Annotated in this window: 39 protein-coding genes (1 of these 39 only partly in view); 34 read left to right on the top strand and 5 right to left on the bottom strand. The window is 60.7% G+C overall.

Translation table 11 applies throughout. The features are described 5' to 3' along the window. The 7 genes from nrdE to HMPREF2630_RS08795 form a co-directional block, all read left to right on the top strand. Window positions 1-373: the 3' end of a class 1b ribonucleoside-diphosphate reductase subunit alpha gene (gene nrdE / locus HMPREF2630_RS08825; RefSeq protein ID WP_070484584.1), read on the top strand. 1808 nt of this gene lie to the left of the window's left edge; only the last 373 of its 2181 coding nucleotides appear in the window; its start codon lies off the left edge, out of view; its stop codon occupies window positions 371-373. A gap of 158 nt (window positions 374-531) precedes the next feature. Continuing rightward, complete coding sequence (nrdF, locus tag HMPREF2630_RS08820) at window positions 532-1509, top strand: class 1b ribonucleoside-diphosphate reductase subunit beta (protein ID WP_049343010.1); 978 nt, start codon at window positions 532-534, stop codon at window positions 1507-1509. Window positions 1510-1783: 274 nt separating this feature from the next. After that, window positions 1784-2827, top strand: a complete 1044-nt coding sequence (locus HMPREF2630_RS08815) for a zinc-binding dehydrogenase (protein WP_070484580.1) — start codon at window positions 1784-1786, stop codon at window positions 2825-2827. Window positions 2828-3051: 224 nt separating this feature from the next. Beyond that, window positions 3052-4764: a formate--tetrahydrofolate ligase gene (locus tag HMPREF2630_RS08810; protein ID WP_049343008.1), complete on the top strand. Its 1713-nt coding sequence runs from the start codon at window positions 3052-3054 to the stop codon at window positions 4762-4764. Window positions 4765-6008: 1244 nt separating this feature from the next. Continuing rightward, window positions 6009-6782, top strand: coding sequence for an MBL fold metallo-hydrolase (locus HMPREF2630_RS08805; protein ID WP_070484577.1), 774 nt, complete (start codon window positions 6009-6011; stop codon window positions 6780-6782). A 141-nt stretch (window positions 6783-6923) separates the two neighbouring features. Next, a complete protein-coding gene (uvrA, locus tag HMPREF2630_RS08800; RefSeq protein WP_070484574.1) occupies window positions 6924-9812 on the top strand; it encodes an excinuclease ABC subunit UvrA in 2889 nt (962 codons plus the stop codon). Between the two features lie 121 nt (window positions 9813-9933). Beyond that, window positions 9934-10998, top strand: a complete 1065-nt coding sequence (locus tag HMPREF2630_RS08795) for a GNAT family N-acetyltransferase (RefSeq protein ID WP_246822779.1) — start codon at window positions 9934-9936, stop codon at window positions 10996-10998. Window positions 10999-11190: 192 nt separating this feature from the next. Here HMPREF2630_RS08795 and HMPREF2630_RS08790 read toward each other — a convergent pair whose 3' ends face one another. Both HMPREF2630_RS08790 and HMPREF2630_RS08785 read right to left on the bottom strand, forming a co-directional pair. Then, complete coding sequence (locus HMPREF2630_RS08790; RefSeq protein WP_070484650.1) at window positions 11191-12672, bottom strand: glycoside hydrolase family 1 protein; 1482 nt, start codon at window positions 12670-12672, stop codon at window positions 11191-11193. 225 nt (window positions 12673-12897) lie between these two features. Continuing rightward, window positions 12898-14388 carry an anion permease gene (locus HMPREF2630_RS08785; RefSeq protein ID WP_070484571.1) on the bottom strand — a complete coding sequence of 497 codons (1491 nt, stop codon included), beginning with the start codon at window positions 14386-14388 and terminating at the stop codon, window positions 12898-12900. 250 nt (window positions 14389-14638) lie between these two features. On the opposite strand from HMPREF2630_RS08785, the gene HMPREF2630_RS08780 reads away from it, so the two are divergent. The 7 genes from HMPREF2630_RS08780 to HMPREF2630_RS08755 all read left to right on the top strand — a co-directional run bounded on the left by HMPREF2630_RS08780 (window position 14639) and on the right by HMPREF2630_RS08755 (window position 24603). Further along, the gene (locus tag HMPREF2630_RS08780; protein ID WP_070484568.1) at window positions 14639-15337 is read left to right on the top strand and encodes a lipoate--protein ligase family protein; all 699 of its coding nucleotides are present in this window, start codon (window positions 14639-14641) and stop codon (window positions 15335-15337) included. 69 nt (window positions 15338-15406) lie between these two features. Next, the gene (locus HMPREF2630_RS08775) at window positions 15407-16297 is read left to right on the top strand and encodes a fumarylacetoacetate hydrolase family protein (RefSeq protein WP_070484565.1); all 891 of its coding nucleotides are present in this window, start codon (window positions 15407-15409) and stop codon (window positions 16295-16297) included. Window positions 16298-17115: 818 nt separating this feature from the next. Further along, window positions 17116-20007 carry a Rib/alpha-like domain-containing protein gene (locus HMPREF2630_RS08770; RefSeq protein ID WP_246822778.1) on the top strand — a complete coding sequence of 964 codons (2892 nt, stop codon included), beginning with the start codon at window positions 17116-17118 and terminating at the stop codon, window positions 20005-20007. Window positions 20008-20122: 115 nt separating this feature from the next. After that, window positions 20123-20536 (top strand): ArsR/SmtB family transcription factor, encoded by a 414-nt coding sequence (locus HMPREF2630_RS09365; protein ID WP_083298925.1) that lies wholly within the window; start codon window positions 20123-20125, stop codon window positions 20534-20536. Between the two features lie 131 nt (window positions 20537-20667). Further along, window positions 20668-22701 (top strand): threonine--tRNA ligase, encoded by a 2034-nt coding sequence (gene thrS / locus HMPREF2630_RS08760; protein ID WP_070484562.1) that lies wholly within the window; start codon window positions 20668-20670, stop codon window positions 22699-22701. A gap of 219 nt (window positions 22702-22920) precedes the next feature. Beyond that, window positions 22921-23430, top strand: coding sequence for an HXXEE domain-containing protein (locus HMPREF2630_RS09010; RefSeq protein WP_080975566.1), 510 nt, complete (start codon window positions 22921-22923; stop codon window positions 23428-23430). 903 nt (window positions 23431-24333) lie between these two features. Then, window positions 24334-24603: an aminotransferase gene (locus HMPREF2630_RS08755; protein WP_070484559.1), complete on the top strand. Its 270-nt coding sequence runs from the start codon at window positions 24334-24336 to the stop codon at window positions 24601-24603. A gap of 88 nt (window positions 24604-24691) precedes the next feature. Here the strand turns inward: HMPREF2630_RS08755 and HMPREF2630_RS08750 are convergent, their stop codons facing one another. The 3 genes from HMPREF2630_RS08750 to HMPREF2630_RS08740 all read right to left on the bottom strand — a co-directional run bounded on the left by HMPREF2630_RS08750 (window position 24692) and on the right by HMPREF2630_RS08740 (window position 30234). Beyond that, window positions 24692-25699, bottom strand: a complete 1008-nt coding sequence (locus tag HMPREF2630_RS08750; RefSeq protein WP_070484556.1) for a GIY-YIG nuclease family protein — start codon at window positions 25697-25699, stop codon at window positions 24692-24694. 185 nt (window positions 25700-25884) lie between these two features. After that, window positions 25885-28791 (bottom strand): FAD-binding and (Fe-S)-binding domain-containing protein, encoded by a 2907-nt coding sequence (locus tag HMPREF2630_RS08745; RefSeq protein ID WP_070484552.1) that lies wholly within the window; start codon window positions 28789-28791, stop codon window positions 25885-25887. A gap of 531 nt (window positions 28792-29322) precedes the next feature. Beyond that, a complete protein-coding gene (locus tag HMPREF2630_RS08740) occupies window positions 29323-30234 on the bottom strand; it encodes a hypothetical protein (RefSeq protein ID WP_070484550.1) in 912 nt (303 codons plus the stop codon). A gap of 231 nt (window positions 30235-30465) precedes the next feature. Here HMPREF2630_RS08740 and HMPREF2630_RS08735 point away from each other — a divergent pair, with 231 nt between their 5' ends. From HMPREF2630_RS08735 to HMPREF2630_RS08640, 20 genes are all read left to right on the top strand, one after another. Continuing rightward, window positions 30466-31878, top strand: a complete 1413-nt coding sequence (locus HMPREF2630_RS08735; protein WP_246822777.1) for a potassium channel family protein — start codon at window positions 30466-30468, stop codon at window positions 31876-31878. Between the two features lie 380 nt (window positions 31879-32258). Then, entirely contained in the window at window positions 32259-32828 is a 570-nt protein-coding gene (locus HMPREF2630_RS08730; protein ID WP_070484547.1) for a hypothetical protein, read from the top strand. Window positions 32829-32974: 146 nt separating this feature from the next. Further along, window positions 32975-33547 (top strand): HIT family protein, encoded by a 573-nt coding sequence (locus HMPREF2630_RS08725; protein WP_049332458.1) that lies wholly within the window; start codon window positions 32975-32977, stop codon window positions 33545-33547. 162 nt (window positions 33548-33709) lie between these two features. After that, on the top strand, window positions 33710-34843 hold the full coding sequence (locus HMPREF2630_RS08720) for a hypothetical protein (protein WP_070484544.1): 1134 nt from the start codon (window positions 33710-33712) through the stop codon (window positions 34841-34843). A gap of 99 nt (window positions 34844-34942) precedes the next feature. Continuing rightward, window positions 34943-36226, top strand: coding sequence for a Mur ligase family protein (locus HMPREF2630_RS08715; protein ID WP_070484543.1), 1284 nt, complete (start codon window positions 34943-34945; stop codon window positions 36224-36226). Continuing rightward, window positions 36226-36993, top strand: a complete 768-nt coding sequence (locus HMPREF2630_RS08710; protein ID WP_049332453.1) for a type 1 glutamine amidotransferase — start codon at window positions 36226-36228, stop codon at window positions 36991-36993. The genes HMPREF2630_RS08715 and HMPREF2630_RS08710 overlap by 1 nt, the downstream gene beginning before the upstream one ends. A gap of 147 nt (window positions 36994-37140) precedes the next feature. Beyond that, entirely contained in the window at window positions 37141-37899 is a 759-nt protein-coding gene (locus HMPREF2630_RS08705; protein ID WP_012903452.1) for a YebC/PmpR family DNA-binding transcriptional regulator, read from the top strand. A gap of 279 nt (window positions 37900-38178) precedes the next feature. Next, on the top strand, window positions 38179-38835 hold the full coding sequence (gene ruvC / locus HMPREF2630_RS08700; protein WP_049343020.1) for a crossover junction endodeoxyribonuclease RuvC: 657 nt from the start codon (window positions 38179-38181) through the stop codon (window positions 38833-38835). A gap of 223 nt (window positions 38836-39058) precedes the next feature. After that, window positions 39059-39679, top strand: a complete 621-nt coding sequence (gene ruvA, locus HMPREF2630_RS08695; protein WP_044150401.1) for a Holliday junction branch migration protein RuvA — start codon at window positions 39059-39061, stop codon at window positions 39677-39679. 199 nt (window positions 39680-39878) lie between these two features. After that, entirely contained in the window at window positions 39879-40865 is a 987-nt protein-coding gene (gene ruvB / locus HMPREF2630_RS08690; RefSeq protein ID WP_192830500.1) for a Holliday junction branch migration DNA helicase RuvB, read from the top strand. A gap of 304 nt (window positions 40866-41169) precedes the next feature. Then, window positions 41170-41544: a preprotein translocase subunit YajC gene (yajC, locus tag HMPREF2630_RS08685; RefSeq protein ID WP_049346390.1), complete on the top strand. Its 375-nt coding sequence runs from the start codon at window positions 41170-41172 to the stop codon at window positions 41542-41544. A 110-nt stretch (window positions 41545-41654) separates the two neighbouring features. Beyond that, a complete protein-coding gene (gene secD / locus HMPREF2630_RS08680) occupies window positions 41655-43358 on the top strand; it encodes a protein translocase subunit SecD (protein ID WP_049332445.1) in 1704 nt (567 codons plus the stop codon). A 2-nt stretch (window positions 43359-43360) separates the two neighbouring features. Further along, window positions 43361-44509 (top strand): protein translocase subunit SecF, encoded by a 1149-nt coding sequence (gene secF, locus HMPREF2630_RS08675; protein ID WP_070484540.1) that lies wholly within the window; start codon window positions 43361-43363, stop codon window positions 44507-44509. Between the two features lie 263 nt (window positions 44510-44772). Further along, window positions 44773-47349, top strand: coding sequence for a RelA/SpoT family protein (locus tag HMPREF2630_RS08670; RefSeq protein WP_246822776.1), 2577 nt, complete (start codon window positions 44773-44775; stop codon window positions 47347-47349). A 518-nt stretch (window positions 47350-47867) separates the two neighbouring features. Then, window positions 47868-49493 carry a type I restriction-modification system subunit M gene (locus HMPREF2630_RS08665; protein WP_070484537.1) on the top strand — a complete coding sequence of 542 codons (1626 nt, stop codon included), beginning with the start codon at window positions 47868-47870 and terminating at the stop codon, window positions 49491-49493. 11 nt (window positions 49494-49504) lie between these two features. Then, the gene (locus tag HMPREF2630_RS08660) at window positions 49505-50707 is read left to right on the top strand and encodes a restriction endonuclease subunit S (RefSeq protein WP_143131617.1); all 1203 of its coding nucleotides are present in this window, start codon (window positions 49505-49507) and stop codon (window positions 50705-50707) included. 205 nt (window positions 50708-50912) lie between these two features. Then, a complete protein-coding gene (locus HMPREF2630_RS08655) occupies window positions 50913-54308 on the top strand; it encodes a type I restriction endonuclease subunit R, EcoR124 family (protein ID WP_070484532.1) in 3396 nt (1131 codons plus the stop codon). A 542-nt stretch (window positions 54309-54850) separates the two neighbouring features. Continuing rightward, complete coding sequence (locus tag HMPREF2630_RS08650; protein ID WP_049360752.1) at window positions 54851-55099, top strand: hypothetical protein; 249 nt, start codon at window positions 54851-54853, stop codon at window positions 55097-55099. A gap of 345 nt (window positions 55100-55444) precedes the next feature. After that, window positions 55445-56158 (top strand): DUF6318 family protein, encoded by a 714-nt coding sequence (locus HMPREF2630_RS08645; RefSeq protein ID WP_070484529.1) that lies wholly within the window; start codon window positions 55445-55447, stop codon window positions 56156-56158. A gap of 346 nt (window positions 56159-56504) precedes the next feature. Next, window positions 56505-57308 carry a hypothetical protein gene (locus HMPREF2630_RS08640; RefSeq protein ID WP_246822775.1) on the top strand — a complete coding sequence of 268 codons (804 nt, stop codon included), beginning with the start codon at window positions 56505-56507 and terminating at the stop codon, window positions 57306-57308. The last annotated feature ends 363 nt before the right edge of the window (window positions 57309-57671 follow it).

The raw sequence follows: 57671 nt of genomic DNA, 5'->3' as shown, positions 1-57671 counted from the left end.
GATTTCCTACATCAACGGTTCGACCTCTTCGATTCACCCGATTGCTTCGAAGATTGAGATCCGCAAGGAAGGCAAGCTCGGCCGCGTCTACTACCCGGCACCGTACATGACCAACGACAACCTGGAGTACTACCAGGACTCGTACGAAATTGGTTACGAGAAGATCATCGACACCTACGCCGTGGCAACCCAGCACGTGGACCAGGGCCTGTCGCTGACCCTCTTCTTCCGCGATACCGCCACCACCCGCGATATCAACCGCGCCCAGATTTACGCATGGCGTAAGGGCATCAAGACCATCTACTACATCCGTCTGCGTCAGATGGCTCTTGAGGGTACCGAGGTTGAAGGCTGCGTATCCTGCATGCTCTAGGCCCGAACGTCGGAGACATTCAGCCTGAGCTGACACACCATAACTACTAAAGGGGGCGGGGCGGCCGGCCCGCGGCTCCGCGCGATTCAGGGTGACTCGCGCGGAGCCTGACGCGGCCCAGATGAGTCGTCACCGCCCCCAAGAATCGGAGAATTATCATGAGCGAAAAGGTGAAGCTCGTCGACCACGTCGTTGAGGCCATCAACTGGAACCGCATCGAGGATGAGAAGGACCTCGAGGTTTGGGACCGCCTGACCGGTAACTTCTGGCTGCCGGAGAAGGTGCCGCTGAGCAACGACGTGCCCTCCTGGAAGACCCTGACCGACGAAGAGAAGCAGCTGACCATGCGCGTCTTCACCGGTCTGACCCTGCTGGACACCATCCAGGGCACCGTCGGTGCTGTGTCCCTGCTGCCGGACGCCGTGACCGCACACGAGGAGGCCGTGTACACCAACATCGCGTTCATGGAGTCCGTGCACGCGAAGTCGTACTCCTCGATCTTCTCGACCCTCGCCTCCACCAAGGAAATTGACGAGGCATTCCGCTGGGCTTCTGAGAACGAGCACCTGCAGAAGAAGGCCAAGATCATCCTGGCCTACTACACCGGTGATGACCCGCTGAAGAAGAAGGTTGCCTCGACCCTGCTCGAGTCCTTCCTGTTCTACTCGGGCTTCTACCTGCCCATGTACTGGTCCTCGCACGCGAAGCTGACCAACACCGCCGACCTGATTCGTCTGATTATTCGTGACGAGGCTGTGCACGGCTACTACATCGGCTACAAGTTCCAGCGTGGCCTGGCCAAGGAGACCCCGGAGCGTCAGGCAGAGCTGAAGGAGTACACCTTCAACCTGCTGTACGAACTGTACGAGAACGAAATCGCTTACACCCACTCCCTGTACGACGGCGTGGGTTGGAGCGAGGACGTGAAGAAGTTCCTGCACTACAACGCCAACAAGGCCCTGATGAACCTGGGCTACGAGGCAATGTTCCCGGCTACCGTGACCAACGTTTCGCCGGCCATCCTCTCGGCGCTGTCCCCGAATGCTGACGAGAACCACGACTTCTTCTCCGGTTCCGGCTCCTCCTACGTGATTGGTAAGGCTGTGAACACCGAGGACGAGGACTGGGACTTCTAAGCACCCTTTCTTGCCTTGAGATATAAGGCTTGACAAACCGAGCGGAACCCCCGCGTGTCCACTGTGGATGCGCGGGGGTTCCGCCGTTTAACCAGGCCATTTAACCTGCCAGGATGCAGTGGGCAAGCGCTAGGGAAGCGGGGGAGCGGCACCCTGGTTCCAGCTGTGGGCACCTCGCTACAAACTCTTCACCCCGTAGCATAAAAGACTGTTGATATATCGGGGTGCGGGGCGTACTGTGGAACCACTATCCCCAAATCCTGGAAGGAACATCATGCGTTCAGTCGTCATGGAAGCCCCCGGTAAGGTCGTCGTCAACGAGGTCGACAAGCCGACCCTGCTCGAACCCACCGACGCCATCATCAAGCTCGCGGCTTCCTGCATCTGCGGCTCCGACCTGTGGTCTTACCGCGGCGCACAGCCTGTCGACCACCGGGCAATGGGCCACGAATACATCGGCGAGGTCGTCGAAGTAGGCTCCGAGGTCACCACCGTAGCCCCCGGCGACTTCGTCGTAGGCTCCTTCTGCATCTCCTGCGGCGAATGCGAAACCTGCACCGCGGGCTACCCCTCCCGCTGCCTGAAGGCAATCGCAGCAGGCGACGCCTTCATCGGTGCACGCTCCAACGGCACCCAGGCAGAGTACGCCCGCGTGCCCTTCGCGGACGGCACCCTCGTCAAGACCCCCGCCGCACCCACCGCGGAGCAGATTCCGCACCTGATGGCTGCCTCCGACGTGCTCGGCACCGGCTGGTACGCGGCAGACGCCGCCGGCGCAGCCCCCGGCAAGACCATTGTCGTCGTCGGCGACGGCGCGGTTGGTCTGAGCGCAGTCATCGGCGCTAAGCAGCTCGGCGCGGAGAAGATCATCATCATGTCCCGTAACCCCGAGCGTCAGGCGCTCGCCAAGGAATTCGGCGCAACCCACATCGTGGAGGAGCGCGGTGAGGAGGGCATCGCCAAGGTCATGGAGCTCACCGACGGCGTGGGCGCGCACGGCGTGGCGGAGGCTGTCGGCACCCAGCAGTCCTTCGACCAGGCTCTTGGATGCGTGCGCCACGGCGGCTACATCGGCTTCGTGGGCGTGCCGCACGACAGCTCCATCGGTACCGATGCTCTCTTCGGCAAGCAGGTGCACCTGGAGGGTGGCCCCGCCCCCGTGCGCAAGTACCTGCCGACCCTCATCGACCTGATTTACAAGGGCGAAATTGAGCCCGGTAAGGTCTTCGACCTGGTCCTGCCCATCGACGAGGCCCCCAAGGGCTACGAGGCAATGGACCAGCGCACCGCCACCAAGGTGCTGCTGACCATGCCGTAATAGCTGGTCGTAGAGCCGGTTCCTGTACCGGCAATCCGGCATGTACGCGTTACTCATCCCCGCATCCGACCCTGCCCACTCCATGTGAGCGTAGGGTACCGGAGGCGGGGATGACTTTGGTTAAAAACCACTTTCTTGATGCGCGGGACGGCGAGGTGAGGGACAAATGCGTGAGCTAACACATAGAATGAAAGAGCATGATTCGTACAACTCGAAGGATGACAATGACGAAGAAGCCTTTCCCCTCCGACCTCGAAATCGCGCTTGCTGCCGATCTGTGGCCGATTAGCAAGATCGCAGCAGAGAGCGGCATCAGCGAAGATCGCCTCGAGCCCTACGGCAAGTACGTCGCCAAGGTTCTGCTCGACGAAAGCACCAACGCAGAGACCGCCCGCAAGCGCGGCTCCAAGTACATTGTGGTGACTGCGGTGACCCCGACCCCGCTTGGCGAAGGCAAGACCGCGACCTCCGTCTCCCTCGCACAGGGCTTCGCACAGACCGGCCGCAAGGCTGCGCTGGCTCTGCGTCAGCCCGCAATGGGCCCGACCTTCGGCATCAAGGGCGGTGCCGCAGGTGGTGGCTACTCTCAGATTGTCCCCATGGAGAAGCTGAACCTGCACCTGACCGGCGACTTCCACGCCGTGACCGCGGCCCACAACCTGCTGGCCGCAATGATTGACAACCACCTGCACCACGGCAACGAGCTGCGCATCGACCCGCGCGCAATCGAGTGGCGCCGCGTTATCGACATGAACGACCGCTCCCTGCGCAACATCGTCGTGGGCCTGGGCGAGCGCATGGACGGCGTGGTCCGCGAGACCGGTTTCGACATCACCAGCGCCTCCGAAATCATGGTGATTCTCTCGCTGGCCACCTCCTTCAAGGACCTGCGCGAGCGCCTGGCCAAGATCGTGATTGGCCTGAACTACGACGGCGAGCCCGTCACCGCGGCCGACCTGAAGGCTGACGGCGCAATGTCCGTGATTCTGGCCGACGCCATCAACCCGAACCTGCTGCAGACCCTGGAGCACACCCCGGCCCTGATTCACGCCGGCCCCTTCGGCAACATCGCAACCGGTAACTCCTCCGTGGTTGCCGACTACGTGGGCCTGGAGTACTCCGACTACGTGATTACCGAGGCTGGCTTCGGTGCCGACATGGGTGCCGAGCGTTTCTTCAACGTCAAGTGCCGCGTCTCCGGTCTGAAGCCGGACGCCGCAGTGCTGGTCGTGACCGTGCGCTCCCTGAAGTCCCACTCCGGCCTGTACAAGATTGTTCCGGGCAAGCCCCTGCCCGAGGGCATGCTGCAGGAAAGCCCCTCCGATGTGGAGAAGGGCGCGGAGAACCTGAAGAAGCACATCGAGATTGTGCGCGACTTCGGTGTTCAGCCGGTCGTGGCCATTAACGCCTTCCCGACCGACTTCGATTCCGAGCACGAGACGATTCGCCGTATCGCCGAGGAGGCCGGCGCTCGTGTGGCCATCCACCACGGTGTGGCCGAGGGCGGTAAGGGCACCATCGACCTGGCGAACGTTGTGGCCGAGGCCTGCGACGACGTTTCGGACCTGAAGTACACCTATGATCTTGAGGACTCCATCGAGACCAAGATTGAGAAGGTCGCGACCAAGGTCTACGGCGCGGACGGCATTTCGATTGCTCCGGCTGCCGCTAAGCAGCTCAAGCGCTTTGCGGAGCTGGGCTACTCGCACCTGCCCGTGGTCATTGCGAAGACCCACCTGTCCATCTCTTCGGATGCATCGCTGAAGGGTGCACCGACCGGTTGGACCCTGCCCGTGCGCGAGGTTCGCCTGGCTGCCGGTGCCGGCTACGTCTACGCAATCTGCGGCACCATGCGCACCATGCCGGGCCTGAGCAAGAGCCCCGCGGCTGAGCGCATCGGCTTCGACGAGAACGGCGTGATGGTCGGCCTGTCCTAAGACGGCTGTTTCAGCTAATCTGTAGCTGGTAAGAGGCGGCGTTCCTTCCCTAGAGCGGGGGAGGGGCGCCGCCTTTCTGCGCGCCGTGTGCCGATATGGGGTCTGCCGGGTGGTGATCTAGCCCCGTAGGTGATGCTGATTCGTCGGTTGTTTTCGCCGCTCGTCGTCTGTGGAGAGCTCCGCTAGGTGGCTTGAAGACCATCCTCACAATGAGCTGGAGGGTTTATTTACGGGGTGATATACGGACTGTAAGGGGTTGCCATGAGGGGCCCTTTCGGGGTCTGTAAATCTTAAATTGGTCTGTATGTGTTATTTTTCCTCCTCGATATTTGCTTGAGCCTTATCTTTCGTTAAACACCCTCTGGAGGTTGATTTTTAAGCGAGTCATGCACCTGCATTTTGTGAAAATATGGCTTTGACTAGTATTTTTTCTTTTTCGTGAAAATTTTCGAGGTTGCACTTTTGGGTCCATGGAAGGGTGGATGACGAAGCCTTTGTTTATAAAAGCGTTGGCCAACTGGGGGTTTTTAGGGGTGGAGCAGACCAATAAGATTTCCCATTGGAGGCTTTTGTGGGCTGTTTTGTGGCGGGCAATGCGAAGGGATGTGATCAAAACGAGGTGAAAAGTAGTTGCTTCAACTAGAAAGTTTCTTTAGGTTTAGGTTGATATTCCGCGGAATATCAAGGGAAAACGGGGTATTCAACCCTCGTAAAAGTCTCAGTGGGACCCCCTGAGAAAGATGCACCTGAGTGTCAAATTGAGGGAAAGCTAAAAATTTTTTTCAGTGATATGGCTCACTTATTGGAGCTGAAAAATAAAATTGGTACGTATGGATATCCTAAAAAACGGGTGGAATTATTACAGAACGGTTACAGTGAGGCTCCGGTCACTTAAATTGGCACTCCGTACCAAAATGACTCGCCGGACAGGGTGAAAAAACTCCGCTATGATGGATGCATCAAGTAATCGTGAGATTTCCAAAGTCCTCGGGTTGCTTGTGTTTGAGTGAGTGATAGATACCCCTGGGTGTCATGAGAAGCGACTGTGTATCGATGCACGGTCGCTTCTCTGTTTAACTTTTAAAATTCAAGCGGTGCCTCGACCGGAACCTCATCCGAGCTGCACCCGTCCCGGGCAAAGGCTGTGCGTTCAAAGTCGAGCGCACCCAAGAAACCGCCGAGGCGCATCCCGCAGGGGAGTACCCCGGCACCTCCTCAACCGGAACACCCCCTACACTGGAAGTATGACTACATACCCCGAATCCACACTCATCTTCGAGAACCCCGAACTGACCGTGCGCGCGCTCAGTGTTTCCGAGATGGACAATAGCGTCTACCTCATCACCATGCGCGCCACGGGCGAACAGGTACTCATCGACCCGGCCGCAGAAGCCGAGGAGCTCTACGCCTTCACCCTCGATGCACTACTTCAGGACTGCCCGCAGCTGGAACTCACCGATGCCGAGGACCGCCGCGTGCGCGTCATGGAGAAGGAAGAAGACTTTGATGCCCTCAAACCCCGCGCAATCGGCCTGACCGGCATCCTGGTTACCCACGGCCACTGGGACCACATTCGCGCCATTGCCGAGCTCGAGAAGCTCACTGGCGCAATCACCTCCGCCGGGGATGCCGATGCCGACGCCATTAAGGAGCAGGAGAACTTCGAAGTGGAGGAGCCCCTGCACGGTGGTGAGGTCTTCGACTTCTACCTCTCCGACACCGTGGTGCGCGCCCTGCATGTGCCCGGTCACACCCCTGGATCCATCGTCTACACCCTCGAAACCGCCTGGGAAGACGGCACTCCCGCAACCCTGCTGTTCACCGGCGACTCGCTCTTCCCCGGTGGCGTGGGCAAGACTGACTCCCCGCAGCAGTTCGGTGAGCTCTTCTCTAACGTGCTCGAAAAGCTCTTCGGCGGCTTCGAAGACGATGCAATCGTGCTGCCCGGCCACGGTCGCTCCACCACCCTCGGCGACGAGCGCCCCCACCTGGAAGACTGGGGCACCCGCGGCTGGTAAACCGCGCCTGGCGAATTGCGCCTCCTAGTCCGCCTCATATAAGTACTGCACCCTCATGCCTTCACCGGTCGCATAATCCCGCCGGTGAAAGTCGTGAGGGTGTAGAATTTAAGTTCGAAGATTAAGACGAAAGGATTTTCGATGACACCCCGCCCGGCACACGGAAGCACCGCGCTCAAACCCAATGACCTGACCAGTATTCGTGTGCAGGGTGCCCGAGAAAACAACCTTAAGAACGTAGACCTGACCATCCCGCGTGACGCGATGGTCGTCTTCACGGGCCTCTCCGGCTCCGGCAAGTCCTCCCTCGCCTTCGACACCATCTTCGCCGAGGGCCAGCGCCGCTACGTCGAGTCGCTCTCCTCCTACGCCCGCATGTTCCTGGGCCAGGTTGACAAGCCCGATGTCGACTTCATCGAGGGTCTCTCCCCGGCGGTGTCCATCGACCAGAAGTCCACCTCCAAGAACCCCCGCTCGACCGTCGGCACCATCACCGAAATCTACGACTACATGCGTCTGCTCTGGGCGCGCATCGGCCACCCGCACTGCCCGGTCTGCGGCGAGGAAATCACCCAGCAGACCCCGCAACAGATCGTAGACATCCTGCAGGAGTACCCCGAACGCACCCGCCTGCAGATTCTCGCGCCCGTCGTCAGCGCACGCAAGGGCGAGTTCGTAGACCTCTTCAAGGACCTGCTCACCCAGGGCTACTCGCGCGCCCGCGTGGACGGCGAAACCGTACAGCTCTCCGACCCGCCCAAGCTCGCCAAGCAGTACAAGCACACCATCGAGGTGGTCGTCGACCGCATCGTCATTAAGGACGGTATTCACCAGCGCCTGACTGACTCCATCGAAACCGCGCTCAAGCTCGCCGACGGCCGCGTGCTCATCGACTTCGTGGACCGCGAGCAGGACGACCCCGAACGCACCCGCTCCTTCAGCGAAAACCTCGCCTGCCCCAATAACCACCCGCTGCAGATCGACACCATCGAGCCGCGCGCCTTCTCCTTCAACTCGCCGTTCGGCGCGTGTAGCGCCTGCGACGGCATCGGCTCGCGCCTGGAAGTCGACACCGAACTGCTCGTACCCAACCCCGACCTGACCCTCGGCGAGGGCGCCATCGCCCCCTGGTCGCAGGGCAAGGCCACCACCGAATACTGGCTACGCCTGCTCGCAGGCCTGGGGGAGGAGCTCGGCTTCGACCTGAACACCCCCTTCAAGGACCTGCCCGCCAAGACCCGCGCCGCCATCCTGGACGGCAAGGACTACAAGGTTGAGGTGTCTTACCGCAACCGCTTCGGCCGCGAACGCCGCTACACCTCCGGATTCGAAGGCGTGAAGGCGTACATCAAACGCAAGCACGAAGAAACCGAATCGGACTTCGCCCGCGACCGCTACGAACAGTACATGCGCCAGGTCGCCTGCCCCTCCTGCGGTGGCGCGCGCCTGAACCCGACCATCCTCGGCGTGAAGGTCGGCGGCCAGTCCATCGCAGACATTACCGACCTGTCCCTTGCTGACGCGCTCGCCTTCGTGCGCGGCCTGCAGCTCAGCGCCCGCGAAGCCAAGATCGGCGAGCAGGTCCTCAAGGAAATTGACGCGCGCCTGCAGTTCCTGCTGGACGTGGGCCTGGACTACCTGACCCTCTCACGCTCCGCCGGTACGCTCTCCGGCGGTGAGGCGCAGCGCATCCGCCTCGCCACCCAGATTGGTTCGGGCCTGGTCGGTGTGCTCTACGTGCTCGACGAGCCCTCCATCGGTCTGCACCAGCGCGACAACCGCCGACTCATCGAGACCCTGACCAAGCTGCGCGATATGGGCAACACCCTCATCGTGGTCGAGCACGACGAAGACACCATGCGCGAGGCCGACTGGATCGTGGACGTCGGGCCCGGCGCGGGCGAGCACGGCGGCGAAATCGTGCACTCCGGCAGCTTCGAGGACCTGCTGAAGAACACCCGATCCATTACCGGCGACTACATGGCTGGCCGCCGCCGCATCGAGGTGCCCGCCTCCCGCCGACCCGTGGACAAGAAACGCCAGCTGACCGTGCGCGGTGCCCGCGAAAACAACCTCAAGAACGTGACCGTGTCCTTCCCGCTGGGCGTGTTTACCGCGGTGACCGGCGTGTCCGGCTCGGGCAAATCCACCCTGGTCAACGACATTCTGTACACCTCCCTGGCGAACAAGCTCAACGGCGCCAAGCAGGTGCCCGGCCGCCACAAGAGCATCGACGGCCTGGAGCACCTGGACAAGGTCATTCACGTGGACCAGTCGCCCATCGGTCGTACCCCGCGCTCGAACCCCGCCACCTACACCGGCGTGTTCGACCACATCCGCAAGCTGTTCGCAGAGACCAGCGAAGCGAAAATGCGAGGCTACACCCCCGGCCGATTCTCCTTCAACGTCAAGGGTGGCCGCTGCGAGGACTGCTCCGGCGACGGCACCCTGAAGATTGAAATGAACTTCCTGCCGGACGTGTACGTGCCCTGCGAAACCTGCCACGGCAAGCGCTACAACCGCGAAACCCTCGAGGTTCACTACAAGGGCAAGACCATTGCCGACGTGCTCGAAATGCCCGTGGAAGAAGCCGCAGAGTTCTTCGCCGCGTTCACCCCGATTGCGCGCCACCTGAACACCCTCGTGGATGTGGGCCTGGGCTACATTCGCCTGGGTCAGCCCGCAACCACCCTCTCCGGCGGTGAGGCGCAGCGCGTGAAGCTCGCCACCGAGCTGCAGAAGCGCTCCAACGGCCGCTCCATCTACGTGCTGGACGAGCCGACCACCGGCCTGCACTTTGAGGACATCCGCAAGCTGCTCGCCGTGCTGCAATCGCTGGTGGACAAGGGTAATAGCGTCATCACCATCGAGCACAACCTGGACGTCATCAAGTGCGCTGACTGGATTATCGACATGGGTCCCGAAGGCGGTAGCGGCGGCGGCACCGTCATCGCCGAGGGCACCCCGGAGCACGTGGCGACCGTCAAAGGCTCGCACACCGGCGCCTTCCTGGCAGAGATTCTGAACTAGTCGAGAACTTGAACTAAAGGAAAGTTACGTGACCGACACTCAAGGAAACACACCTGCTCAAGGAGTTGCCCGAGGCGCTACGAGCTTTGGCGCGCGTCGTGGCGTCGTGAACCGTGGTGCCGTGACCACTCTGGACCGGGCGCGGCACATCCTGCACACCCAGCTTGAGGCGGACTTCTGCCAGGCGCCCGGCTCGATTAGTCGCGCCCTTCAAGAGCTACGCGACTACCCGGAAGCCGAGAGCCTGCCGCTACTCGCCACCGTGCAGCCGCCCTCCGAGAAGATGGGCGCCGCACGCCGCCGCAACGACGACATCTGGGAGTTGCGCGTCGCCAACTACGCGAGCGTAGGCATTCTCTGCGCCAAGCACCCGCGCGTACTCGAAAAGGCCATCGACTACATGCTCGGCGACCAGTCGAACTGGCTCGGCGATTACGCGCAGCTGCGCCAGCTCAACGAACTGCTCACCCCCTACACCCAGCAGGTTAGCGGCACGAGCATCTACTATACGCCCGGCCGCGCCCTGCTGAACTCGGTCGTACCCGAGGGCGTGAAGGCGCAGGAGGTCAAGTGCGCCGTGCCCGGTGTGGGCATGATGCGCCGCGTCGACCCCGCCGAGCTGAAGGCGGCACTGCTTGCCGAAATTACCGGCGAGCGCACTATTCGCAGGGAGGCGAACGCCTCCGCGGGGGCGCTTGAGGTTGCCCCGGAGGATACGGAAGCGCGCGTAACCCGCCTGCGCGTGGACCTGCTGAGCGAAGAGCAGATTGAGTCGTTCCGCGGGGATAAGCGTTACTCAAACGCCCTGGGCTTTAGCGTGACCCGCCCGGATGTGCTGGTGCTCGCCGCATACCCGGTGGATGAGAACGCATCTAAGGCACCTGATGCACCCGCGGCGGGGGAGAGCCCCGCAAATGCCGACCCGGTAGCCATGGTTGGCCTGAGCGACGATTCGCCGATTATGCGCCAGATTGGCATTGACGTGCTGCCCGCCTTCCGCGGCGCGGGTATTGCGAGCGCCCTGGTGCGAGATGCCGCACGCCTGACCCTGGCGGAGGGTTACCTGCCGTTCTACGGTACGAGCCCGTCGCACATGCTGTCGCAGCGGGTTGCGATGAACGCGGGGCTGGTGCCGACCTGGTGGGAGTACGTGTCCACCAGCCTGAACGACCTGCCCCTGGACTAGAATTGCCCGCGCTGGGTATAACGGACAATAGGTACGCAGCATATGCGCGAAAGCCCCCGAGATCAGAGTCTCGGGGGCTTTTTGCTGCTGAGTTTCGCGTGTTAGCCGCGCGGGGTTCAGCGTGCCGGGATTTTCGCGGAGTTCAGCGTCTAGAGTCGCCGCATAAGGAACAACGTCTAGAACCTTGACCGGTTACAGCTCCGCGCCGTTGCTGGCAATCACCTCGCGGTACCAGTGAAAGGACTTCTTACGGTAGCGCGCCAGGGTGCCGGTGCCGTCGTCGTTGCGGTCCACGTAGATGAACCCGTAGCGCTTGGACATCTGCGCTGTCGAGGCGCTAATCATGTCGATGCAACCCCAGGTGGTGTAGCCGAGCACGTTCACGCCGTCCTCAATCGCCTCGCGTACCGCGTGCAGGTGCTGGCGCAGGTAGTCGATGCGGTAGTCGTCCTCCACGGTGAGCTCGCCGTTCACCTCGACCAGTTCGTCGCGGGCACCCAGGCCGTTCTCCACGATGAACAGCGGCTTCTGCCAACGGTCCCAATACTGGTTGAGGACCACGCGCAGGCCGGTCGGGTCGATCTGCCAACCCCATTCGCTCGCGGGCAGGGTCGGATTTGTTACGCCGCCGATGATATTGCCTTCGCCGCGCTCGCCGCGTGCCGGGTCGCCGGACGCGCAGGTGGACATGTAGTAGCTGAACGACACAAAATCCACGGTGTTCTTCAGGTCCTCGCGGTCCTGCTCGGTGATGTTCAGCTCCACGCCCTTCTCACGCAGGGCACGCAGGAAGTAGCCGGGGTAGGCGCCGCGCACGTGCACGTCACCGAACGCGAAGTTCGCCTGCTCCGCCTGCATGGCGGCGAGCACGTCCGCGGGGTCGGGGGTGAGCGGGTAGGTGGGCATGGCAAGAATCATGCAACCGACCTGGGCGCCCGGTGCCAGTTCGCGTGCCGCAGCGGTGGCGCGTGCGGAGGCGACCAGCTCATGGTGCATCGCCTGGTAGAGGTCGGCGTCGCTGAGCTGCTCCGCCGGGGTGTTGATGCCGCCGGACATGAACGGCAGGTGCAGCATCGAGTTGATTTCGTTGAAGGTCAGCCAGTACCTCACGCGCTTGCCGTAGCGGGCGAACACGGTGCGGGCGTAGCGTTCGTAGAAGCCGATGAGCTCGCGGCTGGTCCAGCCGTTGTACTGCTCGACCAGGTGCAGCGGGGTTTCGTAGTGGCTGAGGGTGATGAGCGGCTCCATGCCGTGCTTTTCGAGCTCGTCGAGCACGCGGTCGTAGAAGGCGAGGCCCGCCTCGTTGGGGGTTTCTTCGTCGCCGCGGGGGAAGATACGCGACCAGGCGATGGAGAAGCGGAAGACCTTAAAACCCATCTCCGCGAGCAGGGCGATGTCTTCACGGTAGCGGTGGTAGAAGTCGATGCCCTCCAGCTTGAGGTTGTCCTCGGTGGGTTCCGCGGTGCGCGGGTACAGGCCGCCGGCGGGCAACACATCCTGCAGGCTGGGGCCCTTGCCGTCTTCGTTCCAGGCGCCCTCGAACTGGTTGGCGGCGGTGGCGCCTCCGAAGAGGAAGCCGGCGGGGAACGCGCCGAGCGGCTGCGGCTCGGTCAGCGTCGGGTTGGAGTTGGGCAGAGCGGTGGTTTGGGCGGTGATGTGCTGGTCCTGATGCACGGCGTCCTCCAAGGTGTTTTGGGGTTTTCTTCTACCCTAGCGGAGGGGGTGGGGGATTGCTAGGTTCTGTGCTGTTTTCGGGCATTATGCGGGTATGCGAAAGCCCGGTGTTCTCACACGAAAATTCACGTGAGAACACCGGGCTTTTACGCGGTGCTCCTATACAGCGCTTTTACGCTGAGCTAGGCTTTTACGCTGAGCTAAGCCGCCGCTGGGCCTGCGCTACTAGTTGGCGAAGCCGAGCGCGAACAGCCACGCGGTACCGACCGCACCCCAGACGACGAGGTTCACGATAGCCGCCATGAAGCCGATCTTGAACCATTCGCCCACGCTGAAGTAGCCGGAACCGTAGTACACGCCCGCCGGGCCGGAGGCGTAGTGGGTGATGCCGCCAATCAGGTTGCCCATGAAGCCGAGGAACAGAGCCGCAAACATCGGCGGAACACCCGCCGCGACGGCCGCGCCGAGGAACACAGCGTACAGGGCCACGATCTGGGCGGTGTTCGAGGCGAACATGTAGTGAATGAAGAAGTAGGCCAGAACCAGCACGGTGAAGGCCAGGGGCCAGGCCATGCCGCTGACGCTGTGGGCGGCCTGCTGGCCAATCCAGTCCACGACCTTGAGCTTCTTGAGGTGGTCGGCCATGCCGACGAGCACGGCGAAGAAGATGAGGGTGGACCAGGCGCTGGAGTTCTTCGCCATGTCCTTCCAGGTCAGAACCTTGGTCACCAGCAGAATACCGATGCCGAAGAAAGCGGCGCTGGTGGCGTCAATACCCAGAGCGGTACCGGTCACCCACAGGATTAGCAGCAGCACGAAGGTGCCGAGCATAATCCATTCCTTGGAGCTCATGGGGCCCATTTCGTGCAGTTCCTGGCGGGCGTGCTCGGGTGCGTCCGGGGTCTTCTTGATGGTCGGCGGGTAAATCTTCGACATGATCCACGGCATGACAATCAACGCGGCAAGACCGGGAACGATTGCTGCGAGCGCCCAGGTACCCCAGTCGAGGTTGATGTTGTGGTCGTGCGCGAACTTCTGCGCCAGCGGGTTACCCGCCATCGCGGTCAGGAACATGGCGGAGGTGATGGTGTTGACCTGCGCCTCGGTCATGAGCAGGTAGGAGCCGAGCTTACGGCGCGATTCGGGGGTCTCGTTGGTGGAGCCGTTGACCTCGGAGAGGGAACGGATAATCGGGTAAATCACGCCACCGGCACGCGCGGTGTTGGAGGGGGTGGCGGGGGCGAGGACCAGGTCGGTGATGGCCATGCCGTAGGACAGGCCGAGGGAGGACTTGCCGAGCGCACGCACGAACAGCAGTGCGATGCGCTTGCCCAGACCCGTAATGAGGAAGCCGTCGGCGATGAAGAAGGCGGCCACGATAATCCAGATGGAGGAGTTGCCGAAGCCGGTCAGCGCCTCATTCTTGGCGGCCATCGTGCCGGTAATCATGGCGACGGCCAGGCCCACGAGAGCCACGGACGGGGTGGGCAGCGGCTGGAAAATCAGGCCGAGAATGGTGCCGACGAAGATGGCGAGCATGTGCATGCCGCGTGGGTCGACGCCTTCGGGGGCGGGAACGAACCAGAGGGCGAGGGTGACGGCTACGATGATGGCAACCTGCACGATAAGTTTCGTGCGCTTGGACTTCGCCGCCTTCACCTCCTCGGCGGATGCGGCGGTGGGCGCCGCTGCGTTGGCGGGGGTGGACTGTGTCATGGTCCGATCTCCTTTGCGAAACGTACAGGTTGGCGCGCTCGGGGAGGGGTTCTCACCGGGCGCGGAGTGCGTTTCTTCTGCGTTGTCATGCTGTGTCTATGTGCTCGGTGCGGCTGTGTGGGGTATCGCACCCTAGCACCTTTAATCTTAGCGTTTGGGGGTGCCATGCTGAAGGGGTAAGCCGGCGCATTTGAACAGGTGAGCATTTTTCTGCGCGGGCGTTTTTGCCGCCGCCGGTAAGATAGAAAACGTGCAGATTATTCGAGAAACCACGCCCGAGTCGGGTGATATCCTCATTCACCACGAGCAGACGGTGCAGATGCTCCGCGAGGTCGCAAGCGGCCAGCGCGAAGCGACCCTACGCATGTACCAACCGAACCCCACGGTGGCGTTCGGCCGCCGTGACGAGCTGAACCCCGGATTCGCCGATGCCGTGGCCGCGTGCGAGGAGCACGGCTTTAGAACCCTGGTGCGTAAGGTGGGCGGCCACGCCGCCGCGTACCACCGCGGATGCCTGGTAGTGGACCACTTCCAGCCGGCCACCGACGCCCGCAGCGGCAACACGGTGCGCTATCGGCTCTTCGGTTCCATGTTCGCTCAGGCCCTGCGCGAGGTCGGCGTGGACGCACGCGTGGGCGAGATCCCGGGGGAGTACTGCCCCGGCGAGTACTCGGTGCACGCGCAGCTTCCCGCCTCCGCAGGTGGTGGCCGCATTAAACTGGTCGGCACGGCCCAGCGCGTGGTGAGCGGCGGCTGGTGGTTCAGCACGGGCATCGTGGTTTCCGATTCGGCTTCGCTGCGGGCGGTCACCGCGGACGTGTACCGCGCCCTCGGCATGGAGCTCAACCCGGCAACGGTGGGCGCGGCGCAGGATGCGAACCCGAGCCTGCTCATGGAGGACCTTGAGGACGCCATCGTGGAGGCCTACGCGAGCCACGGCTTCAAGTAGGCGGCCCGAGCGGGAACGCCGGAACATCCGTACACAGTAAACGCACTAGAGTAAAGCAAAGGAGCGCATATGCGTTGGGCACAGATTAAAGACGAGAAGGGCAGCCGCGCCGTCTGTTTCTTTGAGGAAACGGTCTACGAGCTGCCGGCCAAGTTGAGCCCTCTGCTCAATTTCTACAGCCGGTTCCGCTTGAACTTTGGCGACCCGAAGAACGCGCTGTCGATTCTGAAGGAGAACGGTGCGACGGTCATGGGCCACGGCGAGCAGCTCTGGGAATCCCTGCCCTTCGTGCGCCCGCTGGATAAGCCCGGCAAGGTCGTGTGCGCGGGCCTGAACTACCGCGACCACGCCGAAGAGATGAACCTGCCGGTGCCCGAGTACCCGGCGCTCTTTGCGAAGTTCTCGAACGCGCTCATCGGCCCGAATGATCAGATTCGCATGCCCGCCGACGACGGCACGGGTAGCACGAAGGTCGACTGGGAGGTTGAGCTGGGCCTGGTGGTTGGGGTGCGCCTGCGCAACGCCACCGAGGAGCAGGCGCTTGAGGGTCTGATGGGTTACACGGTCATCAACGATGTGTCGGTGCGTGACTGGCAGGGGCGTTCTTCGGAGTGGTTCCAGGGTAAGAACTGGGATGCGATGACTCCGTTCGGCCCGGTCATCGTGAGCGCCGACGAGGTGGATCCGCTTGCCGGCCTGGAGCTGACCTGCGCGGTGGACGGTGAGGTTCGTCAGCGCGGCTCGACCGCGGACATGCTGTTCAGCCCCGCGTACCTGCTGTCGTATATTTCGCGGTTCATGACCCTTGAGCCCGGCGATATCGTGGCCACGGGTACGCCCGCCGGCGTGGGGCTTTCGTTGCATCCGCGCCGGTGGCTGAAGCCGGGGCAGGAGGTGCGCACCCGCATCGAGGGCATCGGCGAGCTGGTGAATGTCTGCTCGGAGGCGGGCGCGCTGTAGGGGAGTGCCTGCAGGATAGGGACGATGCGGGATCGGTTCGGCCGATACGGTTTCGTGCCGGTTCCTGTTGAAAAGGCCCGGATTGCGGCCCTTCGCACGGGTCCTCAGAAGGCCTTCAGAACCGAATACTTATGCATCCCATCCGTGTCGGCAAGGCGCGGGTGGGATGTCTTTTTATGCCTTATCTGCCTAGTGGAAACCGCGCAATGGGGATTACATTCTAGGGTAAGAAAAATTGCAGGGATGAATGATTAATCTGTGCGTAAGAGCGGGATTAGGGTGTAAAAACCTTCACCCTTTACCCCGATTTCACCCTCGTGCGAGTGGGTTCGAGGTGTTTGTGGCGGGGTGGCTGCGGGGGTGCAATGGGGCAGGAGTCCCAGGATGTGGCCAGGTGTGAGAAATTCAACATTTGTCATGTCGGGGGTCACGGTGGGCTTGTTTGGTGCACCATTTCGGGGAAGGGTGCGGATTTTTTGTTTTTCGTCGGGAGTTTCCTCTGACTAGGAGGAAGGCTTAGGCACTCCGGTGCAAATTCTTTTGAATCGAACACCGGTAAATACATTACAGTGCAGTGATAATTCACCCTGAACCTAAACCTTTAGCGACTATACGAGTGGTTGTTATCACATTCTCGTTTTGCGCTTACCCCTCGGGAATCGGTAGGGTATGGGGATTGTCTGAGAGTTTCCTGGGAATTCCTGCCAGTTTCTCGGGGGCATCGCAACGCACTCGCAGACGAATATTTCACTCACGTCCGTGTTTGTTCATACAAACGCACTCACTCAAACAAGCCGACACGAACGGAAGAAAAACGCATGACCATTACTGCACCCAAAAACCAGGTACAGAACCCCGCGGTAGCCACTGCTGAGGCCGCCGCGCAGAACTTTACGCAGGCCCTCGCGCTAACCTCCGCGACGGGTCTGGCCGCCGGCTCGGCGCAGAACGCGAACCCGCGCTTTGCCGGCCGCCGCCGTGCATCCCTCGCCGTTACCGCGGCACTGGCCACCGCCATCACCGGCGCCAACCTGCCGGCGACCTTCGCGGCTCCCGCCGCTTCGACCACCGAGTACGGCGCCTCCGATGGAACCACCTGCGTTGAGGCTGGCCAGAAGAACGTGCCGACCCTCGTAACCCTCACCTCCGTGGCACCCGGCCCCACCTGCTACTGGAACGACGACCCGGCCGCCCAGACCATCAACACCCTGGCACCGGTGAACTCGTCCCTGACTCGGGAAAACCTGATTACCACCGAGAACACCTCGCCCCTGAGTGGCAAGCTCGCCAGCGACTCCTTCGCCGCGCAGAAGCTCACCGGCACCGAAGCCGTTGCCCCCAACAGCAGCGAGATCAGCCGCACCTTCCTCGAGTACAGCGCAGACGCCGGCAACCACCCCGTCACCACCGCCATTAACGCGGGTACCGTCCGTAAGGACCGCTCCCAGACCGTTGGCGCCCACGAGAACATCCCGACCCTCGCGGTGAACTCCGCCAACCCGCACCAGGAGTACGTCGAGGTCGTCTCCCGCGATCAGCGCGTTAACGCCAAGGCCGAGAACAAGCGCATCCTGACCGGCGGCGTGCCGATTCCGGGCTGGCTGGCCGAAGACCACGGCCTCTCGGGTGACCAGTCCCTCGCCCTGTACGACGAGGCGACCGGCATCTGGCGTTCCTACTTCAAGTTCGTGAAGGACGCCGACGCCCAGACCTACACCAGCACCGCCCGTGTGCAGGTTGGCGGCGGCAACGCCTCCACCCCCAAGAGCGCCAAGATTCAGTACGAGACCGTGGGCCGCGGCAACGCCGGTCAGACCGTGACCATCAAGGCCCCCGTAAGCATCGACGTGAAGTCTGGCAACGCCCGCACCTCGTACCCGATTGCGCGCGGCGCCAAGTTCCGCCTGGCCAAGAACGTGCCCGGCGCGTCCATCAACGAGACCACCGGCGAGATTACCTACAAGGTGCCTGCAGGAACCCGCGGCACCGTGGATATTCCCGTGGCAGTGGACTACCCTGCGACCTACCACGTCTCCTCGGGCGGCTACATGCTCGCCAAGCCCAACTTCGAGGGCGTGGGCGAGGACAACTACTGGCTGACCCTCAAGAACGGCACCTCCTCGGTCGTGGGCATGGCCAACGAGCTCACCCAGATTGGCGTGGACGAGCTGAAGGCCGGCAAGATCAACCACATGGTCTCCATTACTGCCGCCGACTACGCCGCCATGAGCGCCTCCTTCCCCGCGAAGGGTACCGACGGCAAGCTGGACCTTTCCAAGTACCCGAACGCACCGCGTGCCGGCCAGCGTGGCTTCCTGCCCGCCAGCTTCGACGTGGAGGAGTTCCTGGCCAACACTGGCCACGCGGACGACCAGCTCACCCGCATGATCCTGACCGCGATGAAGGAATACGGCTTCATCCTGACGGACCACAACCTCTTCACCAACGCCTTCAACCTGGAGGCTCCCAGCTCCTACGCGCCCTACGCGCGCCAGGGTAAGAACGTGTACAAGGAAGACCCGCAGCTGGCCGCCATGTTCGCGAACTTCGTGCCCAGCGGCTTTACGGGCAACCAGTTCCCGTGGCAGCAGGTGCAGTGGATGCCGGTGAACTACACCGAGTCCGCAGAGAACGCCGCCCGCCGCGAGGGCCTGCAGGTTCCCGAGACGAACGCCGCCGCCGATGCGAAGGCCGCCACCGACAACGCGGCAGATAACGCCGCTGACAAGGATAAGCAGGGCGCCGCGGAGAAGATTGCACGCCCCGTGACCGCACGTAGCCTGCGCGTTCGCCGCGCCACCGTGCGCACCCCGGATGCGCCGCGCATCAGCGACGCCGACAGCCAGGCGACCGCGGTGAACCAGGCCTCGGGCGCCGTGAAGTTCAGCTTCCCCGCTGACTCCTACGGCAAGACCGGAACCGGCTCCGGCGTGATTTACCAGCCGGCAGAGCATCACGCCACCGTCTACTCGGGTGAAACCGCCGTGGCGCAGAGCGTGCACCAGAGCCACAAGGTCTCCCCGAACTACCGTTACGCCCGTGACTACAATTTCCAGGAAATCGAGCAGACCCCGAACTTCCGCCCCAGCCGCTGGGTGAACAAGGAGAAGGTCAACACCGCTGGTGGCCAGTTCTCCAGCGCTGAGACCGGTATTCGTTTTGCCTCCAACGGCAAGACCGGCACCTACTCGATTGATCTGAATACCCACGAGGTCACCGGCACCACATGGGACCTGCGTCGCGATAATGGTTCGAAGATTACTGTGAACCGCACCGGCAAGGCGCCCGCCCGCATGTCCGACGTGAAGGCGAAGAAGGGTGCCGCCGCGCAGCTGTACTCGATCCCGCTGAAGGTGCACGTTGTGGATAAGAACAGCCCGATTGCCCGCGAGGATTCGGTCTCGCTGTACTCGGGTACCACCCAGAACGTGGCGGTGCTGAACAACGACGAGGCTTCCTTCGGCGCGTTCAGCCGCGGTGAGACCGTGAAGAAGCTGGAGCTGCTGAACCAGCGCGGCCAGGTCGTCAGCTCCTACAGCGACGAGTACGGCACCTACCGCGTGGTGAACCTGCCCGACGGCACCCAGGGCATTGCGGTGACCGCCAAGTCGAAGCAGGGCTTCGCGCCGCTGGTTCGCTACCGCGCGGTGACCGACAAGGGCGTGAAGTCCTCCGAGGGTTACCTGCAGGTGGCAGTCGCTAACCGCTAGCCGGACGCACCAGCAGTATGAGCGCACATAGGGGAGAGGGGCACGTCAAGAAAGCACGCCGCGCAGGCGTAACTTCCTTGACGTGCCCCGCACCTGTACATAAGGTGAAAATACTATGACTAGCCACCACGAAGACCACCACGAAAATTCCGCCGAAGCTAACACCCACCACGCCGCCAACCACGCTACCGAGGCGCCCGCCTCCGCACCTCTTTTCGAGGGGAGCGGCCCCAAGGACTGGGAGGAGCAGTTCGGCCCGTCCGTGGCGATCTTCTCGGCGCTCGCGAACCCGCTGCGCCTGGCCATTGCGCACCACCTGGTGCACCGCCCGCACAGCGTGAGCGAGCTGCACACCTGCCTGGGCATTTCTCAGCCGCTGGCCTCGCATCACCTGCGCATCCTGCGTGAGGCGCACGTGATTGACCGCGAGCAGCACGGCCGCACCACGATTTACCGGCTGAAGGACCATCATATTAGTCACATTGTGACTGACGTTCACGAGCATACGCGTGAGCATCATGCGGACTAGTTCGCCCTCAAGCTGAGCGTTGCCTGGGAGCCGTTGTAAGATGGTGTGTGTCCGTGCACCAGTACAGTGCGGAATAGTATGCGCACCGGCGGCGCCCCGAGCGGCCGCGAGCGCCTGAGTTAAGGAGACTTATGTCTGCCGCTGATTCTTCAGCAATTGTTATTAGCGTTTCTGGTGAGGAGCGCGAGGTTACCGCGAAGACTGCCGCTGAGCTGTTCGCTGACGACCCGAAGATCGTTGTGGCACGCGTGAACGGCGTGCTGGTTGATCTCTCCCACGAGCTGTCTGCTGGCGATTCCGTTGAGCCGGTTTTCATTCACGAACCGGACGGTCTGAACGTGCTGCGCCACTCTGCCGCGCACGTGATGGCGCAGGCGGTGCAGGAGTACCGCAAGGACGCCAAGCTGGGCATCGGCCCGTACATTACTGACGGCTTCTACTTTGACTTTGATGTGGCTGAGCCGTTCACTCCGGAAGATCTGAAGAAGATCGAGAAGTCGATGATTAAGATCATCAAGTCCGGTCAGCTGTTCCGCCGCCGTGTGGTCACCCACGACGAGGCTGTCGCCGAGATGGCGAACGAGCCGTACAAGCTGGAGCTGCTCTCCCTGACCCAGGGCCCCGGTTCTGGTGCGGATGCTGCCGAGGGCGCATCCGTGGAGGTCGGCGAGGGTGAAATCACCATCTACGACAACGTGCACCCGAAGACCGGCGAGACCGTCTGGAAGGACCTCTGCCGCGGCCCGCACCTGCCGAACACCAAGCTGATCGCTAACGGTTACGCCCTGATGCGTGCCGGTGGCGCGTACTGGCGCGGTTCTGAGAAGAACCCCATGCTGCAGCGTATTTACGGTACCGCATGGCCGAGCAAGGACGAGCTGGTCGCCTACAAGGAGCGCATCGCTGAGGCGGAGCGCCGCGACCACCGCCGTCTGGGCCGTGAGCTGGACCTATTCTCCTTCCCGAAGACCATTGGCCCCGGCCTGCCGGTCATTCACCCTAAGGGTGGCGTGATTAAGCGCGAGATGGAAGACTACGTGCGCACCCGCCACATTCAGGAAGGCTTCCAGTACGTCAGCACCCCGCACATTTCGAAGGAAGACCTGTTCTACACTTCCGGTCACCTTCCGTACTATGCGGACGGCATGTTCCCGCCCATGGAGCTGGACAACGGTCATTACCGTCTGAAGGCTATGAACTGCCCGATGCACAACGAGATTTACCGTTCTCGTGGCCGTTCGTACCGTGAGTTGCCGCTGCGTTTCTTCGAGTTCGGCACCGTGTACCGTGACGAGAAGTCCGGCGTGCTGCAGGGCCTGACCCGCGTGCGCATGATTACCCAGGACGACTCGCACTCGTACGTGACCAAGGAGCAGGCACCGGACGAGGTGCGTCACCTGCTGAAGTTCATGCTGAGCCTGCTTGAGGACTTCGGCATGACCGACTTCTACCTTGAGCTGTCGACCCGCGACACTGAGGGTGATAAGAAGGATAAGTTCATCGGTACTGATGAGCAGTGGGAAGAGGCTACCGCGGTTCTGGAGCAGGTTGCGAAGGAGACCGGCCTGGAGCTCGTTCCGGATCCGGGTGGTGCTGCGTTCTACGGCCCGAAGATTTCGGTTCAGGCGAAGGATGCGATTGGCCGTACCTGGCAGATGTCGACCGTGCAGTACGACTTCAACCAGCCGAGCCGTTTCGGTCTGGAGTACCAGGCTGCTGACGGCACCGTGCAGGAACCGGTCATGATTCACTCGGCGAAGTTCGGTTCGATTGAGCGCTTCCTGGGCGTGCTGACCGAGCACTATGCGGGTGCGTTCCCGGCGTGGCTGGCACCGGTTCAGGTGATTGGTGTGCCGGTGGCTGAGGCGTTCAACGACTACATGACTGAGATCGCGGATAAGCTGCGCGCGCACGGTGTGCGTGTTGAGGTGGATTACGGTTCGGACCGCTTCACGAAGAAGATCCGTACTGCGTCTACTGAGAAGGTTCCGTTCATTCTGATTGCTGGCGGTGAGGATGCGGAGCACGGCGCTGTTTCGTTCCGTTTCCGCGGCAACAGGCAGGAGAACGGTGTGCCCGTGGATGAGGCTGTGGCACGTATTGTGGAGCATATCCGCAACCGCGTGAACGAAGACCCCAAGCCCAGCACTGAGGGTGCTGAGTAAGGGCTTAGGCTTCTAACCTAGCTATATAGAAAACCACCCCCTTTGCGGCGACAAGCTGCGGAGGGGGTGGTTTCTTTGTGTATTCTAAAAAGAGGAGTGTTCCAGTCTAAAATTTTTCACCACGGTCTTATAATTGAAATGATGATTATATTTGAAAAATAATAACGGCAAGGAATTATTTGGTCTATGTAATTAAATCTAGATATTTAGAAGGTGAAAGTGGAAGTAAATCTGTGGTTGTTTCCTGTTATTTTTATGGTCCATGAGATGGAGGAGATAGTAGGTTTCAGGGTATGGTTTGAAAAAAATCTTGACCTAATAGAAAAATATAGCATCCTTCGAAAATTGTATAGAAACTTCAGTACTGAAGGGTTTGCGGTTGCGGTTCTTGAAGAATACGTGATATGTATTGCGGTGACCTATGTGGCTACAATATGGAAAATGTATGTAGTGTGGATAGGTGTGTTTATCGCATTCTTGATACATTTATTAATTCATATAGCGCAAAGCATCGTAGTAAGGAGGTATATTCCGTCGCTAATTTCAAGCATTGTACTTTTTCCGGGTAGTGTTTATTTAGTATATAGTTCCGTTGAATATTTGGGGCTTACTTTTGAAAGTATAGTTGCAGCATCCATTCTGTGTGTAATTTTAATGTTTCTAAATTTGATATTTGTTCACTGGATAATGGGGGTAGTGACTCGTAAAATTGATAATAAAACACAATGAAAAGATGTAGCACGAAACAACCGTCAGATTCCTCTCAATTTTGGCGATTTTCTCGATAGATCAATATTATGTATACTGTAGATATTTAATATAGCCCTGAAATGGCGTATCGCCGTTGATTATTGAGGGAGCACGAGCGTATGAAGTCGAATAAGTATGTTCCTGTTGGGATGCTGTTCTTGATCCTGGCAATTATCTTGAATGTAGTGTCAAATGTCAGCGACCTGGTGCTTGGAATTCTCTACGGCATCTCAATAGCAGTATTGGTTATTGGACTATTTAATAGTCGAAAATAAGTGCTGCAACTGAGAAAAGGGGGCTGGGGGTCTTCCCAGTTTGGCCGCTCAGCTGGGAGTAGCTGCATGGAGCTGCCGAGGTGAATTATAAGCAACCAAGGAGGTATATTATGAAAAGTATTATTTTTCAGAGCATAGGTGCTTTTATCCTCGTATTTTCTCTTTCCTGTCTGTTCTTGACAGTGATTCAGGGAATGGGAAATCTTTGTTCACCAAACGTTCTTATGATTTCCTTAGGTATGGGTTTGGCATCGGCTACCATGTACTTCTTTGCATTCAGGAATCATGACTAGTCAACCGTGCTATCTTAAAACATCTTAGAGGTAGGGCTATTGTCAGCCCTACCTCTCTTTTGTGTGTCTGTGCCATATGGTGTGTCTACGGTAGCGCACTAGGGTTCGTTTGAAATCCTGTACTCGCACCTAGTTGTTCCCAATCTTTTTGCGCGACGGCGGCGGTCAATCACGGTGCTTGCGCGGGTATACCTGTGCCTTCGCTATTACATAGTCGAAGAGAACCGACCCCTGAATAGTATTATGGAAAGCAACGCCGCTTACGAAGAAGCAACAGCCTTTATCGTAGAAGGTGCATTTGAAAGGATTGAAGAATGGCAAGCATCGAAGTGATGAAAGAACGAGCTCGCATCGCGGGACGCTTCAACCTGTCTGCCCGCCGCAATCCGGAACATCAGGCACTCGTTGCGCTCGCTGCACAGAAGGCGGGAGGGGAGTGCCACGTTATCCCTGTTGCTCCCGGCGAAGATGAGGCTGACGTACTCGGCCGTGCACGCAAGGTTGCGGGCGGTAAACCGGTCATTATCGTGACCGAAGCTGACGGGGAACTTTGCGCCCGCCTCTTCGAGAGCGAGAGCAATTAGGCTGGGTAATCCTAAAACTACCAGAAGACCCGGCGGGTACTACAGAAGTAGTATCCGCCGGGTCTTCTCATACACAGCACACAGGGGATTAGTTCTGAGAACCGTCAAGGTTCTGCAGGAACACACCCAGCGAAATGTTCGGATCAGTTTCCAAAACCCAATCCGCATTACCGCTCGAAGCGCCGCCCAGAACAAAACGGGAAGCAGCAGACTGGCTTGTAAACTCAATCGGTTTCACAATCTTCAAACCATCCAGGTGACCGGCGGCAACCTGCTCAGCGCGGGTAACTTCCAAAGCCTCCAAATCCTTCAGATAGCGCGCCTCGGCCTTCTTCGGTGCACGCACCGGCAGAAGCTCACCCTCAAATACTTCAACGCCCACACGAGTACCAGAGATATTGACAATCCGCGCGCGAGCCGGATGCTTCAACTCCTTGCGCTTAATGCGGAATACTGCATCAGCCAAAGCGGCAGGGAGTTGAGCTTCTTCCGGCTGAGAAATAGTAGAAGAATCATCAGCCGGTGCATTCGCTGTTACCTCTGTACCCGTCGACTTAGCCTTCTTCGGGGTGATGGGCTCAAACATGCGGTGACCACTCGCGCGTAGCATCAGTAGAACTTCAAGGACGAGGGAACGCAGAATTGCTTTCTTCACTTTTGCGATATTTCCGGCGAAGGGGATAATGCCATTCTCCAGACGATATCTGCCAACCTTCTGAGCCTCACGACAGAACGCGCTTTCCAGGTAGTTCAGTTCCGTCGCTTCCCAAGAATTGTCGGTGGAAGTAATCAGATACGCGGTATCCCAGAAATCCTTAGAGCGGTCATGCTCACGAATACGGCCTATCAGCCCATTTCCATTCAGGCGTTTTGCCGCCTGGCCAATATACAGGCGGGGGTCGTTTGCTGAGGAATTCGTGAGGAAGTAGATACCGGAGAAATGCAGTTCCTCTTCGTTTTTGTATTTCTCAAGCAGAGTGCGGGGGAGCTTATCAATCGTGATGTTTCGGTTATAGAGCTGGTAAGTAACACGCTCTACAACATCACCCTCCCAAAGAGTTGTGTATAGCTGAACAGTAGTTGGAGTGATAGACACGGTGCTCCTTCGCTGCCGTTGTGAGTGAACAATCGAGATGAGACCCTCATAGGGGTCCTGACTAGCAATAATACAGGGTTATCGATTCCTGCGAGATACTTTAAGTCATCAAAAAGACCCGGCAGGCTATCCATCAGATAGCCCGCCGGGTCCCTTCTTTCGTCAGCTTATGCGCTCAACCCTAATTAGCGGGTGGTGCGTTCCAGCAGCTGCAACACGTTCTGGTAGCTGTGGCCGGTCGCCTCCGTCATACCCTGCTCACAGGTGCGGTTAGCCGAAATGTATGCGGCGAACTGCTTCTGCTCGCTCAGCTCGGCAGCCTCCGCCTCCGTAGCGCTCGCCGTCAGCTCGGGGTGCAGCATACCGCGGTCACCCGCGTAACCACAGCAACCCCAGTGCTTCGGCACATACACGTCGTCACTCATCGCGTTCGCAATCTTCTCAAACGCAGGCTGAGTGCCCAGGTGAGTCATGGAGCAGGTCGGATGCAGAGCAACCGACGGCAGGGGAGCAGACACAGTCAGCTTGTCCAGCATGTTGTCGGCGGCGAACTGCACCGCGTCGTACATGCGCAGACGCGAGAAGTCCGGCTCACCCGGCTTCAGGCCGTTCACGATCTTGTGCTCAAGCGCCTTAATAACCTTCTCGCGCATCACCTCAAGGCCCTCAGTACAGGACGAAGCGTCACACACGACCGGCAGGCGGCCACCGTCAGTAGCCTCCCACAGGGACTTCAGCACACGGTCGCTCATGATCGAGTAGCCGTCGGTGAAGCCCTTCGACTTCCACGGGGTAGCACAGCACATCTCACCAATGTTGTCCGGGATGCGGTACTTCACGCCGGTACGCTCGCACAGGCGGATGAACGCCTGAGTTGCGTTGACCGGGTCGTGCTTGCCGTCGCCGTCCACGCCGCCGAACATGGAGTTCACGCAGGCGGGGAAGAACACGATCTCAGCGGTTGCGTCCTTATGCGGCTTACGTGCCGGGCCACCAACCGGCAGGTCCTTCTTGTAGGAAGGAACCATGTCGTCACCCATGACCTTACGGGCAATATTGGTGGTGCCGTGCACCACGGGGAACGGCAGCTTCTTCGCCACAGTCAGCGACTTACCGGCAACCTTATCCATGATGCCCCACTGCTGCGCGGCGATCTTCCAGCCGGTAGCGGCCAGCTTGTCCTGGTTCTCAGAACGCAGGCGGCGAATCAGGTCACCGGTGTTGATATTCACGGGGCAGCGGGTCTGGCACATGCCGTCCACTGCACAGGTCTCAATGCCGTAGTACTCGTACTCCTTACGCAGGCGCTCAGCGAGCTCGTGGTCGCCGTTCGCCTCAGCGGCGGCAATCTCACGGCGCAGCACAATACGCTTACGGGGGGTCAAAGTCAGGTTACGGGAGGGGCAGACAGGCTCGCAGTAGCCGCACTCCACACAACGGTCGACTTCTTCCTCAACGGTTTCGGCGACCTTCAGATCGGTCACGTAGTCGGTGCCCGGCTCAACCAGCAGAACGCCCGGGTTCATGAAGCCCTTCGGGTCGATGAGGCGCTTGATCTGGCGCATCACGTCGAAGAGTTCCTCACCGAACTGGCGGCTCACAAACGGAGCCATGATGCGGCCGGTACCGTGCTCAGCCTTCAGCGAGCCTTCGTTGCCCAGAATCAGCTGAACCATTTCTTCGGTGAACTCGCGGTAGCGGTCCAGCTGCTTCGGGTCGCGGAACTGCTCGTTCAGCATGAAGTGGATGTTGCCGTCCTTCGCGTGACCGAAGATCACGGAATCCTTGTAGCCGTGCGAGTCGAACAGCTTGGTCAGGTCGCTACAGGTGTTACCCAGAACCTCAACAGGAACAACCACGTCTTCAAGCAGTGCGTTCGTGCCGGAGCGGCGGTTACCCGCCACGGTGGTGTACAGGCCGCGACGTGCTGCCCACAGGGCGTTACGCTCAGACAGCTTGCTGGTCATCGACACCGGCGAAGCCACCGGCAGGCTCTTAAACATGGGGGCTGCGGTGGCGGCAAGGTCGCTCAGCTCCTGCTCGGAGTTGCCCTGGAACTCAACCAGCAGGGCGGCGTGGTCCTTCACGTCGATGGCGGCGAGCGCCTCCGCAGCCTGACCGGTACGCTGAGCCACACGAATACTGGTGGCGTCCATCAGCTCGACAGTCGCCAGCTTGTTAGCAACCAGCTCGGGCACGGAGCGCGCCGCATCAATCAGGTTGTTGAACACCAGCAGGCCGGTGGAAATGTTCTTCAGAATCGGGCGGGTGCGGTAGGTTGCCGAAGCAACAAAACCGAGGGTACCTTCCGAACCGATCAGCAGGTGCTGCAGAATGTCCACGGGGGTCTCAAAGTCGACCAGGGAGTTCAGGCCGTAACCCATGGTGTTCTTCATGGAGTACTGCTGGCGAATCTTCGCCATGGATTCGGGGTTCTCGGTGACGCGCTTACGCAGGCGCAGCAGGCCCTCGTGAAGTTCAGGTTCGAGGGAGCGCAGCTTCTGATCGGCGTCCGGTTCGGCGGTGTCAATGATGGTGCCGCTGGGCAGCACGAACACCATGGAGTCCAGGGTGTTGTACGTGTTGTAGGCGGTACCCGAAGACATGCCGGAGGAGTTGTTCGCAACCACACCACCGACGGTGCAGGCGGACCAGGATGCCGGGTCGGGGCCGAGCTTGTAGCCGTAGGGCGCCAGGTAGTTGTTGACCATCATGATGGTCGCGCCGGGCTGCACGCGCACCTTCTTGCCGTCTTCAAGGACCTCAATCTTCTTGAAGTGGCGGCGGGTGTCGACCATGAGGCCGTCGCCGCTGGACTGGCCGGAGAGGGAGGTGCCGCCGGAGCGGAAGGTGAGCGGCAGGCCGAGGTCGCCGGCTGCGCGGAAGATGTTTGCGACGTCTTCGGCAGAGTCAGGGCGGACCAGGCCGGCGGGCACGAGCAGGTAGTGGGATGCGTCGTGTGCAATAGCGAGGCGTTCGAGTTCGGAGACGCTGGATTCGACTGCCTCGGCGCGCGCATCGGAGAGTAGGCGCTTGAGGGTGTCCTCGTAGGGGGACTTGAGTGCTTCGGACGTGTTTGACACAACGGTCATAATCTTGAGCTTCCTTACTGGTGAAGAGCGTAATGCTGTCCTTGTATCCAGTATCTTCCTTTGAACCCCGTCTTTTCTTCTTAGCGTTGGCTAAGCTTGGAGACTATCTGTCACTATATGGGGCGCCGGGTATGCGCCGGGCAGTAATATGGTTTTCCCTTGTATCTATTGGCATCCCGTGGGTTTTTGCGTGCACCCGGGGGAGGTGCCTACGCCGCATATGGACCGATTCGGATTTTTTAGATTCCACCCGCCGGACGCTGTAACAATTCGGCAGGCAACGGCCATCGCGCTTTCGGGGCGCAAACTGGGTGCGAGCTGAGAGGGCGAAGCCCAGAATGAGAGGTGTTTTCTCCTTCGGTTCGCGGCGCTACAAAGCGGGGGAGTAGGGAACGGAGAGTGGTAGGTATCAACGGTTTAAAAAGCGCGTTAAAAAACGCGGGGCGGAAAGCTGCCTGCCTTCCGCCCCGCGCCGGTGCCCCCCCTGCCGCAGGGGGTGAAAGATTTAGGACTCGTCGAAGAAATCCTCGTCTACGCGCGGGAGCTCAGCGTCGTGAGGGTCCAGCGGGCCGATGCATCCGAGGCCACCACACCGCACAGCAGCGGCGATTTACCCGCCGCGCGCACCCCCAGATCATCCAGGAAAACACGACCGCCGGAGGGCACGCTCCGCTCCTGGCGAGTGGTCCCCGCGCAGTACACCCGAATCGGTGCGTCCGAACGGTTCTCCACGGCGGCAGAACTCGTTCGGCCCGTCGCATCGTGAACAAAACCTCGCGTGCCCTGCTGAACAATATCGCCCGAAGACAGCGTCTGGCTCACGAGTGCCAGGCCCTCCGGGGCGGTCAGCTCGCCAGAAGAATCAACGCCCAGCGAGCGCACCGACACCACCCACTGCGCGTCATCGGCCAGGTTCGAGGTGGAGGCAGTCACCCGCGTCGCGCTCAACGACACCCCGGAACCACTCGCGCTCGCGGAAGGAGCCTCCGCGGTATTGCGAACCCACACGCCGCCCATTTCACCCGACTCACCCGCCGGGAACTCCATCGAGGTCCCACCCTCATCGCGTAGGGAAACGCGCATGGGGGCCGTCGGCTCGCCGCGCCGCTCAAACTCAATATAGGAGTACGAGCCGGCACCCGAGGGGCCCTCGAACACGGCCTCATCGACGGGGCCTCGACCCGAGAACAGGCGGTAGCCCTCACGCTCCTCATTAACGGGGGCGACCCCGCGGCTGACCGCAAGCGAACCGTCCACGCTGGCCGAGGCCGAGGCGGAAGAATCGGCGTTCGGCGTGGCGCACCCGCTCAGGGGCACGACGAGGGCCGCGGCCAGGGTCAGCGCGATGCCGCGGGTCCGTGCACGGCCCCCGTGCAGGCCGTGCACGGGAAGACCCGAGGGCGTGGTGGGAAAGGCGGGGGAGAGGAAGCGTGAAGGGGTCATGGGGCACTCCGGTGTGGACTCATGGGCGGAAGATATCGGCGGTGCGCGCTCGCAATTTCTGTGGATGCACGCATCACACATTGTGCCAGTTTTGTGCATATGGTGCAACGAAACCTCGCCGCGTCGGTACCCGCAGAATCAACCCCGCGGGCCTGCCAATGCACTCGGGGACGCTTGGGAACGCTTCGGGACACTCGGAGGCGCTCCGGGGCCCAAAGGGCGCAGAGTATCATGTCTCTTATGGATAGGACGGCACAGAATCAGGCACAGGACCCCGCGGACAACGACGCGTACGATCCCGCGCGGGACGAAGACTATGAAGAGGTAGTCGAAGAGTACGCCACCAGCGACGAACCCGACGGCACGCACCGCGAGGAGCGTCGCATCACCCGCACCACGCATCACCCGCGCGGCAAGGGCGACCAGAAAGCTGGCACTCCGAATACGGGCTCCCCGAAAGCAGGCACTCAGGGCAACCCCGATGATGCCGCCGAGATAATCGATGCGGGCGAACCCGAAACGCACACCACGACCATTCGCACGGTCACCCGCACCGTCACGGACCCGCCGCGTCGCACTCCGCGAACCCGCCTCTTCCGCACGCTCAGCAAGTACCGCGGCGAGAAGAACCTGGCCGCGTGGGAAGACCGCACTTCCACGCCCATGTTCGTGGCGTCCGTGCTGTACCTGCTTGCGTTCGCCGCGCCCATCATGAGCACGCGTATTCAGGAGCCGTACGACGGGTACCTCAACATCATTCAGATGATCCTGTGGGGCCTATTCGCCGCCGACTACTGCATTCGCCTGTACTTGGCGCCGCGGCGACTCTACTTCATCACGCATAACCTGATGAACCTGGCGATTGTGCTGCTGCCCGCGTGGCGTATTGTCAGCTTCCTCTCCATGATTTATATGACCGCCAACCGCCAATATAAGAGGCTCTCAGAGCTGGCGGTGAAGCTCTTCGGATACACCGCGATCTTCATCATCATGTTTGCCCTGTCGATCTATTCGGTGGAGTCCTCCGAGCCGGGCGCGATGATTCGTGACCTGCCCACCGCCTACTGGTGGATGTTCACGACCCTCGCCACGGTCGGCTACGGAGACGTTTACCCGGTCACCGGTATCGGCAGGGTCATCGCCGTGATCGTCATGCTGTACGGCGGGGGCTTGGTCGCGGTTGCTACCGGTGCGCTCGCGAGCTGGATTATCGAGAAAATCGGGGGAGTGGAGGAGCAAGAGCACCCCGCCACCAAAGCTGACGTGGACGACCTTCGCCTGGAGATTGCGGAGCTTCGGGCGCTACTGGCCCGCGAGTATGCACGTCGCGATAACCCGGCCTACACGCTTCGGGAGGTGGTGGACGAGGACGGTATTCACCCGGTACCCGCGGCGACGGATGCGCCCGCCGCTGGTTGGGGTGGCGGTTCGGGAGCTGAAGACCCGAGTGAAGAGTGGGCTGGATTCAGTCGCCGGGTTGCGGCTGACCGCGCTGACTCTGGTGCCGAGGCCGGTCGTGCCACCGGCAGCGAGGTTGCGGTGCGCGAGGATGCGTCCGAGCAGGAGCCCGTGGCCCTGCTGGAGGAAACCCGCCAGACCTTCACGATTATTCGTGAGAAGTTCTCATTCCGTTCCCGCAAGTAGCTTCGGGAGGCCCTGTTTCGAGGGGTTTGGGAGGGTACGAGCAGGTGCTCCCCTCAAAACGTATCGAAGCACCTTGAACGCACTTAATCCAACGGTAAGCAACATTTAATTTACAGCGCATCAAACCCTCATTGTGGCCGCGAGACACCCCGGATGGTTAGCTCGAAACTATTCCCCAAAAAGTCAAAACGTGAGGAAACTATCACTCAAGATGCCTAGTAGGTCTACACAATAGGTCACCACTGCGGATACACTATCTACGTGCTGGCGTACGAAGACACCCTGTAGCCCGCGTGCTACGGGGTGTTGTTTTATGTTCGTTTCGTTCCGGCATGCACTCACAACTCTCACTCAAACACTCATATCAATGGGAGCAATCCGTGGCTTCTAAAACCACTCTGGGCGTGCTGGCTCTGACCGGTGCGCTCACCCTGGGCATGTGCGCCTCCGCAACGGCCGGCGCTTCTAGCTCATCGAATGGTGCATTCCTGGCCGCCCGAACGGTCACCGTCGATGACGCCTCGTTCGCCTCCGCTCGTGCCACCCCGTCCGGCGCGGCAACCTCGGAAATTCAGATTATCTCCGAGGTTCCCTCCTCCAGTTCCGAGACCTACGTTCCGCGCGATGACGCATCGCAGACGGAGAGCACATGGCTGCAGCTCGGTGATACCGAGAACTACGTGGCTGCCGTGGTGCGCGGCAATAAGATCACCGTGACCTACCACCTCAACTATGAAGAGATGGCCACGGTCGTCTGGGTCGGAACCTTCGAGGCCGGTCAGGGGGATTACAGCTGGACCTCGGTCGGCGACCGCCGAACGATGGACAGCAACCCGCTGGCATCTTCGGAATCCGAAAAGGAATTTGCGGTGCGCGACGGCATGCTGACCTTCTCTCTCACCTTCCGCGGTGAGACTCGCACGGTGCAGCTGACGAAGTTCGAGGGCTAGGGCCCGTAGCGTTGAGGGGCGCCGGTTTCGTTCTTGTGGACGGGACCGGTGCCCCTTTTAGCTTCTGCCGCGGGGCCTCTGCCGACCCATGCTGCCGACCCGTGGACGCCCCTGGTAGGAACGTGAAAACGCTATAGAATGGGACTATGAGCGAGAACACGACCCCCGAGACCGCCGCACCCTCGGTGCAGGATTCCTTCGAGCTACCCGGCGCACCCGACCAGTTCCAGCGCCTGTGGACCCCGCACCGCACCGCCTACGTGAGCGGCGGGCAGAAGGACTACACCGAAAAGACCTGCCCGTTCTGCACCGCCCCCGGCCGCAGCGACGAGGAGTCTCTAATCGTGCACCGCGGCGAGCACGCCTTCGTGATTCTCAACCTCTACCCGTACAACCCCGGGCACCTGCTCGTGTGCCCGTACCGCCACATTCCCTTCTACGACGATGCGACCGAGGCGGAAACCCTTGAGATTGCGCAGCTGACCCAGCTCGCCATGAAGGTTCTGCGCGAGGTTTCGCACAACGACGGCTTCAACATTGGTATTAACCAGGGCAAGGTGGGCGGCGCGGGAATTGCCGACCATCTGCACCAGCACATTCTGCCGCGGTGGAGCGGCGATACCAATTTCCTGCCGATTATTGCCCAGACCAAAACCATGTCGCGCACCCTGGACGACATGCGTTCGGCGCTCGCGGAGGGGTTCGCCCGCCTGAGCTAGGCCGGCATGCTTGAGGTAGGGCGGCCCAACCTTTCTAGGCTCTTTTCTACGCCCTCGGGCTCGCGGCGCTTTGAGAGCGTTCTTTCGCGGCGCCCCGCCGGGCCGGCTCTTTGCCGCTCTGCAGCGCTTCTCGGGCCGTTCAAACCGCTAGAGTTGATAGTCATGGATTACCCCAATCTGCTTGAGAACGCCTTCCTCGAGAACACCCTCGACGGTGCCGAGGCCTGCCCCACCGAACCTGCCGCCGGCGTTGGCGGCGAAACCGCTCCGCGCGCCCTCGTGTGGCGGCAGCTGCGCTGGGTGGACCGCCGCCCCGTACTCGAGCTAGAGGACATCAAGGCCGAACCGGGCCAACCCGGACCGAACGGGGCCGGCCCCGCGGAAGCCGAATTGCCAGCGCGCCCCGCGGGCCGACGCCTCCGGGTGCCGCTAACCCCCGGGGCTTACCTGGGTCTGCGCGTGGCCCTCGACGCATCCGGCGCGCCGTACCGCTTCTGCTCCGGCTACACGACCGGCTCAACCGACCCCGGCACCCCCGGAACCCGCCGTCACCCGTGCCCCGAGGCCGCCCGCATCGACCGGGGCCAGCAGTGCCCCCGATGCGCCGCCCGCGACGAATTCATCGCCCTGCACAGCGCGCACCTTTACCCCGGAACGCTCACCGACTCCATGCGCGCCTACGCCATGCTGGAGCACCGCCTCTACATCGCCACGTTCCCAGACGGTACCCACAAGGTCGGCACGAGCTCCCTGACCTCAACCCCGCGACGCCTCGACGAGCAGGCCGTCGCCACGGTCACCTACATTGCGCTTGCCCCGGACGGGCTGACCATACGCCGCGCCGAGGATGCCGTGACCGCCCTCGCCGGAATCGGCCAGGTCAAACAGGTGGCGAGCAAGTACCGCGCCTGGACGCATCCGCTCCCGGGTGCTCAGCTGCGCGCCGCCCACGAGGATGCGGTGGCCCGCGCCCGCGCCGCCCTCACCGAGTTCCTGGCGAGGGAGCCCGACCTGCAGCTATCCGCCCTGGACGAGCCGTGGGTTCCCTCCCTGGCGATGAACCGCCCGTACGCGGCCCTGCGCGCGCGCAACCCGGAACCGCTCGCACCGTGCGACTCGACGTTGGACGGTAGTACGGCCGGGTTCTTCTGCACGGGTGCGGCGGGCCAGTTTGTGAGCGCCCACGTGGGCGATCCCGACGCCGCGTTCCTCGTCAACACCGCCGAGTGGCGCAACCTGCTGGTGGTTCCCGACCGGGGATTCACGCGGGTGAGGGTGCAGGGCTCGCTCTTCTAAAGTCGCCCGCCCGGCAGGGTTCAAACCCGCCGCGGTCCGTTTTGGCTTGAGCGAACGCCCCCGCCGCACCCTTCAGCGGCACCGTGCGCGTGTACTAAAATGGTAAGCATGTCCAAACCCCTCATTCGCCTTCTGGGTCAGGGCGTGCGCTACGCGACTAAGCTTCGCGGTGGCGGCTCCGCGTTCCCCGGCCTCGTCATGGAAAAATTGCACCCGCAGTTCGTAGCCGAAGAGCTCGCGAAGCTGCCCTACGGCGTGGTCGTCGTCTCCGGCACGAACGGTAAGACCACCACCACGAAGATGGCCGTTCAGCTGCTCGAAGCGCAGGGCCTGAAGGTCTTCACCAACCGCACCGGCTCCAACTTTGTGCGCGGTGTGGCCGCCGCCCTGCTGGGTGAGATGACCCTCACCGGCAAGCTTGAGGCCGACATCGCCGTGCTGGAGCTCGACGAGGCGCACGCCGTGCACTTCGTCAAGGCCGTCAAGCCCGACTATGCGCTACTGCTGAACGTTCTGCGCGACCAGCTGGACCGCTTCGGCGAGATTGACACGACCCGCCGCATGCTCGCGACCGTGGCCGCCGCAACCACCAACACCGTGGTGCTCAACCGCGAGGACCCGCGCATCCGCTCCCTCGCCGAGAACGTGCAGCCGGGCGTGAAGGTCAACTACTACGGCCTGGCCGAGTCCCTTCGCTCGTACTTCCCCTCGGATGATGAGATGCGCGGCGGCACTGTCGCGAAGCAGTCTCTGCCCAATGCCGACGTTACCCTCACCGCCTTCTCCGGCACCTCCGCAACCTTCGATGTGGCGGGTGTGGAGCGAGTCGGTGAGATTAACCTGTACGGCATTTACAACATCTTCAACGCGGCTGGCGCTATGGCCCTGACCCGCGCCGTCATGGGCGAGAAGCTCGATGAAGATAAGCTCATCGCAGAGTTGGCGAAGATTACTCCCGCCTTCGGTCGCGGTGAGACCCTGAACGTGAACGGCCGCCCGCTGCAGCTGCTGCTCGTGAAGAACCCCAGCGGCTTCCGCCTGTCCCTGGCCAGCGCGAACGCTGACGACTACGCCACCATGATTACGATTAATGACCAGTACGCTGACGGTCGTGACGTGTCTTGGCTGTGGGATGTTGACTTCGACGGCCTGCGCGGCACCGGCGTGCAGATGGTCTCGGGCGTGCGCGCCTGGGATATGGCGCTACGCCTGGAGCACGACGGCGTGAAGGTCGGCGAGGTCGACGAGAACCTGGCCGATGCGCTCAAGCAGTTCATCGCCTCCAGCGGGGATGCGCCCATGCGTATCTTCTGCACCTACACCGCCATGCTGGCCCTGCGCGAGGAGCTGGCAAAGATTACCGACGTTGAGAAGGTCTCATAATGACGGCAACCCACACTTTTGAGGGCACCCCGGCGCCCGGCCCGAACAACGGCAAGACGCTGCGCATCGTGCAGCTCTACCCGCTGGATATGAACATCTACGGTGACTGGGGCAACACCCTGGCGCTGGCCCGCCGCGCGCAGGCACACGGCTTCGACGTGCAGATTCTGGACCACAACCCCGGCCAGCCCTTCCCCGAGGATGTTGACATCATCCTCGGCGGCGGCGGCCAGGACTCCGGCCAGTCCGTGATTCAGGACGACCTGCACGCCATCGGCGGCACCCTGCGCTCGCTGGCCGAGGACGGCGTGCCCATGCTCGTCATCTGCGGCCTGTACCAGCTGTTCGGCAAGGAATTCCGCACCCGTGAGGGCGAGGTGCTCAAGGGCATCAACATCTTCGATGCGCACACGGTCGGCGGCGACGAACGCCTGATTGGCAACATCGTGGAGGAGTCCGAAGAGTTCGGCACCGTCATCGGTTTTGAGAACCACTCGGGCCTGACCTACCTGGGTTCCGGATGCACCCCGCTGGCTACCGTGACCAAGGGCGAGGGCAACAACGTGACGGACTCTTACGAGGGTGCACGCGTGCACAACGTCATCGGCACCTACCTGCACGGCTCGCTGCTGCCGAAGAACCCGAAGATTGCGGACTACCTGATTGAGCAGGCCGCAATTCGTCGCTTCGGCGAGTTCACTCCGAACGCGATTGACGACTCGCTGGTGGAGAAGGCGCGCGCCTCGGCCGCGTCTCGCCCCCGCTAGCGGTTCACTGACGTGCTATTCCGGGCGCTGGCGTGCACTCTAAGAGGTGGTGTGCGCCTCCGCTACGGTATAGTTGATTGAGTTATAGTACAGTGCGCGGGGCGTTTCGCCGTGCCCGCGCAGAGGTTTTGACTAAGGGAGATACGAATGTCGGGTCACTCTAAATGGGCGACTACTAAGCACAAGAAGGCCGCTATCGACGCCAAGCGCGCGAAGGCTTTCGCGAAGTTCATTAAGGCTATTGAGGTTGCGGCACGTATGGGTGGCGCCGATATCGCCGGTAACCCCGCTCTTGACCTTGCTGTGTCGAAGGCGAAGAAGAACTCCGTCCCCAACGACAACATCGACCGCGCTATCAAGCGTGGCGCCGGCCTGACCGGTGAGACCATCGACTACACCGAAATCATGTACGAGGCACGCGGCCCGCAGGGTACCGCCCTGTACATCGAGTGTCTGACCGATAACCGTAACCGTGCAGCGTCTGAGGTTCGCCTGGCCGTGACCCGTAACGGCGGCACCATGGCTGACCAGGGTTCGGTTGCGTTCCTGTTCGAGCGCAAGGGCGTTGCTGAGGTCACCAAGACTGACGGCCTGACCGAGGACGACGTTCTGATGGCTGTTCTGGATGCCGGCGCCGAAGAGGTCCTGGACGAGGGCGATATCTTCACCGTCATCTCCGCACCTACCGACCTGCCCGAGATTCGTAAGGCTCTGGACGAGGCCGGCCTGGAGTACAACAACGACGACCCGGTCTTCCGCCCGACCATGCAGGTCGACCTGGACGCCGAGGGCGCCAAGAAGTTCCTGAAGCTGGCAGACGCCATCGAGGAACTGGACGACGTGCAGAACGTCTACTCGAACGCTAACGTCTCTGACGAGGTTGCTGCTCAGCTGGAAGCCGAGTAGTCACCGCCCGAGCGCGCCACTTCTGAGCGTGCACTGAAGCCACTTCCCGGCCGGCCCACCGCGCGTGGACCCGGCGGGAGGTGGCTTTTGAACGTTATGCCGGTCGGCGCCCGGCCTAAACGCCCGGCCGTGCTCCGGCTGGCGGCCCCGCGAACTGCGGTATCGCAGACTTTACCCCGCGAAGGCTCCGCGAAGACCCAGTGAAGACCCCGCGAACTTTGGAAAGCGAACTGTGGAAGGAAAGCACACGTGAACGCTGCATCCGCCGCGCGCGATAGCATGCGCGAAAACCATACGGTCGCCGCCGTGGACCGCGTGCCGGGGGCGACCCGCATCATGGGCGTGGACCCCGGCCTCACGCGCTGCGGCTTCTCAATGCTCGACATGACCGCCGACCGTAAGGCGCACTTCGTGAACGTGGGCGTGGCGGGTACCGACCCGGCCCGCACGCTGGACCAGCGCATCCTCTGGATTTTCAACGCGGCCTCGCACTGGCTGGACACCTACCGGCCCGACGCCCTAGCGATTGAGCGCGTCTTTGCGCAGGAGCAGGTGAACACGGTGATTGGTACGGCGCACGCCTCGGGCGCGGTGATTTCTGCCGCGGCGATGCGCGGCGTGCCGGTGTTCTTCCATACGCCCTCCGAGGTGAAGGCGGCGGTGACCGGTAGTGGCCGCGCGGATAAGGCCTCGGTGGGTCGCATGGTGACCCGCATTCTGGGCTTGAACGCCATGCCGAAGCCCGCGGACGCGGCCGACGCGCTGGCCATCGCCATCTGTCACGGCTGGCGCGGCGGCGGCATCGGCTCAGGTATTAACATGTCGGCGCAGACGCAGACGCACCAGGGATCGCGGCCCGCGAAGGCTCGCCGTGCGGGTTCGCTGACCCCCGCGCAGCGCGCCTGGATGGAGGCGGAGGCTAAGGCCCGCCGCTAGGGGTGCCGACTCGTTACCCTTCGAGCAAACCCCTTCGAACGTACCGGGAGCTGGATTCGCTAAAGAATTCGAATATCCCTTGATTTCAGAAGAAATATTCTAATATACTGATAGTATCTTCCCGTGGCATACCCGCCGGCCCCGATGCGCGCCGGCGGCACAGCAGGCCGCGGGGGAGTGCAGTATCGTTCGCCCCGGCGCGGGGCATTGAAAGGTGGAGAGAATGATTGCATCACTGACCGGCCGCGTGGCCCAGGTGGGGCTTGACCACGCGGTGATTGACGTTAATGGTTTCGGCATGCTGGTGCACGCCACCGCACGCACTCTCTCCAAGCTGCGCACGGGGGAGGAGGCCACCGTGCTGACCACCATGATCGTGCGCGAGGAATCCATGACCCTCTACGGTTTTTCGGAACCGGCCGAGCGTGAGGTCTTTGACATGATGCTCTCGGTCTCGGGCATCGGCCCTCGCATCGCCCTGGCGGTGCTGAGCGTGCACACCGCCGCGGAGGTGGAGCGAGCCGTGGCCACCGGTGACGACAAGGCCTTCACGAAGGTTCCGGGCATCGGCCCGAAGGGTGCCCGCCGCATCGTGCTGGAGCTTGCCGGCAAGCTGATTCTGAGCGACGGCCAGACCGACGAGCTGCCGCTGAGCCAGGGCATCGTGTGGAAGCCGCAGGTGCTGGATGCGTTGACCTCCCTGGGCTGGAGCGAGAAGGACGCCTCCGCCGCCATCGACGCGTACGTGAAGCACAATCCCTCCGCCGAGAGCGAGCCGGTGGGCGTGGCTCTGCGCGGTGTGCTCGCATCCCTGGGTACGCAGAACACGGTGGGTCGCCACTAGGGCCGCTCGCCGAGCCCTTGGCTGACCCCGGCCGATTTTGGCGCGCCCGTTACCTCGCGCCTCATTCACTCCACGAAAGAAGAATTTTATGACCCAGAACCCCTACGATTCGCAGGCCGCGGTATCCCCGGTTTCCGGCGGGTATTTTCCCGGTCAGGTGCCCGGCGTCCCGGGTGCGCCCGCGCAGCGCCTGGTCGCAATGGAAGAAGAGCCCGAAGAGAAGATGATTGAGGCGGCCCTGCGCCCCAAGTCCCTGGACGACTTCGTGGGTCAGCGCCGCGTGCGCCAGCAGCTTTCCCTCGTGCTGGAGGCCTCGAAGATGCGCGGCCGCAGCGCCGATCACGTGCTGCTTTCGGGCCCTCCCGGCCTGGGTAAGACCACCCTGGCCATGATTATTGCGGCCGAGATGGACGCGCCCCTGCGCATCACCTCCGGCCCCGCGATTCAACATTCCGGGGATTTGGCGGCGATTCTGTCTTCGCTGACCCCCGGCGAGGTGCTGTTCCTCGACGAGATTCACCGCATGAGCCGCCCGGCCGAGGAAATGCTCTACATGGCGATGGAAGACTTCCGCGTGGACATCGTGGTGGGTAAGGGTGCCGGCGCGACCTCCATCCCGCTGGAGCTTCCGCAGTTTACCCTGGTGGGCGCAACAACCCGCGCGGGTCTGCTGCCCGGGCCTCTGCGCGACCGCTTTGGCTTTACCGGTCACCTGGAGTTCTACTCGGTTGAGGAGCTGGAGCTGGTGCTGCGCCGTAGCGCCGGCCTGATGGACATGCAGATTACCTCCGAGGGCTTCACCGAGATTGCGGGTCGCTCCCGCGGCACACCCCGTATCGCGAACCGCCTGCTGCGCCGCGTGCGCGACTGGGCCCTGGTGAACGGCGTGGACCGCATCAACGCGCGTGATGCCGCGACCGCCCTGGACATGTACGAGGTAGATTCGCGCGGCCTGGATCGCCTGGACCGCGCCGTGCTGGAATCGCTCATCCACAAGTTCGGCGGCGGGCCGGTTGGCCTGTCCACCCTCGCCATTGCGGTGGGGGAGGAGACCGAGACCGTGGAGACCGTGGCGGAGCCCTACCTGGTGCGCGAGGGCCTGATTGGTCGCACCCCGCGCGGTCGCGTGGCCCTGCCCGCGGCCTGGGAACACCTGGGTCTGGAGGCCCCCGAGATTCAGCTCTAGAGCCGCACCGGCCAAGACATACAGCAAGTAGCCCGTGGGAGGTATCGCCCCTCCCGCGGGCTCTTCTACGCGTTCGCAACAGCTCTTCTGCAGGCTCTGTCGGCGTCGCCAAGCCCTGCCGACGACATAAAATTACGCCACGGGCTGGACAAAACTCAGGTAAACCTCACAAAAACGCTGGTTCGGTGCGCTAAAGCTCCTGCTCTCGCGTAGGATGGATACGTACTGTATCTACGATTCCACGCCTTTTAGCACGCTCAACCCGCGCGGTGAGCGGTGCAGGTGCGGATGTGAAAGTGAGACCATGGATTTTAACCTCCTGATTATGATTGCCATGATGGCGTTCCTGGCATGGATGATGTTCTCCGCCCAGAAGCGTCAGCGTAAGCAGATGGAGGAACTGCGTGCAATGCAGCAGTCTCTCGTCCCCGGCACTCAGGTTATGACCGGTTCCGGCTTCTACGGCACCGTCGTCAGCACCGATTTCGATGACAATAAGATTCAGCTGGAGCTGGCTAAGGGCGTTGTTATCACCGTGGCGCTGAACGCAATTATGAGCGTTGTTGAGGACGAGGCCCCCGCCGCACCCCTGACCGAGGACGTCGAGCCGGCATCCGCGGAATCTCAGGTTCCCGCGGAAGGCGGCGTCTCCGAGGACTCCTCGAAGACCGCCCAGTAACTTAAGACCGAACGACCCGGCGCCGCGCACCCGGCGTCGGGTTTTCGCGTCCGCTAAGGAATCTGTAGAACACCAAATCTACACACGAAAATACTCATAGAAGGAACATTATGGCTAAGCGTTCACCGCTTGCAGCCGCGCGAGGGGCGCTCCTCTCGATGGTCCTGCTCATGGTTGTGATGGCTGCCGGCATCTTCGGCAGCACCTACTCGGGAGGCTCCTGGGCGCCGAAACTGGCCCTGGACCTCTCGGGTGGTACGCAGATGATTCTCTCCCCGAAGGTCAATGGATCATCGGACGGGAACGTTACCCAGGAGCAGCTGAACCAGGCGGTTGAGATTATTCGTCAGCGCGTTGACGGCGCCGGCGTGTCTGAGGCGGAGGTCACCACCTCCTTCGGCTCGGGTAACAACGTGGTCGTCTCGGTTCCCGGCACGATTAGCTCCGAGACCCGTCAGCTGATTCAGGCATCCGCAAATATGACGTTCCGCCCGGTCCTGGTGGCCGGTGAAGGCGCCGCGGTTGCCGAGGGATCCCGCACCGCGGACGACAAGCTACCCAAGCCGACCGCCGAGCCGACCGACGGTTCGGACCGCAACTGGATTACCGCCGACCTGTACAAGCAGTACGAGGCGAAGGACTGCACCGCGGCCCGCAACGAGGACACGGATAGCGCCGACCCGACCAAGCCGATGGTGGCCTGCTCCGCCGACGGCAAGGAGAAGTACATCCTGGGTCCCGTGGAGCTGAACGGTAGCGATATTTCTACCGCGAGCCACACCCAGGAGACCAGCGGCCAGGGCGTAACCACCGGTCGCTGGGCTGTGACCATTCAGTTCAACGATGCCGCCCGCGAAAAGTTCCAGAACATCACCTCCCGCCTGAACGCGATTCGCGCCCAGAACTCTTCTGATGCGCGTGCTCGCTTCGCGATTATGCTGGACGGCAAGGTGCTGTCCGCCCCGATTTCGCAGGCCGTGATTTCTGACGGTAAGCCGCAGATTACCGGTAACTTCACCGAGCAGGAGGCGAAAGCTCTCGCCGACCAGCTCAAGTATGGCGCCCTGCCGATTAGCTTCACGATCCAGTCGGAGCAGCAGATTTCTGCAACCCTGGGTTCGGAGCAGCTGCGCGTGGGTCTGCTGACCGGCCTGATCGGTCTGCTGCTGGTGTTCATCTACTCGCTGTTCCAGTACCGCCTGCTGGGCTTCGTGACGATTGCGTCGCTGGTGGTTGCCGGCATCATTTCGTACGAGGCGATCGCCCTGCTGGGTTGGGCCCTGAACTACCGCCTGTCCCTGGCCGGTGTGGCCGGTCTGATCGTGGCGATTGGTGCGACGGCCGACTCGTTCATCGTGTACTTTGAGCGTATTCGTGATGAGATTCGTGCGGGCCGCACGATTCCCTCGGCCGTGAACCACGGTTGGAAGCGCGCATCCCGCACGATTCTGGCCTCGAAGGCCGTGAACCTGCTGGCCGCCGTGGTGCTGTACGTGGTGTCTGTGGGTTCGGTGAAGGGCTTCGCGTTCACGCTGGGCCTGACCGCAATCGCCGACCTTCTGGTGGTGTACCTGTTCACCCACCCGGCGCTGACCCTGCTGGCGAACACCCGCTACTTCGGCGAGGGTCACCGCCACTCGGGCCTGTCGCCTGAGTCGCTGGGTTCCACGCCGCTGTACCGCGGTGCCGGTCGCATCCGCACCCCGGAGGAGAAGCAGCTGAGCATCGCCGAGCGTCGCCGTGCGGAACGTGCGGCTGAGGAGTCGGCCTCCGACGACGCTGCTTCCGCTTCGGACGAGAAGAAGGAGAGCTAGGCATGGCTACCGATGTGAAACCTAATGCTTTTGCCCGCTTCGGTAACGACCTGCACTCGGGCGCCCGCTCATACCCCTTCGTGGGTAAGCGCCGCCTGTGGCTGGCCCTGGCCGCGCTGCTGATGGCCGTCTCGGTTCTGATTCCGGCGGTTGGCGGAGGCTTCAACCTGGGTATTGACTTCCGCGGCGGTTCGGAGTTCGTGGTCTCGAAGACCGCGCACGTCGATGTCGCAACCGGCGAGCGCGTCATTCACGAGAAGGCGAAGGATGCCTCCGAGGTTCACGTGACCAATATTGCGCCGGGCACGATTCGCGCGCAGATGAGCAAGCTCAGCGACGACGAGACCCTGCAGGTGAAGAAGGCCCTGCAGGAGGCGTACGGTGTCTCTGAGAATGACGTGACCTCCTCGTTCGTGGGCCCGACCTGGGGTGCGGATGTGACTCGACAGGCCTTCTGGGGCCTCGTGGTGTTCGTGATCCTGGCCCTGGTGGGTATGGCCTTCTACTTCCGCACCTGGAAGATGTCGCTGGCCTCTATCGCGGGCCTGTTCTTCACCGTGGTGGTGACGGTCGGCCTGTACGCCGCGTTCGGCTTTGAGATTACTCCGAGTGCAATTATCGGCTTCCTGACGATTCTGAGCTACTCGCTGTACGACTCGGTGGTGGTGTTCGACAAGATCCGTGAGAACACGGACGGCGTGCTGGAACGCCGCGACACGACCTTCGCCGAGCAGATTAACCTGGCCGTGAACCAGACCCTGGTCCGCTCGATTAACACCGCAATCGTGGGTGTTCTGCCGGTGGGCGCGATCCTGTTCATTGGCGCGTTCATGCTGGGTGCGGGTACGCTGCAGGATCTGTCGCTGTCGCTGTTCGTGGGTATTCTGGTGGGCATGTTCGGTACGCTGTTCGTGTCCGCCCCGCTGTATGCGACGCTCCGCCTGGGTGAGGCTAAGATTCGTGAGCACACCGCGAAGGTTGAGAACGGCGACTTCAAGGACGACGAGGAGGCTGAGGAGTCTGACTCTGAGGGCTCCGAAGACTCTGGCAATGAGGGCTCCGAGGATTCCGCGGAGGCGCCCGCCAAGAAGTCGGTCAAGAAGTCGGCCCGCGCGACGATTGAGATTCATCGCGTGAACGTAAGCGAGTAGCCCGCGTTCTCGCCGATGCTGGGGGAGTCGATACCGAAAGGTGTCGGCTCCCCTTTAGCGTGCCTGGTTTAGCCTGCCCGGGCGTGTGCGGTTGGGGCGTGTCAAAACGCCGCATAGTTTGGTGCCTTCCGGGCCGCTGGGTACGATAAGAGTAGAAGAAGCTGTGCGCCCGCGTGTGAGCCAGCCAACCGGCCCGGTGGTAGCTTTCAACGATGAGGAACCCGAGCGTGCGGCTGATTATCGTGAGCCCGAAGGAGCCTGGAATGAGTGCAGAACCTGCCGTGAACGCCAACGCTGAGACCCCCGCGCCGAACGAGGTTGCCCAGGTGAAGCCCTCCCAGCCTGCGCCGAATCGGGCTGACGCTAACCGAGCCGCGGCTGACCAGAACACCGCAGCGCATCCTGCTGCGGAAGCCGAGGACAAGCCCGCGGTTCGCCCCGCCGGCCCGATTCCCCTGCCCGAGCCGGATGCATCCGTCGCGAAGAAGCACCGCGGCTCGCACCGCGTTATGGCCGCCGGTGGACGCAGGCCGAACCGCCTGGTCTTTGGCGGCCGCACCACCATGCAAACCTCCGACGCGAACGGCGAAACGATTCACTTCTCGCCCATGATCGCGCCGGTCGTGCGCGCGGTGCGCCGCTACCACCCCGACGAGGATATCCGCGTGCTGCAGCGCGCCTACGAGGTGGCGAACCACTACCACGAGGGCCAGAAGCGTAAGAGCGGCGACCCGTACATCACGCACCCGGTGGCGGTGACCGCGATTCTTGCGGAGATGGGCGCGACCGGCCCCGTGCTCGCCGCCGGCCTGCTGCACGACACGGTGGAAGACACCGACTACACGATGGAGCAGCTCACCGAGGATTTCGGCGAGGAAGTCGCCTACCTGGTCGACGGCGTGACCAAGCTGGATAAGATGACGTACGGTGAGAACGCCTCCATCGAGACGATTCGTAAGCTCGTGCTGTCCATGAGCAAGGACATCCGCGTGCTGCTCATTAAGCTTGCCGACCGCCTGCACAACGCCCGCACCTGGCGTTTCGTGCCGCAGGCTTCCGCCGCGAAGAAGGCAGAAGAGACCCTGAAGATTTACGCGCCGCTCGCGCACCGCCTGGGCCTGAACACGATCAAGTGGGAGCTGGAGGACCTGTCCTTCGCCGCCATGAGCCCGGAAATTTACGCCGAAATGGTGCGCATGGTCGGCGAACGCACCCCCGCGCTCGAAAAGTTCCTGAATGAGGCGCGCACCAAGATTACGGAGCGTCTGAAAGAGGTTGGCATTGAGGCGACCGTGACCGGCCGCCCGAAGCACTACTACTCGATTCATCAGAAGATGAAGACGAAGGGCCGCAGCTTCGACGAGATTAACGACATTCTCGCGGTGCGCATCATGGTCGAGGAAGAGGCGGAATGCTACACCGTGCTCGGCCACGTGCTGTCCCTGTGGCCGTCGATGACCGGCCGTTTCAAGGACTACATTAAGAACCCGAAGAACAACAACTACCAGTCGCTGCACCTGACCGTGTACGGCCCGGGTAACCTGCCGCTTGAGATTCAGATCCGCACCTACAAGATGCACGAAGAGGCTGAGTACGGCGTGGCGGCGCACTGGCGCTACAAGGCGGCATCGCGCGGCGAGAAGGTTGCGCCTCGTGGCGGCGCGCCCGCGAAGGACCCGAAGGAGCCGGGCACCCAGACCTCGGCGATGATGAACGTCGGCATCCTGCAGTCCATTGCCGAGATTTCGAACTCCAACCCGGAGTCGGAGAAGTTCTACGAGTCGCTCGCGGACACCCTCGACACCGACGAAATCGTCGTACTCACCCCCAACGGTGAGGCAATCGCCCTGCCCAACGGCTCCACCCCCGTGGACTTCGCCTACGCCATCCACAGTGAAGTCGGCGACCGCACCGTCGGCGCGAAGGTCAACGGCCGCCTCGTGCCGCTGCACACGGTCCTGCCCACCGGCGCCACCGTGGAGATCATGACCACGAAGAACGAAGACGCCGGACCCAGCGAGGACTGGCTGAAGTTCGTTCGCTCCTCACGCGCTCGCACGAAGATTCGCCAGTACTTCGCGAAGGAACGCCGCCTGGAGGCGCTGCTCGCCGGCCGCGAGATGCTCACCAAGAGCATGCGCAACAGTGAGCTGCCGCTGCAGAAGATGATGAGCCCGGAGATTATGACTCAGGTGGCTCAGCTGCTGCACAAGAACGATGTGGCGTCACTGTACCGTGCGATTGGTGAGCACGAGATCGCGCCAAAGCAGGTCATTGACACCCTCGTTGAGGTGCACCGCGGCGACGAGCCGGCACCCGAGGTTGAGGTCAGCGACTTTGACGAGACGCTACTGAAGTCGACCCGCAAGGCGATTGGCGATAACGGCGTGATTGTGCCGGGCGCTGAGGGTGTGCTGACGAAGATTGCGCGCTGCTGCACCCCGGTCCCGCCGGATGACATTATCGGCATTGTGACCCGTTACAACGGCATTTCGGTGCACCGCCGCGACTGCCCGAACATGCGTAACGCTGACGAGGAGCCGCGCGTGACCACGGTCGAATGGGCGTCTTCGCCGTCCGCTACGTACCGTGTGCAGATTCAGGTGGAGGCACTGGACCGTAAGGGCCTGCTGAGCGACCTGATTCGTGCGATTTCTGAGTCGGGCGTGAACATTCTGGATGCGCGCGTGCACACCTCAGAGGATCGTACCGTGGTGGACCGCTTCGCCCTGGAGCTGGGTGACCGATTCATGCTGGAGCACGTGCTGAACGTGGTCCGTAACGTGACGGGCGTGTACAAGGCGTACCGCCTGACCGGCGCGAAACCCTCGGAGGCGTAGGCTCTTTAGAAATATCCTTCATGTGTTGATTTTTGGGTGCTGGTTTTTGTACTCTTGAGTTAACCGTTCGGCCCGCTACTCTTGATGGAGTAGACGGGCCGGATTTCTATTTTCTGGTCTTTACGTTGAGAAGCCACATGTGTTTCGAGAAGCCACTTCTTTGGTGGCTTCTCGAAACACATGTGGCTTTTCGCTGTCTATGGGGGAGGGGTCGGGGGAACTTTCGATAGGTTAGTGTCTTCACTACGGGTTAAAGACCCACGGCGAAGACACTAACCTATCGAAACAGCCAGTGGCTCGGCGATGACGAACCGGCGAGTGCGGGGTCTGGGGGAGCCGTATACTGAAAGAGTTCGCGCTGCCGGGTACGAAACGGCTTGTGGAAGCTATGAACGCTCCCACCGAGTAAGGCATCTAAACCGGCGCTGGCGCATGTGTACGACCGGGACCGTACGGGTCCCGAACTTTTGACGTTTCTGCGACTAGAAACGATAACTAATGAGAGGTTGACCGCCCCTATGACGACGCAGTCTACGGATTCTTCCGCTACTACTGACGAGCACCGTAACCGCAATGCGGAGCGTGCGCAGCTGCACTCTACGATTTGGCGTATTGCGAATGACCTGCGCGGTTCGGTAGATGGCTGGGACTTTAAGCAGTACGTGCTGGGCATGCTTTTCTACCGTTACCTCTCTGAGAGCCAGGTGCGCTTTGTGGAGAAGAAGTACGGTCTGGACCAGGCTTTTGAGCTGATTCCTGATGAGGCTTTTGACGAGGATACTCGCCGCATGCTGGTGGAGGAGCGCGGCTTCCTGTTGCTGCCTTCGCAGCTGTTCTCTGTGGTGCACACGAAGGCTCGTCAGGATCAGAACCTGAATGAGACCCTGGCGAACGTGTTCAAGGCGTTTGAAGAGTCGGCGCGCGGTACCGACTCCGAAGCGAACGTGAAGGGCCTCTTCGACGACTTCGTGCTGGATTCAAATAAGCTGGGTGTGAGCCCGGCGGTTCGTCACGAGAACCTGCTGAAGCTCATGGATGCTGTGGCGGGCATGAATCTTGAGAAGGGTTACGAGGATAGCGAGAATGACGCTTTCGGTGACGCCTACGAGTACCTGATGGGTATGTACGCGGCGAATGCGGGTAAGAGCGGCGGCGAGTATTACACTCCGCAGGAGGTTTCGGAGCTGCTGGCGAAGATTGCCATGGATGGTCGTGATGCCGAGCAGATTCGTACCGTGTATGACCCGGCGTGTGGTTCGGGTTCGCTGCTGTTGAAGGTTAAGCGTGAGCTGGGTAAGAACTCGGACGGCCTGCGTTTTGTGGGTCAGGAGATTAACCTGACGACCTATAACCTGTGCCGTATGAACATGATTCTGCACGGTGTGCCGGTGGATGATTTCAGTATTGCGCACGGTGATACTCTGATTGACCCGAAGCACCGCGGCGGTGCGGGCGGCGATTTTGAGGAGCCGTTTGGTGCGATTGTGTCTAACCCTCCGTATTCGACGAAGTGGAAGGGCGATGATGACCCGACCCTGATTCATGATGACCGTTACGCTCCGGCGGCTGTGTTGGCTCCTAAGTCGAAGGCTGACCTGGCGTTTACGATGCATATGCTGGCGTCTCTGGATGAGGCGGGTACGGCTGCTATCGTTGAGTTCCCGGGTGTGCTGTACCGTGGCGGTACGGAGCGTAAGATTCGTGAGTACCTGCTGAAGCAGAACGTGGTGGACGCTGTGATTCAGCTGCCCGCTAACCTGTTCTATGGTACGAGCATTGCGACCTGCATTCTGGTGTTGAAGAAGGGCCGCCGCAAGGATCACTCGGTGCTGTTCGTGGATGCTTCGCAGCTCTTTGATAAGGGCACGAACCAGAATATTCTGGGCAAGTCGCACCGTGAGAAGATTCTGGATGTGCTGGCGGCTCGTGAGGAACGTGAGCATTTCTCGGCGCTGGTTCCGGTTGAGAAGCTGCTGGAGCAGGAGGCGAACCTGGCGGTGTCGAGCTGGGTTGAGCCGGAGGACACCCGTGAGCGTGTGGATATTGTCGAGCTGAATTCTCGTATTGAGAACATTGTGGCTCGTCAGGCTCAGTTGCGCGTGGAGATTGACGCTATTGTGGCGCGCCTGGAAGGCGGCGAGTAATCGTGGCGGACGTGACGAATTATATTGACCGCCTGGTGGCTGAGCTCTGCCCAGACGGGGTTGAGTACCGCCCGCTGGAATCTCTGGGAAAGCGAAATAAGGGAACTGCGATTACAGCCTCTAAGATGCGGTCCCTTGAGCCTGGTAATAAAGACCTGAGAATCTTTGCTGCTGGATCTACATTTGTTGATACTGATTCTTCAAATATTCCGGCTAAAGATATTCTGCATGGCCCGGCAATTATTGTTAAATCTAGAGGTTATATCGGCTTCGAATATTATGAGGAGTCCTTTACCCACAAAAATGAAATGTGGTCTTATACCTTAGATAGCAAGATTGTGGATCAGAAGTTTATTTACTATTACCTGCTGACCCAAGCATATTATCTGCAGGAACTTGCCCGGAGTAAATCAGTGAAACTTCCCCAGCTTGCTGTGAAAGATACGGATTCACTTGAAGTTCCTGTTCCTCCCTTGGAGATTCAGGAAGCGATTGTTGAAATTCTCGACAAATTCACGAACCTGGAAGCGGAGCTGGAAGCGGAGCTGGAAGCGCGTACTCTGCAATACGAGTACTACCGTGATTCGCTCTTCGAAGCCCTCGACTGTCCTCGTGTTCCTTTGGGCTCTTTTGCGCGGCTTGTGCGTGGTTCAGGTATGCCGAAAACCGATTTTTCAGAATCCGGTGTAGGTGCAATTCACTACGGTCAGATTTACACCAAATTTGGTACTGCAACCGCAGAAGTTATTGCGCACGTTCCGGAAGAGAAAGCGAAAAAGCTTGCTGTAGTTAACCCCGGTGATGTCATTGTGGCTAATACGAGTGAAAACCTTGAAGATGTTTGCAAGGCTGTAGCTTGGGTTGGAGAATCTGACATTGTTACTGGCGGTCACGCAACGGTTATTAAGGCTCCTGAGCAGAACGCAAAGTTTATTTCTTATTACATGGCGACTGGTCAGTTCAATAAGGATAAAAGGCGTCATGCTTTTGGTACGAAGGTTATTGATGTTGCGCCTAAGAACCTTGCGAAAATTGAGTTTCCCCTTCCGCCTCTGGAAGAGCAGCAGCGCATTGTCGATATTCTCGACCGCTTCGACGCCCTAACCACCAGCCTCTCCGAAGGTCTACCCGCAGAACTGGCAGCGCGTCGTAGCCAGTACGAGTACTACCGCGACCAGCTACTGACCTTCCCCCGTAAGGGCGAAAACCAGTAGCCACCCGCGCATCAAACCGCGCATCACGCGCAAACCCCGTGCAGGGGCGGCACCCGCCACCCCTGCACGGGCCGCTAGACCTCAACCACATACCTCAACCACACTCAACAACCAACACTCAAATAGCCGGGCTCACCAACCCCGAGCCCGCTAACCCCGTGCCCAACCGTCCACACACTCAACCCCCTACGCAAAGGAGCACCCCGTGGAAACCGTACCCAACCACCCCCGCCCCGCCGAAGGCCGCACCGAAAGCGTCCTCAGCTCGGACGACTTCACCGTCATCGCCAAGCTTGCCGAAACAAAGGACTACAAGGAATGGAAGGCCCAGCACCAGAAGAAGCGTGAGCACCAGAGCGAAGCGCAGCTCGAATCCGAACTCATCGAAACCCTCAAAACCCAGGGCTACGACTACCTGCCGGGCCTCACCGACGAAGCCGCGCTCATCCACAACCTGCGCGAACAGCTCGAACGCCTCAACACCCGCCCCGAAGAAGGCGCCTATGGCCCCAACAGCGGCTTCCACTTCACCGACGAAGAATTCGACCGTCTTCTCAAGAACCACATCGCCCGCTCCAACGACGGCATCCTGGAGAAGGCCAAGCTCATCCAGGAAGAACGCTTCATCGACTTCCGCCTCGAAGACGGCACCCTGCGCAACATCATGCTCATCGACGCCGCCTACCCCGCACGCAACCACATGCAGGTCATCAACCAGTACCGCGTACCCGCCCCCAACGGCAAGGTACTCAACCGCTATGACGTGACCATCCTCGTCAACGGCCTGCCCCTCGTACACATCGAACTCAAGAAGCGCAACGTAAGCATCCGCGAAGCCTTCCAGCAGATCGAGCGATACCAGAACGAAGGCTTCCAGCAGGACAAGCACCGCCTCTTCGAATACGCCCAGATCTTCGTCATCAGCAACGGCTTCGAAACCAAGTACTACTCCAACACCGTGCGCCACAAGCACGTCGAAGACCAGCAGAAGGCCGGCCGTAAGACCGACTCCGGCGGCTCCGCAGGCAAGAGCTTCGAATTCACCAGCTACTGGTCAGACGAACAGAACAACCGAATCAACGACCTGATTCTCTTCGCGCGCACCTTCCTCACCCGCCACACCCTGGCGAACATCCTGACCCGCTATTGCATCTTCACCGTAGGCCAGGACCTGCTCGTCATGCGCCCCTACCAGATCGCGGCAACCGAGAAAATCATCAAGCGCGTCGAAATCGCCAACAACGACCCCAAGCTGCTCGGCACCAAAGAAGCCGGCGGCTACATCTGGCACACCACCGGCAGCGGTAAGACCCTCACCAGCTTCAAAACCGCACGCCGCCTGGCAGAAACCGGGCTCGTCGACAAGGTACTCTTCGTCGTGGACCGCAAGGACCTCGACTACCAGACCATGCTCGAATACAACAACTTCCAGGCAGACTCCGTCAGCTCCACCGGCAGCACCCGCGAACTCAGCAACCGCCTCGCCGACCGCGGAACCAACATCGTAGTCACCACCATCCACAAGCTGTCCAACCTCATCACCGCCGAACCCAAGCACCCCGTCTACGGCCAGCGCGTAGCCATCATCTTCGACGAATGTCACCGCTCCCAGTTCGGCCGCATGAACACCGCCATCAAGAAGCACTTCAAGAAGTACAGCATGTTCGGGTTCACCGGCACCCCCATCTTCGAAAAGAACTCCGCAGGCGGCCCCGGCACCACCACCGTCGAAGTCTTCGGCGACTGCCTGCACACCTACACTGTCGTCGACGCCATCAACGACAAGAACGTGCTGAAATTCCACCTGGAATACACCAACACCAGCCCCACCTTTGCTGAACTCGAAGAAACCTCCTACGCAGAAGAAATCGCCGCCGAACGCGCCGAAACCCCCGACGCGAAGGAACTCGCCAAGTTCGCAAAGAGCAAGGAAGTACTCGAAAGCCCCGAACGTATCGAAGCCGTAGCCACCTACATCCTGGACAACTACGACCGCAAAACCAACCAGAGCGCAGCCACCAGCTACGACATCAAAAAGACCCGCACCATCAACGGCGTCACCGAACACTACGTACAGCGCGTGCGCGGCTTCAACTCAATCCTGGCAACCTCCTCCATCGACGCCGCCTGCACCTACTACGACGCCCTCAACACCCTGCAAGAAGAGCGCATCGCAGACGGTACCCTGCGCCCCGAACAGAAGCTCAAGGTCGCCATCATCTACTCGCAGGGCAACGGCGGGCAGCTCTTCGACACCTTTGGCGAAGAAGAAAACTTCACCTTCGCTACCGAAGACACCGGCAGCCGCATGGACGGCTTCCTCGAAGACTACAACACCATGTTCGGCACCAATTTCAGCACCGACGGCGACTCCTTCGACAACTACTACAAGGACGTCTCCCGCCGCATGAAGGTACGCGAACTGGACCTGCTCATCGTCGTCAACATGTTCCTGACCGGTTTTGACTCCAAGACCGTCAACACCCTCTGGGTCGACAAGAACCTGAAGATGCACGGCCTGGTGCAGGCATACAGCCGCACCAACCGAATCCTCAACTCGCTCAAGCCCTCCGGCAACATCGTGTGCTTCCGCGACCTCGAACAGGCAACCAAGGACGCCTTCACCCTCTTCGGCGACACCGAAAACAGCAACGGCCAGTCCGCCCTCGACATCGCCTTCACCCGACCCTACAAGGAAGCCTACGCCGCATACGACAAGGCCGTATCTGAACTGCGCGAAGAATTCCCCATCGACGAGGGCGGCTCCATCACCGTGGACACCACCGAAGACAAGGCCCGCTACATCGAGCTCATGAACCAGGTGCTTAAACTGCAGCAGGAACTGCGCGTGCACGACGAGTTCATCCGCGACGGCGGCAACGAACTCATCAGCGACTACGACATGCAGGGCTACACCGGTGTCTACAACGACATCTACGAAGAAGCCCGCGAACTGCGCCGCGAACAGGAAGAAGCGAAGGACAGCGCCGAAAGCGAAACCAACGAAGGCGAAGAAAAGCCGACCGCAGTTGACCTGTTTGATCGCGTATCCTTCCTGACCGAACTGGTCAGGCAGCAGGAAGTCGGTGTGCTCTACATCCTGGAGCTCGTCAAGGCAGCCCGCGCCGCACGCCACGGCAAGGCGGCAGGGGAGAGCGGCACCTCCGAAACCGCGCAGGACAGCGTGGAGCACTTCCGCGACCGCGTGCGCCTCGCAATTCGTAACGACGCCGACCTGCGCGAAAGCGGCGATATCATCGAGGACTACTTCGACACCTACCTGAACGAGTCCGAAGACCACGACGTGCAGGAACACTTCCACCACTACGTGACCGACCGCCGCACCCGCGAAGAAGACACCATCGTGAAGGACGAAGAGCTGGACTCCGCCGAAACCCAGCGCGTCGTCAACCGTGCGCTCAAGGAAAACCGCCGCACCATCCCCGGCAAGATCAGCCGCCTGGTCAAGGGTAAGATCTCGCTCTTCGGCGGCAAGCTCGGCGGCGCGAAGACCGAGGACGCAGCAACCAAGGCGAAGCGCGTGAAGCAGAAGCTGGAGAAGCACATCGTCCGCTTCATGCCGTTCCTCGGTGGAGAATAACCCGCGGTGATGTGCTGTGACCGGTGGTAGCCTGCGGTTATTCGCCCAGAGGTAATCCGCCCAGAAGCCACATGTGTTTCGAAAAGCCACTTCTTTGGTGGCTGCTCGAAACATATGTGGCTTTTCGCTGTTTATGGGGGAGGGCCGGTATCGGCACGGATCTACGCTGCTGGGCAGCTCCTCTGCCCGGTGCCGATTTTTGGTAATGACTTAGCGTCTTTGGCAATGGTTAAAACCCCAGCCCAAAGTCACTAACCCATGGTCGAAGTCCGTAACCCATGACCGAATTTTCCGTCCGGTGTATGGGAGGCGGGGCAACGGCACACAGGAGGCAAGCCCGTCCGCACCTAATCTTCCGCACGGCGGGGGAGTTTGGCAGGGGGGTGCGCCTCCAGAAAACCCCTCGTCACACAATATTTTTTGATGTTTTTCTGGCGCAGGGTGGTGCAGCCCCTTATCTTGTCAGGGGTGCCCCGTACCTTTGGTGGTAGAGAACAACGACGCGTTCTCATTCCTCCATCGAACGACCAAAGGAGAAACCCATGTACACGGATGGCTACTACAGCGATGAAGACTTCCGCACCTTCTGCTCCGGTCAGGACGCCGCCAACATCGACGATTTCTTTACCGACAACGGCGAATACCTCATGGAACACCTGCCCGAAGTCACCGACCGCGAGTTCCTCGCCGGCCTCCGCTACGGTAACGGCTGCGACGCGCTCTGCCAGAGCGGATACGCCCTCGACGAGGCGGAAGATGCCCTCCGCGACATGTACGCGCTCGCCGTCTGAGCCGGGATGCGGCGGAGCCGCCGGGGGAGTAGGGTCCTGCATTTTGACGGTGCGATGGCCTGACAGAAGTGGCTTCGTTGCCGTAAGAGTATAGGCATCGTTGCGGTAGGCAAATGTTGTTTGATAGCGAAAATAATGTATTGCGGTTTTTTGACTGTCATAAACCGCAAAAGAGTGCAAACATGGCTAAATTTCCTGTAGGGTGGTTCTGGGACTCATAGTGATGCGCCGGTGCATTGATAGCGCAGGAAACCTCGTCTGGTCGCTTTTGGACACGTTGATGTATCTAAAGAAAGCTTCTTGACTAGCACATACACACCATCACCGACGATTGGAGCACCCCTAATGGGACCTGAATCCGTTTTGACCCGCCGCACCCTGCTGAGCGGCGGCGCACTATTCAGCCTGACCGGCCTGCTGGCGGCATGTGGCCAGCAGGCAAATAACGAGGCGGCAGCCACCGCATCTGCCGTGCCGAGCGAGTCGCCTTCGGCTTCCGCGGCAGCGTCTGAGTCGCCTTCGGCAAGCGCTACCCCGTCTACTGTCCGCGGCTACTCTGGACAATCCAAAGCCCCCGACGGTGAATACCGTAAAGCTGACGGCTACGGTCCTGCCCAGAACGTCCCTAAACCTAATGCTCCTGAAGAGGGCTACCGTGAGAAGTCTGTTGAAGGTATCCGTAAGACGATGGACGCTTGGGTTAAATGGACTAATTATGGAATTCAGGTAGGCGATTTTACGGAATCCCGAAAGTATATTTCCAGCGATTTTACGGAGGAACTGGAAGGGTATAAGAGCTTTGAGGATTTGTATAAGCGCGGTGGTTGGATTATTGATGGCATTGACAACTATGTTGCTGATGGAAATCCGTGGTCTGAGGATGGGGAAACCTATTTTTGGAAGGCATATCGCGAGTGGAATTATATAACTCTTGTGGAGCCTACTGGCGAGTGGCACAGAGACGTCAATATCCAGAAGGATAACGATACGTGGAAGTTTGAGTTTAAGTACTCCGATTCTTCCTGGAAGATTGTTGGCTGCGAACAGGTAGATGACTAATATGCGTACTTTACGAAAAGTCACTTACACTGCTGCTATTGCTCTCTTACCCGTTTTAGAATGCGTATCGGGAGCTAACGCATATGTTGTTACTACCTCCTGCTCTGAAACTTCCGCTAAGGTATGTCAAGTCGAAGTCAAAAAATCGACTACGCGACGAGGAACCGATGGACATCACGATGGACACGGAAATTCTGGTGTCGCTGACCAGGAAATTCAGCAACAATATACTTATTCCACAGTAAATCAGGGAAATGGCGTAAAAGTTACCTACGCCAACGAAAATCCCAATATTATGTCATGCACAACCAAAGACGGAAGAATAGGAACATTCAAGTTCACAAATATGTCGCTTGAATCTGGCATTCCTGTAGATCACGGAAGTCCTCGAAGCCCTTCCTCTGCTAGTTGCATTCCCAACAATACCCGCACCCTGACCAGTGCCGACAGCCCAGGTCCCACCGGCCCGACCTACGAAGAAGTCATGGAGGAAATCCGCCACGCTGCAGAGTCCCTAGAACCCGGCAAGCCAACCCTGCATCAGTCCTATAACAACCCCGCAGGCACTGGCCGAGCAGAAGGCGACCCCAACGTCTACAAGGGCGATCAGATCAACTTCTACGTCGATGACGGAGGCCCCTACCGCCTCGAAGCAGACATGCTCGCCGGACACGTCGAAATTGAGCTCATGCCCTCCTCCTATGTCATCGAGTACGGCAATGGTGATACAGATACCAACTACACCGCAGGCAAACCGGTCACCACCTACCCTCGTGAGCGTCCGCGTCAAACAGCTACCAGTTACGCCTACCAGCGTTCGGGTAACTTCCACGCGTACGCGACCGTGCACTATACGGCTCGTTTCCGTGTGGATGGTGGCCCGTGGCAGATGATGATGGTGACTCCACAGGCGACCAGTGATCCGTTGCTGGTGCGTGTGTGGTGGGTTGATGTGGGACGCGTCGGCGGCACCTGCGATGAAGACGACACTCGTTGGGGCTGCAAGAATGACCCGACGATGGGCAAGAAGGATAACCCGAACCCGCGTCTGCGTAAGGCTGATATTCGTACCGGCCAGCGCTGGCATCTCAACGACAGCGGTGACGGGGACACGGAGTATTCGCTGCACCGCGACTGGCCCGACATGTAAATCAGTTCTGACCCAATATATAAATAACCGCAGTAGGCGGCCCCGAATGTTTGAACATTCAGGGCCGCCTGCTTTTATGTGTCTAAAATTTCGACCATAGGTTAGTGTCTTTGGTCGTAGTTAAAAGCCATGGTCGAAGACACTAAACCATGGCACAAATTCTGCAGGGGCGACGCCTCCCACACAGGTAAAGATTCGGTCATGACTTAGCAATTTCAGTCATGACTTAGCGTCTTTGGCGGTGGTTAAAACCCCAGCCCAAAGTCACTAACCCATTACCGAAAAACCTAAACCACAACCGGCTCCCGCCCATCAACCTGGCGCATCCGGGGCCGCCTGCTTTTTAGACAGAGGTTTTCGATA

It is taken from the genome of Rothia sp. HMSC072B03, assembly GCF_001809565.1.
Taxonomy (GTDB): Bacteria; Actinomycetota; Actinomycetes; order Actinomycetales; family Micrococcaceae; genus Rothia; species Rothia mucilaginosa_A.
Note: the sequence above shows the minus strand (reverse complement) of the source record. Positions and strands in the feature narration are given on the sequence as shown.

Coding starts and splice junctions, on each gene's coding strand:
- nrdF (WP_049343010.1), top strand. CDS start 532: ATGAGCGAAAAGGTGAAGCTCGTCGACCACGTCGTTGAGGCCATCAAC.
- HMPREF2630_RS08815 (WP_070484580.1), top strand. CDS start 1,784: ATGCGTTCAGTCGTCATGGAAGCCCCCGGTAAGGTCGTCGTCAACGAG.
- HMPREF2630_RS08810 (WP_049343008.1), top strand. CDS start 3,052: ATGACGAAGAAGCCTTTCCCCTCCGACCTCGAAATCGCGCTTGCTGCC.
- HMPREF2630_RS08805 (WP_070484577.1), top strand. CDS start 6,009: ATGACTACATACCCCGAATCCACACTCATCTTCGAGAACCCCGAACTG.
- uvrA (WP_070484574.1), top strand. CDS start 6,924: ATGACACCCCGCCCGGCACACGGAAGCACCGCGCTCAAACCCAATGAC.
- HMPREF2630_RS08785 (WP_070484571.1), bottom strand. CDS start 14,388: ATGACACAGTCCACCCCCGCCAACGCAGCGGCGCCCACCGCCGCATCC.
- HMPREF2630_RS08775 (WP_070484565.1), top strand. CDS start 15,407: ATGCGTTGGGCACAGATTAAAGACGAGAAGGGCAGCCGCGCCGTCTGT.
- HMPREF2630_RS08770 (WP_246822778.1), top strand. CDS start 17,116: ATGACCATTACTGCACCCAAAAACCAGGTACAGAACCCCGCGGTAGCC.
- HMPREF2630_RS09365 (WP_083298925.1), top strand. CDS start 20,123: ATGACTAGCCACCACGAAGACCACCACGAAAATTCCGCCGAAGCTAAC.
- thrS (WP_070484562.1), top strand. CDS start 20,668: ATGTCTGCCGCTGATTCTTCAGCAATTGTTATTAGCGTTTCTGGTGAG.
- HMPREF2630_RS08755 (WP_070484559.1), top strand. CDS start 24,334: ATGGCAAGCATCGAAGTGATGAAAGAACGAGCTCGCATCGCGGGACGC.
- HMPREF2630_RS08745 (WP_070484552.1), bottom strand. CDS start 28,791: ATGACCGTTGTGTCAAACACGTCCGAAGCACTCAAGTCCCCCTACGAG.
- HMPREF2630_RS08740 (WP_070484550.1), bottom strand. CDS start 30,234: ATGACCCCTTCACGCTTCCTCTCCCCCGCCTTTCCCACCACGCCCTCG.
- HMPREF2630_RS08735 (WP_246822777.1), top strand. CDS start 30,466: ATGTCTCTTATGGATAGGACGGCACAGAATCAGGCACAGGACCCCGCG.
- HMPREF2630_RS08725 (WP_049332458.1), top strand. CDS start 32,975: ATGAGCGAGAACACGACCCCCGAGACCGCCGCACCCTCGGTGCAGGAT.
- HMPREF2630_RS08720 (WP_070484544.1), top strand. CDS start 33,710: ATGGATTACCCCAATCTGCTTGAGAACGCCTTCCTCGAGAACACCCTC.
- HMPREF2630_RS08715 (WP_070484543.1), top strand. CDS start 34,943: ATGGTAAGCATGTCCAAACCCCTCATTCGCCTTCTGGGTCAGGGCGTG.
- HMPREF2630_RS08710 (WP_049332453.1), top strand. CDS start 36,226: ATGACGGCAACCCACACTTTTGAGGGCACCCCGGCGCCCGGCCCGAAC.
- HMPREF2630_RS08705 (WP_012903452.1), top strand. CDS start 37,141: ATGTCGGGTCACTCTAAATGGGCGACTACTAAGCACAAGAAGGCCGCT.
- ruvC (WP_049343020.1), top strand. CDS start 38,179: ATGCGCGAAAACCATACGGTCGCCGCCGTGGACCGCGTGCCGGGGGCG.
- ruvA (WP_044150401.1), top strand. CDS start 39,059: ATGATTGCATCACTGACCGGCCGCGTGGCCCAGGTGGGGCTTGACCAC.
- ruvB (WP_192830500.1), top strand. CDS start 39,879: ATGGAAGAAGAGCCCGAAGAGAAGATGATTGAGGCGGCCCTGCGCCCC.
- yajC (WP_049346390.1), top strand. CDS start 41,170: ATGGATTTTAACCTCCTGATTATGATTGCCATGATGGCGTTCCTGGCA.
- secD (WP_049332445.1), top strand. CDS start 41,655: ATGGCTAAGCGTTCACCGCTTGCAGCCGCGCGAGGGGCGCTCCTCTCG.
- secF (WP_070484540.1), top strand. CDS start 43,361: ATGGCTACCGATGTGAAACCTAATGCTTTTGCCCGCTTCGGTAACGAC.
- HMPREF2630_RS08670 (WP_246822776.1), top strand. CDS start 44,773: ATGAGTGCAGAACCTGCCGTGAACGCCAACGCTGAGACCCCCGCGCCG.
- HMPREF2630_RS08665 (WP_070484537.1), top strand. CDS start 47,868: ATGACGACGCAGTCTACGGATTCTTCCGCTACTACTGACGAGCACCGT.
- HMPREF2630_RS08650 (WP_049360752.1), top strand. CDS start 54,851: ATGTACACGGATGGCTACTACAGCGATGAAGACTTCCGCACCTTCTGC.
- HMPREF2630_RS08645 (WP_070484529.1), top strand. CDS start 55,445: ATGGGACCTGAATCCGTTTTGACCCGCCGCACCCTGCTGAGCGGCGGC.
- HMPREF2630_RS08640 (WP_246822775.1), top strand. CDS start 56,505: ATGTCGCTTGAATCTGGCATTCCTGTAGATCACGGAAGTCCTCGAAGC.